The organism is Pseudomonas sp. Irchel s3a10 (assembly GCF_900187525.1).
Classification (GTDB): Bacteria; Pseudomonadota; Gammaproteobacteria; order Pseudomonadales; family Pseudomonadaceae; genus Aquipseudomonas; species Aquipseudomonas koreensis_G.
Window position 1 is genome coordinate 983,823 of record NZ_FYDR01000001.1, and the last position, 55,502, is coordinate 1,039,324.

General features: G+C 60.7%; 55 protein-coding genes (1 of these 55 only partly in view). 31 read left to right on the forward strand and 24 right to left on the reverse strand.

All coding sequences use genetic code 11. From position 1 onward, the window contains the following. Together glp and moaB are read right to left on the reverse strand one after the other, a co-directional pair. On the reverse strand, window positions 1–1,071 hold the 5' portion of the coding sequence (glp, locus tag CKW11_RS04345; RefSeq protein ID WP_095136549.1) for a gephyrin-like molybdotransferase Glp. It extends 135 nt beyond the left edge of the window; 1,071 of the gene's 1,206 nt are visible here — the first part of the coding sequence; the start codon lies at window positions 1,069–1,071; its stop codon lies off the left edge, out of view. Continuing rightward, entirely contained in the window at window positions 1,068–1,607 is a 540-nt protein-coding gene (gene moaB, locus CKW11_RS04350; RefSeq protein WP_007964888.1) for a molybdenum cofactor biosynthesis protein B, read from the reverse strand. The genes glp and moaB overlap by 4 nt, the downstream gene beginning before the upstream one ends. Before the next feature lie 285 nt (window positions 1,608–1,892). On the opposite strand from moaB, the gene CKW11_RS04355 reads away from it, so the two are divergent. From CKW11_RS04355 to CKW11_RS04390, 8 genes are all read left to right on the forward strand, one after another. Further along, window positions 1,893–2,792 carry a LysR family transcriptional regulator gene (locus CKW11_RS04355; protein ID WP_095136550.1) on the forward strand — a complete coding sequence of 300 codons (900 nt, stop codon included), beginning with the start codon at window positions 1,893–1,895 and terminating at the stop codon, window positions 2,790–2,792. Between the two features lie 244 nt (window positions 2,793–3,036). Continuing rightward, on the forward strand, window positions 3,037–3,870 hold the full coding sequence (gene fdhD / locus CKW11_RS04360; RefSeq protein ID WP_095136551.1) for a formate dehydrogenase accessory sulfurtransferase FdhD: 834 nt from the start codon (window positions 3,037–3,039) through the stop codon (window positions 3,868–3,870). Between the two features lie 5 nt (window positions 3,871–3,875). Next, a complete protein-coding gene (moaC, locus tag CKW11_RS04365; protein ID WP_177439979.1) occupies window positions 3,876–4,352 on the forward strand; it encodes a cyclic pyranopterin monophosphate synthase MoaC in 477 nt (158 codons plus the stop codon). Further along, window positions 4,349–4,600, forward strand: coding sequence for a MoaD/ThiS family protein (locus CKW11_RS04370; RefSeq protein ID WP_095136553.1), 252 nt, complete (start codon window positions 4,349–4,351; stop codon window positions 4,598–4,600). The genes moaC and CKW11_RS04370 overlap by 4 nt, the downstream gene beginning before the upstream one ends. Window positions 4,601–4,602: 2 nt before the next feature. Beyond that, window positions 4,603–5,064 carry a molybdopterin synthase catalytic subunit MoaE gene (gene moaE / locus CKW11_RS04375; RefSeq protein WP_047601716.1) on the forward strand — a complete coding sequence of 154 codons (462 nt, stop codon included), beginning with the start codon at window positions 4,603–4,605 and terminating at the stop codon, window positions 5,062–5,064. A 240-nt stretch (window positions 5,065–5,304) separates the two neighbouring features. After that, the gene (chrA, locus tag CKW11_RS04380; RefSeq protein ID WP_095136554.1) at window positions 5,305–6,648 is read left to right on the forward strand and encodes a chromate efflux transporter; all 1,344 of its coding nucleotides are present in this window, start codon (window positions 5,305–5,307) and stop codon (window positions 6,646–6,648) included. Window positions 6,649–7,126: 478 nt separating this feature from the next. Further along, a complete protein-coding gene (locus CKW11_RS04385) occupies window positions 7,127–8,491 on the forward strand; it encodes a glutamine synthetase family protein (RefSeq protein ID WP_095136555.1) in 1,365 nt (454 codons plus the stop codon). Between the two features lie 156 nt (window positions 8,492–8,647). Next, a complete protein-coding gene (locus CKW11_RS04390) occupies window positions 8,648–9,931 on the forward strand; it encodes an FAD-binding oxidoreductase (RefSeq protein ID WP_095136556.1) in 1,284 nt (427 codons plus the stop codon). Window positions 9,932–10,215: 284 nt separating this feature from the next. Here CKW11_RS04390 and CKW11_RS04395 read toward each other — a convergent pair whose 3' ends face one another. From CKW11_RS04395 to CKW11_RS04405, 3 genes are all read right to left on the reverse strand, one after another. Beyond that, window positions 10,216–11,001, reverse strand: a complete 786-nt coding sequence (locus tag CKW11_RS04395; protein ID WP_095136557.1) for a DeoR/GlpR family DNA-binding transcription regulator — start codon at window positions 10,999–11,001, stop codon at window positions 10,216–10,218. A 123-nt stretch (window positions 11,002–11,124) separates the two neighbouring features. After that, complete coding sequence (locus tag CKW11_RS04400; protein WP_095136558.1) at window positions 11,125–11,610, reverse strand: hypothetical protein; 486 nt, start codon at window positions 11,608–11,610, stop codon at window positions 11,125–11,127. A 357-nt stretch (window positions 11,611–11,967) separates the two neighbouring features. Beyond that, window positions 11,968–12,861, reverse strand: coding sequence for a LysR family transcriptional regulator (locus CKW11_RS04405; protein ID WP_218235213.1), 894 nt, complete (start codon window positions 12,859–12,861; stop codon window positions 11,968–11,970). Between the two features lie 84 nt (window positions 12,862–12,945). Here CKW11_RS04405 and CKW11_RS04410 point away from each other — a divergent pair, with 84 nt between their 5' ends. Continuing rightward, entirely contained in the window at window positions 12,946–13,722 is a 777-nt protein-coding gene (locus CKW11_RS04410) for an NAD(P)H-dependent oxidoreductase (RefSeq protein WP_095136560.1), read from the forward strand. Between the two features lie 89 nt (window positions 13,723–13,811). Here CKW11_RS04410 and CKW11_RS04415 read toward each other — a convergent pair whose 3' ends face one another. Continuing rightward, window positions 13,812–14,330, reverse strand: a complete 519-nt coding sequence (locus tag CKW11_RS04415) for a transporter suffix domain-containing protein (RefSeq protein WP_095136561.1) — start codon at window positions 14,328–14,330, stop codon at window positions 13,812–13,814. A 130-nt stretch (window positions 14,331–14,460) separates the two neighbouring features. Between CKW11_RS04415 and CKW11_RS04420 the strand changes: the two genes are divergently transcribed. Genes CKW11_RS04420 through CKW11_RS04430 form a run of 3 tightly spaced genes read left to right on the forward strand, consistent with a single transcriptional unit; the run spans window position 14,461 to window position 18,140 of the window. Next, window positions 14,461–16,014, forward strand: a complete 1,554-nt coding sequence (locus tag CKW11_RS04420) for an efflux transporter outer membrane subunit (protein WP_253149503.1) — start codon at window positions 14,461–14,463, stop codon at window positions 16,012–16,014. Next, window positions 16,007–17,125 carry an HlyD family secretion protein gene (locus tag CKW11_RS04425; RefSeq protein ID WP_095136562.1) on the forward strand — a complete coding sequence of 373 codons (1,119 nt, stop codon included), beginning with the start codon at window positions 16,007–16,009 and terminating at the stop codon, window positions 17,123–17,125. The genes CKW11_RS04420 and CKW11_RS04425 overlap by 8 nt, the downstream gene beginning before the upstream one ends. Then, a complete protein-coding gene (locus CKW11_RS04430) occupies window positions 17,115–18,140 on the forward strand; it encodes a DUF2955 domain-containing protein (RefSeq protein ID WP_095136563.1) in 1,026 nt (341 codons plus the stop codon). The genes CKW11_RS04425 and CKW11_RS04430 overlap by 11 nt, the downstream gene beginning before the upstream one ends. Here CKW11_RS04430 and CKW11_RS04435 read toward each other — a convergent pair. Next, entirely contained in the window at window positions 18,125–18,565 is a 441-nt protein-coding gene (locus CKW11_RS04435) for a YMGG-like glycine zipper-containing protein (RefSeq protein ID WP_095136564.1), read from the reverse strand. The two genes, CKW11_RS04430 and CKW11_RS04435, sit on opposite strands and share 16 nt — an antisense overlap. A 169-nt stretch (window positions 18,566–18,734) precedes the next feature. On the opposite strand from CKW11_RS04435, the gene CKW11_RS04440 reads away from it, so the two are divergent. Beyond that, complete coding sequence (locus tag CKW11_RS04440; protein ID WP_011333569.1) at window positions 18,735–18,977, forward strand: hypothetical protein; 243 nt, start codon at window positions 18,735–18,737, stop codon at window positions 18,975–18,977. Next, the gene (gene yidD / locus CKW11_RS04445; protein ID WP_095136772.1) at window positions 18,977–19,180 is read left to right on the forward strand and encodes a membrane protein insertion efficiency factor YidD; all 204 of its coding nucleotides are present in this window, start codon (window positions 18,977–18,979) and stop codon (window positions 19,178–19,180) included. The genes CKW11_RS04440 and yidD overlap by 1 nt, the downstream gene beginning before the upstream one ends. Before the next feature lie 17 nt (window positions 19,181–19,197). Here the strand turns inward: yidD and CKW11_RS04450 are convergent, their stop codons facing one another. The 3 genes from CKW11_RS04450 to CKW11_RS04460 all read right to left on the reverse strand — a co-directional run bounded on the left by CKW11_RS04450 (window position 19,198) and on the right by CKW11_RS04460 (window position 21,191). Next, the gene (locus CKW11_RS04450) at window positions 19,198–20,217 is read right to left on the reverse strand and encodes an AbrB family transcriptional regulator (RefSeq protein WP_095136565.1); all 1,020 of its coding nucleotides are present in this window, start codon (window positions 20,215–20,217) and stop codon (window positions 19,198–19,200) included. A gap of 146 nt (window positions 20,218–20,363) precedes the next feature. Next, on the reverse strand, window positions 20,364–20,786 hold the full coding sequence (locus CKW11_RS04455; protein ID WP_095136566.1) for an HD domain-containing protein: 423 nt from the start codon (window positions 20,784–20,786) through the stop codon (window positions 20,364–20,366). Between the two features lie 15 nt (window positions 20,787–20,801). Next, window positions 20,802–21,191, reverse strand: coding sequence for a hypothetical protein (locus CKW11_RS04460; RefSeq protein WP_095136567.1), 390 nt, complete (start codon window positions 21,189–21,191; stop codon window positions 20,802–20,804). A 166-nt stretch (window positions 21,192–21,357) separates the two neighbouring features. Between CKW11_RS04460 and CKW11_RS04465 the strand changes: the two genes are divergently transcribed. Further along, window positions 21,358–21,789, forward strand: a complete 432-nt coding sequence (locus tag CKW11_RS04465; RefSeq protein ID WP_095136568.1) for a hypothetical protein — start codon at window positions 21,358–21,360, stop codon at window positions 21,787–21,789. A gap of 67 nt (window positions 21,790–21,856) precedes the next feature. On the opposite strand, the gene CKW11_RS04470 is transcribed toward CKW11_RS04465, so the two are convergent. Beyond that, complete coding sequence (locus tag CKW11_RS04470; RefSeq protein ID WP_095136569.1) at window positions 21,857–22,270, reverse strand: hypothetical protein; 414 nt, start codon at window positions 22,268–22,270, stop codon at window positions 21,857–21,859. Window positions 22,271–22,860: 590 nt separating this feature from the next. Here CKW11_RS04470 and CKW11_RS04475 point away from each other — a divergent pair. Beyond that, on the forward strand, window positions 22,861–23,148 hold the full coding sequence (locus CKW11_RS04475) for a fructose-bisphosphate aldolase (protein ID WP_095136570.1): 288 nt from the start codon (window positions 22,861–22,863) through the stop codon (window positions 23,146–23,148). Between the two features lie 72 nt (window positions 23,149–23,220). Here the strand turns inward: CKW11_RS04475 and CKW11_RS27600 are convergent, their stop codons facing one another. The 5 genes from CKW11_RS27600 to CKW11_RS04495 all read right to left on the reverse strand — a co-directional run bounded on the left by CKW11_RS27600 (window position 23,221) and on the right by CKW11_RS04495 (window position 29,295). Then, on the reverse strand, window positions 23,221–23,844 hold the full coding sequence (locus CKW11_RS27600) for a hypothetical protein (RefSeq protein ID WP_143499919.1): 624 nt from the start codon (window positions 23,842–23,844) through the stop codon (window positions 23,221–23,223). Between the two features lie 34 nt (window positions 23,845–23,878). Then, a complete protein-coding gene (locus CKW11_RS04480; RefSeq protein WP_095136571.1) occupies window positions 23,879–24,427 on the reverse strand; it encodes a cupin domain-containing protein in 549 nt (182 codons plus the stop codon). A gap of 408 nt (window positions 24,428–24,835) precedes the next feature. Beyond that, window positions 24,836–26,119, reverse strand: coding sequence for an FAD-binding oxidoreductase (locus CKW11_RS04485; RefSeq protein ID WP_095136572.1), 1,284 nt, complete (start codon window positions 26,117–26,119; stop codon window positions 24,836–24,838). A gap of 51 nt (window positions 26,120–26,170) precedes the next feature. Continuing rightward, a complete protein-coding gene (locus CKW11_RS04490) occupies window positions 26,171–27,661 on the reverse strand; it encodes an aldehyde dehydrogenase (RefSeq protein WP_095136573.1) in 1,491 nt (496 codons plus the stop codon). 257 nt (window positions 27,662–27,918) lie between these two features. Then, the gene (locus CKW11_RS04495) at window positions 27,919–29,295 is read right to left on the reverse strand and encodes a glutamine synthetase family protein (protein WP_025111315.1); all 1,377 of its coding nucleotides are present in this window, start codon (window positions 29,293–29,295) and stop codon (window positions 27,919–27,921) included. 282 nt (window positions 29,296–29,577) lie between these two features. Here CKW11_RS04495 and CKW11_RS04500 point away from each other — a divergent pair, with 282 nt between their 5' ends. The 5 genes from CKW11_RS04500 (at window position 29,578) to CKW11_RS04525 (ending at window position 34,910) form a co-directional block, all read left to right on the forward strand. Then, on the forward strand, window positions 29,578–30,339 hold the full coding sequence (locus CKW11_RS04500; protein WP_027611688.1) for a gamma-glutamyl-gamma-aminobutyrate hydrolase family protein: 762 nt from the start codon (window positions 29,578–29,580) through the stop codon (window positions 30,337–30,339). 367 nt (window positions 30,340–30,706) lie between these two features. After that, complete coding sequence (potA, locus tag CKW11_RS04510; protein ID WP_095136575.1) at window positions 30,707–31,849, forward strand: polyamine ABC transporter ATP-binding protein; 1,143 nt, start codon at window positions 30,707–30,709, stop codon at window positions 31,847–31,849. Then, a complete protein-coding gene (locus tag CKW11_RS04515; protein ID WP_095136576.1) occupies window positions 31,846–32,760 on the forward strand; it encodes an ABC transporter permease subunit in 915 nt (304 codons plus the stop codon). The genes potA and CKW11_RS04515 overlap by 4 nt, the downstream gene beginning before the upstream one ends. Further along, window positions 32,757–33,632 carry an ABC transporter permease subunit gene (locus CKW11_RS04520; protein WP_095136577.1) on the forward strand — a complete coding sequence of 292 codons (876 nt, stop codon included), beginning with the start codon at window positions 32,757–32,759 and terminating at the stop codon, window positions 33,630–33,632. Before CKW11_RS04515 ends, CKW11_RS04520 begins: the two co-directional genes overlap by 4 nt. A 180-nt stretch (window positions 33,633–33,812) precedes the next feature. Further along, window positions 33,813–34,910, forward strand: coding sequence for a polyamine ABC transporter substrate-binding protein (locus CKW11_RS04525; protein ID WP_027611685.1), 1,098 nt, complete (start codon window positions 33,813–33,815; stop codon window positions 34,908–34,910). A 249-nt stretch (window positions 34,911–35,159) separates the two neighbouring features. On the opposite strand, the gene thpR is transcribed toward CKW11_RS04525, so the two are convergent. Beyond that, complete coding sequence (thpR, locus tag CKW11_RS04530; RefSeq protein ID WP_095136578.1) at window positions 35,160–35,699, reverse strand: RNA 2',3'-cyclic phosphodiesterase; 540 nt, start codon at window positions 35,697–35,699, stop codon at window positions 35,160–35,162. Window positions 35,700–35,804: 105 nt separating this feature from the next. On the opposite strand from thpR, the gene CKW11_RS04535 reads away from it, so the two are divergent. Beyond that, entirely contained in the window at window positions 35,805–35,999 is a 195-nt protein-coding gene (locus tag CKW11_RS04535; protein ID WP_095136579.1) for a hypothetical protein, read from the forward strand. 787 nt (window positions 36,000–36,786) lie between these two features. Here the strand turns inward: CKW11_RS04535 and CKW11_RS04540 are convergent. Together CKW11_RS04540 and CKW11_RS04545 are read right to left on the reverse strand one after the other, a co-directional pair. Beyond that, window positions 36,787–37,140, reverse strand: coding sequence for a DUF1428 domain-containing protein (locus CKW11_RS04540; RefSeq protein WP_095136580.1), 354 nt, complete (start codon window positions 37,138–37,140; stop codon window positions 36,787–36,789). A 2-nt stretch (window positions 37,141–37,142) separates the two neighbouring features. Then, entirely contained in the window at window positions 37,143–38,222 is a 1,080-nt protein-coding gene (locus tag CKW11_RS04545; protein ID WP_095136581.1) for a hypothetical protein, read from the reverse strand. 316 nt (window positions 38,223–38,538) lie between these two features. Between CKW11_RS04545 and CKW11_RS04550 the strand changes: the two genes are divergently transcribed. After that, a complete protein-coding gene (locus CKW11_RS04550; RefSeq protein ID WP_047601766.1) occupies window positions 38,539–38,811 on the forward strand; it encodes a hypothetical protein in 273 nt (90 codons plus the stop codon). Window positions 38,812–38,856: 45 nt separating this feature from the next. Here the strand turns inward: CKW11_RS04550 and CKW11_RS04555 are convergent, their stop codons facing one another. Then, window positions 38,857–39,063, reverse strand: a complete 207-nt coding sequence (locus CKW11_RS04555; RefSeq protein WP_041073476.1) for a hypothetical protein — start codon at window positions 39,061–39,063, stop codon at window positions 38,857–38,859. Between the two features lie 242 nt (window positions 39,064–39,305). Here CKW11_RS04555 and CKW11_RS04560 point away from each other — a divergent pair, with 242 nt between their 5' ends. From CKW11_RS04560 to paoC, 4 genes are all read left to right on the forward strand, one after another. Then, on the forward strand, window positions 39,306–41,060 hold the full coding sequence (locus tag CKW11_RS04560; RefSeq protein WP_095136773.1) for an L-lactate permease: 1,755 nt from the start codon (window positions 39,306–39,308) through the stop codon (window positions 41,058–41,060). A 470-nt stretch (window positions 41,061–41,530) separates the two neighbouring features. Continuing rightward, window positions 41,531–42,154 carry an aldehyde dehydrogenase iron-sulfur subunit PaoA gene (gene paoA / locus CKW11_RS04565; RefSeq protein WP_095136582.1) on the forward strand — a complete coding sequence of 208 codons (624 nt, stop codon included), beginning with the start codon at window positions 41,531–41,533 and terminating at the stop codon, window positions 42,152–42,154. Further along, the gene (locus tag CKW11_RS04570) at window positions 42,151–43,107 is read left to right on the forward strand and encodes a xanthine dehydrogenase family protein subunit M (RefSeq protein ID WP_095136583.1); all 957 of its coding nucleotides are present in this window, start codon (window positions 42,151–42,153) and stop codon (window positions 43,105–43,107) included. The genes paoA and CKW11_RS04570 overlap by 4 nt, the downstream gene beginning before the upstream one ends. Continuing rightward, complete coding sequence (gene paoC, locus CKW11_RS04575) at window positions 43,104–45,299, forward strand: aldehyde oxidoreductase molybdenum-binding subunit PaoC (protein WP_095136584.1); 2,196 nt, start codon at window positions 43,104–43,106, stop codon at window positions 45,297–45,299. Before CKW11_RS04570 ends, paoC begins: the two co-directional genes overlap by 4 nt. Before the next feature lie 95 nt (window positions 45,300–45,394). Here paoC and CKW11_RS04580 read toward each other — a convergent pair whose 3' ends face one another. Then, entirely contained in the window at window positions 45,395–45,826 is a 432-nt protein-coding gene (locus tag CKW11_RS04580) for a cupin domain-containing protein (RefSeq protein ID WP_095136585.1), read from the reverse strand. Between the two features lie 198 nt (window positions 45,827–46,024). Here CKW11_RS04580 and CKW11_RS04585 point away from each other — a divergent pair, with 198 nt between their 5' ends. Next, window positions 46,025–46,918, forward strand: coding sequence for a LysR family transcriptional regulator (locus CKW11_RS04585; RefSeq protein ID WP_095136586.1), 894 nt, complete (start codon window positions 46,025–46,027; stop codon window positions 46,916–46,918). Window positions 46,919–47,278: 360 nt separating this feature from the next. Here the strand turns inward: CKW11_RS04585 and CKW11_RS04595 are convergent, their stop codons facing one another. Then, window positions 47,279–48,238 carry an aldo/keto reductase gene (locus CKW11_RS04595; protein WP_177439970.1) on the reverse strand — a complete coding sequence of 320 codons (960 nt, stop codon included), beginning with the start codon at window positions 48,236–48,238 and terminating at the stop codon, window positions 47,279–47,281. Between the two features lie 112 nt (window positions 48,239–48,350). Between CKW11_RS04595 and CKW11_RS04600 the strand changes: the two genes are divergently transcribed. The 3 genes from CKW11_RS04600 (at window position 48,351) to CKW11_RS04620 (ending at window position 51,554) form a co-directional block, all read left to right on the forward strand. After that, on the forward strand, window positions 48,351–49,124 hold the full coding sequence (locus CKW11_RS04600) for an alpha/beta hydrolase (protein ID WP_095136589.1): 774 nt from the start codon (window positions 48,351–48,353) through the stop codon (window positions 49,122–49,124). Window positions 49,125–49,647: 523 nt separating this feature from the next. After that, window positions 49,648–50,514, forward strand: coding sequence for a CAP domain-containing protein (locus CKW11_RS04610; protein WP_095136591.1), 867 nt, complete (start codon window positions 49,648–49,650; stop codon window positions 50,512–50,514). A gap of 608 nt (window positions 50,515–51,122) precedes the next feature. Further along, window positions 51,123–51,554 (forward strand): nuclear transport factor 2 family protein, encoded by a 432-nt coding sequence (locus CKW11_RS04620; protein WP_095136592.1) that lies wholly within the window; start codon window positions 51,123–51,125, stop codon window positions 51,552–51,554. A 165-nt stretch (window positions 51,555–51,719) separates the two neighbouring features. Here CKW11_RS04620 and mqo read toward each other — a convergent pair whose 3' ends face one another. Further along, on the reverse strand, window positions 51,720–53,366 hold the full coding sequence (mqo, locus tag CKW11_RS04625) for a malate dehydrogenase (quinone) (protein WP_095136593.1): 1,647 nt from the start codon (window positions 53,364–53,366) through the stop codon (window positions 51,720–51,722). Window positions 53,367–53,813: 447 nt separating this feature from the next. Continuing rightward, the gene (locus tag CKW11_RS04630) at window positions 53,814–55,427 is read right to left on the reverse strand and encodes a methyl-accepting chemotaxis protein (protein WP_095136774.1); all 1,614 of its coding nucleotides are present in this window, start codon (window positions 55,425–55,427) and stop codon (window positions 53,814–53,816) included. Between the last annotated feature and the right edge of the window lie 75 nt (window positions 55,428–55,502).

Consider the following 55,502-nt stretch of genomic DNA (forward strand, 5'->3'; position numbering starts at 1 on the left):
CGCACTGCCCGCCTCCAGCCGCACCCGCAGATACTCTCGACGGCTGCCAGCCTTGTTCCAGGCGAACCCGGCATTCACCGTGAAGCTCAACGGCATGACCTCTTCCACGCCTTGAATGCGCAGCAGATACGGCCGCGCCAGCAGGCCGAAAGTCACCAGCGCCGAGGTCGGATTGCCCGGCAGGCCAATCACCGGCACGCTGCCGAAATGCCCCACGGTCAGCGGTTTGCCAGGCTTGATCGCCAACTTCCACAGCAGCGGTTTGCCGTTGTCGCGCAGCACCTGACCGAGGCAATCGGCATCGCCGGCAGACACCCCACCGGTGGTGAGAATCAAGTCAGCCGCCACTTGCAATTGCTCAAGTTTGAGCCGCGTCTGCGCCGGACGATCCGGGAGGATCCCGGCGTCGATCACCTCGCAGCCCAGTTCCTTCAGCCAGTGGCCGAGCAGCACACGATTGCTGTTGTAGATGCTGCCGGGACGCAGCGGCAGGCCCGGCTCGACCAGTTCGTCACCGGTCGACAGCAGCGCCACGCGCGGGCGTCGCACCACATGCAACTTTGCCAGCCCCTGCCCGGCGGCGACCGCCAGTTCGAACGGCCCGAGGCGTTTGCCGGCACGCAGCAGGATGTCGCCGACGCGGTTTTCCTGACCCTGCGCACGAATGTTCTGCCCTGCTTTCAGCGGCTGTAAAAAGCGTACGCGGCCGTCCTCCAGCACTTCGACGTTCTCCTGCATCTCGACGCAGGTGGCGCCGGGCGGCAGCGGTGCGCCGGTAAAAATCCGCGCACAGGTACCGGGCAGCAGCGCGTCCGGCGCCTGGCCGGCGTAGACCTTTTGCGACACCTTCAACGGCTGACGATGCAGATCGGCCAGGTTCAAGGCATAACCGTCCATGGCGCTATTCGGCCACGGCGGCAAGTCGAGCGAGGCGACCAGATCACTGGCCAGCACCCGCCCGCGCGCCTCGTCCAGCGGCAGAGTTTCGCTGTCGGCCAGACGTTGCTCATCGGCCATGCCGAGCAACTGGTCGAGGGCGTCCTCGACCGGTATCAACCCTGCCTTGCTCATCCGCGCGGCCCACAGGCGGCGACTGATTTGAGGTGCGGTACGAAGTTGCATGGGCGATGGCGATTATCCAGTTGCTCGGCGAGGATGCCTTCCCACGCGGTGCGGCAGGCACCGGTGGAGCCCGGCAGGCAGCACACCAGCGTGCCGTTGGACAGCCCGGCCAGCGCGCGGCTTTGCACGGTGGAGGTGCCGATATCGAGAATCGAAATGGCGCGGAACAACTCGCCAAACCCGTCGATCTGCTTGTCGAGCAGACAGGCCACCGCTTCCGGCGTGCTGTCGCGCCCGGTGAAACCAGTGCCGCCGGTGATCAGCACCACCTGAATGCTGTCGTCGGCAATCCACTGCGCGACCTGGGCGCGGATCTTGTACAGGTCATCCTTGAGCAGGTTGCGCTCGCTCAGGGTATGACCGGCCTCCAGCAAGCGGCTGACCAGCAATTGGCCAGACGTGTCGCTCGCGTAATCGCGAGTATCGCTGACGGTCAGTACGGCAATGTTCAGGGGAACAAACAGGGCATCCGCTTTCGCACTCATGAGAATCTCCGGCAGTAGTCAATCAGATTGCCGAGCAGCCTAAGTGCCACTTATGAGTACTGTCTAATCACTCTGGCCAACCACATTATCGAGCTGCTCTATCGGTGACGTTGACCTCGGCCAACGCCTTTGAAACCATGGGCGATAGAGCTGATCGATAGGCTTTTCAATTCTTCCGATTGGACGCAGATACAGGCAGGTGAGATCGTCGCACCTCGCGTTTTTCGTGCGCTGCGCGCATCTGCGTCAATACTCAATCCAATTTCCCAACGAGCAGGTGCCTGCGTGGACATCAAACAACTCAAGTTCCTGATCGCACTGGACGAAACCCGACATTTCGGCCAGGCCGCCGCCCGGTGCCACATCACCCAGCCGACCCTGTCGATGCGTCTGCGCAATCTGGAAGATGAGCTGGATCTGGTGCTGGTCAATCGCGGTCAGCGCTTTGAGGGTTTCACCCAGGCCGGCGAACGGGTACTGGCCTGGGCGCGCACCCTGCTGGCCGCGCATGACGGTCTGTTCGCCGAAGCGGCGGCGTGCCGCGGGCAACTGGTCGGTAGCTTGCGCCTGGGGCTGGTGCCGCTGAGCAATTTCAACCCGGTCAATTACATTCAGAGTTTGTCCGGGACTTATCCGGAGCTGAAATTCAGCCTGTCGTCGGGGAGTTCCGACGAGATCATCGCTGGCCTGGGCAACAATCAACTGGACCTTGGCGTGTGTTATCTGGACCACGTCAACCCGAACTATTTCGACTTTTTCGAGATCGGCGAAACCCGCGTCGGCCTGCTTTACGACAACCGCCACTTCCATTTCGAAGGCTCGGAAATGAGCTGGGAAGACGCCGCCGAGCTGCCGCTGGGGATGATCACCACCGGCATGCATTACCGCAAATCCATCGACCTGAGCTTCCGCAGTCGCGGGCTCAATCCGCAGCCGATCCTGGAAAGCGATTCGACGTATCAATTGCTGCAGGCGATTCACCAGGGTTTCTGCTGCTCGATCATGCCACTGGACAGCGGGCTGGAAGAGCCGATCGAACACCTGTCGTTCATGCAATTGCCGGATGCCAGCGTGCTGGCGCCGCTGGGGCTGGTGATGCGCAAGACCGAGCCGCGTTCGGCGATTGCCGAAAAGTGTTTTGCCGAGGCGCGCAAGTTGTTCGGGGTTGAGTTGCCGGTTGCTTGAGTGATCTCTCCAGACATTGATGCTGGCTGTCAGACCGTCTTCGCGAGCAAGCCCGCTCCCACAGGTTGAATGCATTTCAAAGGTGGGAGCGGGCTTGCTCGCGAAGAGGCCCGCCCGACCAACACAAAACCCCGAGGTGAATCGGTCATCGACCAGCCCGATCACCAGATCAGAACAAGCGATTGGACGCACTTTTAACACCCCCGTAGCCTGAACCCACTTCAGCGCTTCGGGACTTTTCAAGATGCTCTGCCACGTCGAATCCAACACCGAACCCAACGCCCCCGCACCGCAACCATCACAGGTCGCGTTTCGCGAATACCTGCCGCACGCCCCGCTCTCGCATGTCGCCCTGGCCGCGGAAATTGCCTTGGCGATCACCTTCAATGGCCTGAGCCAGGCGGTGATGATGGTCTCGCCCGGCAACCTTGAAGATTTCATCCGGGGCTTCAGCCTGAGCAACGCGATCATCGACAGCGTCGACGAGATCTACGACATCCGCCTGAGCCATTTCGATCAGGCCTGTCAGGCTGACGTGCAGATTTCCAGCCGTGCGTTCTGGGCACTGAAAGATCATCGTCGGCAGATGGCCGGCACCAGCGGCTGCGGCATCTGTGGCGTCGAGGCGCTGGAGCAGGCGTTGCCGCAACTGGACATTCTGCAACCCTGCGCGCTGCCGCCGGCCGCGCATTTCGACGGCATCCGCCAACGCATCGAACAGGCCCAGCAACTGGCCCGCAGCAGCGGCGCCCTGCACGCGGCGCTGTACTTCGATGCCAGCGGTGAGGCGCTGTTGTGCCGCGAAGACATTGGCCGGCACAACGCCCTCGACAAGCTGATCGGCGCGATGCAAATCGCTGACGTCGATGCGCGCCAGGGCTTCGTGGTGGTCACCAGCCGTTGCAGCCTGGAGCTGATCCACAAAGCCGTGCGCGCCCGACTTGGCACCCTCGTCAGCCTGTCTGCTCCCACCGCGTTGACCGTGCGCTGGGCACTCAAGCATCGACTCAATCTGATCCATGTGCCGCACCGTAACGCCCCCCGAATCTACAGCCCGATCCAGGAGCTTATGCCATGAGCAACATCCTCACCCACCTTGATGATCAGGGCCGCGCCAACATGGTCGACGTCAGCGACAAAGCCGCGACTCGCCGCGAAGCCACGGCGCAAGCCTGGGTGCACATGCGCCCGGAAACGCTGCAGATGATCCAGGCCAACGGTCACCCCAAGGGCGACGTCTTCGCCGTGGCGCGCATCGCCGGAATCCAGGCGGCCAAGCGCACCCACGAACTGATCCCACTGTGCCATGCGCTGCTGCTCAGCTCGATTCACGTCGAACTCAAGGCCTGCGAACCGGACCGCGTGCAGATCACCAGCACCTGTCGCCTCACCGGCCAGACCGGCGTTGAACTCGAGGCCCTGACCGCCGCCAGCGTCGCCGCACTGACCATTTACGACATGTGCAAAGCGGTGGACCGGGCCATGGTCATCGGCGACATCCGCCTGCTCAGCAAACAGGGCGGCCGCTCCGGACACTTTCACTGGGAGGACGCGCAATGATCCTGATCAACTACTTCGCCAGCTACCGTGATCGCCTGAATCTGGGCGGGGAAAAAATCCCCCTGAGCGACGACCTGACCTGCATCGAGGACGTACGGCAGATGCTCATGGCTCGCGGTGAGGAATGGCGCGAAGTGCTCGGCGCCGGCAACCTGATGTGCGCGTTGAATCAGGAGCTGTGCCAACCGAGCGCGGCCATCGAAGACTTCGACGAGATCGCGTTTTTCCCTCCGGTCACCGGGGGCTGAGCATGACGGTTCGAGTCCAGTACAAAAGCTTCGACGTCGGCCAGTTGACCGCCGACCTGCATGCGCGCAATCCGCGAGTCGGCGCGGTGGTGAATTTCATCGGCTATGTGCGCGATCTGAACATCGGGCAGAGCGTGAACGAGCTGTTCCTCGAACATTATCCGGGCATGACCGAAAAGGCCCTCGAACAGATCGCCGACGAGGCGCGCGAGCGCTGGCCGCTGCTGGGGGTGGAGATTGTGCATCGGGTCGGCGCACTGGCGGTCAGCGAGCCGATCGTGTTTGTTGGCGTCAGCAGCAAACACCGGCACATGGCGTTCGAAGCCTGTGCGTTCATCATGGATGTGCTCAAGACTCGTGCACCGTTCTGGAAGCGTGAGAGCACGGCGCAGGGTTCGCATTGGGTCGAGGCGCGGGAGAGTGACCAGAATGCGGCACTGCGCTGGAGTCTGGCGCATGCCTGAAGATCAAGAGCCCCTCACCCTAGCCCTCTCCCCGAGGGAGAGGGGACTGATTGGGGGATATTGAAGAAATTCACCGAATTGAAAGATTGGTTCTGAATCCATAATCGACTCGATCTTTCAGGTCGATGGATAACGCCAGACACCTCGGTCGGCCCCCTCTCCCTCTGGGAGAGGGCTGGGGTGAGGGTTGAAAGTCTGATTAGATAGCCACTCCGCCAGGATTAAACTCCGGAGTCTCGTTTGAGCACAGCGCCCAACAACCTGCCCCGCCCCGCTCCCGTCACGCTGCGCCAGGCCTGGCGCTTCTGGTTCAAGCTTGGCTGCATCGGTTTCGGCGGCCCGGCCGGGCAGATCGCGATCATGCATCAGGAACTGGTCGAGCGCCGGCGCTGGATCTCCGAGCGGCGCTTTCTGCACGCGCTTAACTACTGCATGTTGCTGCCCGGCCCCGAGGCGCAGCAACTGGCGACCTACATTGGCTGGCTGCTGCATCGCACCTGGGGCGGGGTGATCGCCGGGGCGCTGTTCGTGCTGCCGTCGCTGTTCATCCTGATTGCGCTGTCGTGGCTGTACATCGCGTTCGGCGATGTGCCGGTGGTCGCCGGGATCTTCTACGGAATCAAACCGGCGGTGACCGCGATCGTCTTGCACGCGGCGCATCGCATCGGCTCGCGGGCGCTGAAAAACAGTTGGCTGTGGGCGATCGCCGGGGCGTCATTTGTGGCGATATTTGCCTTCAATCTGCCGTTCCCGCTGATCGTCCTCGGCGCGGCATTGCTCGGCTATTTCGGCGGACGCCTGGCGCCGCAGCGCTTCGACAATGGCGGGCAGCGCGGCAGTGCCAAATCCTTCGGCCCGGCGCTGATCGACGACGACACGCCGACACCCGACCATGCGCGATTCAGCTTGCCGAAGCTCTGGCGTTTGCTGTTGGTTGGCGCGGCGCTGTGGTGTTTGCCGATGGGCCTGCTGACCGCGTTGTTCGGCTGGGACGGTACGTTCACGCAAATGGGTTGGTTCTTCACCAAGGCCGCATTGCTGACCTTCGGCGGCGCTTACGCAGTGTTGCCATACGTCTATCAGGGCGCGGTCGGGCACTATGGCTGGCTGACGCCGACGCAGATGATCGACGGCCTCGCCCTCGGCGAAACCACGCCCGGGCCGCTGATCATGGTGGTGGCGTTTGTCGGTTTCATCGGCGGTTACGTGCAACCGGCGTTCGGTGCGGAACATGCATTCGCCGCCGGTGCACTGGCGGCGACGCTGGTGACCTGGTTCACCTTCCTGCCCTCGTTCCTGTTCATCCTCGCCGGCGGGCCGCTGGTGGAATCAACGCACAACGAACTGAAGTTCACCGCACCGTTGACTGCGATCACCGCAGCGGTGGTCGGGGTGATTCTGAACCTGGCGTGTTTCTTCGCTTATCACGTGTTCTGGCCCAACGGTTTTGCCGGGCACGCGGATCTGTTTTCGATCGGGCTGGCACTGCTGGCCGCACTGGCGCTGTTCATTTTCAAGCGTGGAGTGATCGAAGTGTTGATCGTTTGCGCCCTTGCCGGGCTGGGCTTGCACCTGCTGCGCTGAGCGGCGACCAAAGATGCAGGGGCGCAATCAGCGGTTTACACGCCCGCGGATTGCCCCTTACTATCCGGGCACACCGGTCGGCGGGCCTGCCCCGCCACCGACGTTTTCCGCCAACGGAAACACGCGTTATGAGCACGTCACCACAACAACCAGAAAGGTTGAACGTCTCCGCTGTGTGCGCCCTCTGTCACAGGGGCCGCGCATGAATCGCATCGTCAATCTCCCCATGGCCCTGCGCCGTTCCAAGCTGCGTCACTCCGCACGCCCGCCGGATATCGCCTGCTGACTCTCTCAGTCAACAAAAACTTTGGATGCATGACCTGTAGTGAGGGGATTTATCCCCGATGGACTGCGCAGCAGTCCTCACAGGTTCCGTGTCACGTCTGACTGATCTCCATTTGATATCCCTGCCGGGACGCCTTCAATGCGCCCGGTCCGAATCTGCGCGCCTGTGCGGCGCCATCGTGAGTGATTGACCATGAAATTCGCAGCCATCGAAGACGCACGCCTGTTCCTTGAACAGAACCCCGATATCGACATGATCGAGCTGTTCATCCTCGACGCCAACGGCGTGCCGCGTGGCAAGCTGTTGCACCGCGAGGAACTGCTCGCTGTATACGAAAGCGGTCGCCCGCTGCCCAGCACCATTCTCGGCCTGACCGTGCAGGGCGAAGACGTGGAAAACTCGGGTCTGGTGTGGGACGTCGGCGACATCGACTGCCGCGCCTACCCGCTCGAAGGCAGTCTGGTGCGCCTGCCGTGGCGGCAGATTCCGACCGCGGCGGTGCAGGTCAGCATGCACCCGACCGAGGGCCTGCCGGCGAGCATCGCCGACCCTCGTCATCTGTTGATCAAGGTGATCAACGGCCTCAAGGCCGAGGGTTATCACCCGGTGATGGCGTGCGAGCTGGAGTTTTACCTGCTCGACGCCAAACGCGATCACAACGGCCGTCCGCAACCGGCGCTGGACGCCGACGGGGGCCGACCGCGACACACCCAGGTCTACGGTTTGCGTGAACTGGAGCAGATCGAACCGTTCCTCGCCGACCTCTACGGCGCCTGCAAACTGCACGGCATTCCGGCGCGCACGGCGATCTCGGAATATGCGCCAGGTCAGGTGGAAATCACCCTTGAACACGGCGACGCACTGGTCGCGATGGATCAGGCGGTGCGCTACAAACGTCTGGTCAAAGCGGTGGCGCACAAGCACGGCATGCAGGCGACGTTCATGGCCAAGCCATTCGATGATCTGGCCGGCACCGGCATGCACATGCACGTCAGCCTTGCTGATGGCGAGGGGCGCAATCTGTTCGCCGCCGAGGATCCGGCCGGCACTCCGCTGCTGCGCACCGCGATTGGCGGCATGCTCGCCTCGCTGCTCGATACGCTGCTGCTGTTCTGCCCCAATGCCAACTCCTACCGCCGCTTTCAGGCCAACAGCTATGCGCCATTGGCGCCGACCTGGGGCGTCGACAACCGCACCGTCAGCCTGCGCGTACCGGGCGGTCCGGCCAATACCCGGCACATCGAACACCGCATCTGCGGCGCCGACGCCAACCCGTATCTGGCGGCGGCAGCGATCCTTGCCGGGATCCATCGCGGGATTCGCGAGGATCTGGATCCGGGCGCACCGATCGAGGGCAACGGCTATGCGCAGGCTAAGGAATTACTGCCGACAGACTGGCTGACGTCGCTGCAAGCACTGGAGAGTTCCGCGTGGGCACGGGATGCCCTGGGTCAGGAGTTTCTCGGGGTGTATCTGGCGGTGAAGCGTGCCGAGTACCGGCAGTTCATGGCCGAGGTGGGTGAGCAGGATTGGCGTTGGTATCTGACCGAAGCCTGAAGCCTGAAGCCTCACACCATCCCCCTGTGGGAGCGGGCTTGCTCGCGAAGGCGTCGGCACAGTCAATATTTCAGTGACTGACACACCGCATTCGCGAGCAAGCCCGCTCCCACAGGGGATTGCACTCTGACTCCCGAATTTTATGTGGACACCGACATGACCCAACGCTGCAATTCCTACTACACCGCCACCCTCAACCAGGACACCGACTACCCGACCCTGCAGGGCCGGCACCAGGTTGATGTGGTGATCATCGGCGGCGGTTTCACTGGCGTTGCCACCGCCGTCGAACTCGCCGAAAAAGGCCTGAAAGTCGCCATCGTCGAGAGCCACAAGATCGGCTGGGGCGCCACCGGACGCAATGGCGGACAAGTCACCGGCAGCCTCTCCGGCGACGGCGCAATGCGTAAACAGATGCGCCCGAAACTCGGTGATGAAGTCGATGATTTTATCTGGCACCTGCGCTGGCGCGGGCATGAAATCATACGGCAGCGCGTGGCGAAATACGGCATCCAGTGCGACCTCAAACACGGCCATCTGCACGCCGCTTACAAGCCGAGCCACATGGACGGTTTGCGCAACGATTACGAGGAAGCCGTGCGTCGCGGCCTGAGTGATGAGGTCAGCCTGCTCGACCGCAGTCAGGTGCGCGACCTGCTGCAAAGCGACCTCTACCACGGCGCGATCAAGAACACCCGCAACATGCACCTGCACCCGCTCAACCTGTGCATCGGCGAAGCGCGGGCGGCGCAAAGCCTCGGCGCCTTGATCTTCGAAAACAGTGAAGTGCTGGAGATCATTCACGGCAAGAGCCCGGGTGTGCGCACCGCACACGGCCAGATCGATGCCAATCAGGTGATGCTCGCCGGTGACGTTTATCACAAACTCGAACCGGGCCAGCTCAAAGGCAAGATTTTCCCGGCCATGGGCGGCATCGTCACCACCGCGCCGCTGGGTGATCTGGCGCGGCAGATCAACCCCGAAGACCTCGCGGTGTACGACTGCCGTTTCGTTCTCGACTACTACCGCCTCACGGCTGACGGTCGCCTGCTATTCGGTGGCGGCGCCAACTACAGCGGCAAGGATTCACGGGACATCGCCGCCGAACTGCGCCCATGCATCGAACAGACCTTCCCGGCCCTCAAAGGGGTGCAGATCGACTACCAGTGGAGCTGCGCGATGGGCATCGTGATCAACCGCATCCCGCAACTGGGCAAGCTCTCGGACAACGTCTGGTATTGCCAGGGCTACTCGGGCCACGGCATCGCGACGACGCACATCATGGGTGAAATCATGAGCCGCGCGATCACCGGGCAAATGGAACAGTTCGACACCTTTGCGCAGTGCCAACACATCCGGGTACCGATGGGGGATTGGCTGGGCAATCCGTTGTTGGCGGCGGGGATGTGGTATTACCAGATGCTTGAAAAGTTGCGTTGACCGGACTGGCCCCATCGCGAGCAGGCTCACTCCTACAAGGGAAATGCGTTCCAACTGTAGGAGTGAGCCTGCTCGCGATGAGGCCATCAGCCTCAGCACAAAATCTCAGTCGGGCAACTGCTCCCTACATTGAAATGCATTCCAAATGTGGGAGCGGGCTTGCTCGCGAAGAGGCCAGCAGCCTCACTACAAATCTCAGTCCGGCAACTGCTCCCACATTGAAATGCATTCCAAATGTGGGAGCGGGCTTGCTCGCGAAGAGGCCAGCAGCCTCACTACAAATCTCAGTCCGGCAACTGCTCCACCACAATCCCCAATCGCCGATAATCCTCGACACTCCCCGACGCCAGGTGCCGCTCGGTAATCAGCGTATGCAGGCGCGTGCACGACGCCACCACAAACGGCTCCACCGCGCCGAGCTTGTCAGCCGTGGTCACCGCAATCACCCGCGCCGCGCTGTCGAGCAGCGTCTGTTTCACCGGCACTTCATCGAAGTGCAGCGAGGTGATGCCCACCTCCGGGTGAATCGCACAGACCCCGGTGAACGCCAGATCGGCCTTGATCCCGGCCAGCATGCGCACCGCCTCGTGCCCGCTAGCCGACATCGTGCGCGGGTTCAGTTGCCCACCGGCCAGAATCACTTTCACGCCCTTGTATTCGGACAAGGCAATCGCTGTCATCGGCGCGGCGGTCACCGCAGTGATCTGGATATCCGCGCGCAACGAGCGCGCCACCTGCAGCGCGGTCGAGCCGGAATCGAACAACACAATCTGCCCGTCCTCGACCTTTTGCGCCGCCAACTGCGCCAGACGCACCTTCACCTCATCAGTCTCATCCAGACGGGTGAAGTAATCCTTGCCGCTGTCCTTGGGCTTTGGCAGCGCCCCGCCATGCACGCGCTGCACCAGCCCGGCGTTGTCCAGCTCGGCGAGGTCGCGGCGAATGGTGTCTTCGGACACGGCGAAGTGCTGGCTCAACTCGGAGGCCATGACCTTGCCGTCGCGTTCGAGGATCAGGAGGATTTTCTGCCGGCGCAGGGACGGGAGTTCGGTGACCGAATGATCATGCATGTTTTTGCCTGTTTGTACGTGTTTTTGCGAGACTATCCAAAAACATGCGGCAGGACAACCTTCGAACTCAATCCTTGAACTCGCCCAACTTCTCAAATAAAAAACAGGCAAGAAGCATAACGATTAAACCGGCTCACCCCAGCATTCAAAATTTATGTAGCTTGCATATGCTGGGTCCAGCTCACTACCGTCGGGCCTGCCTCCCTTTGTTACAACCTTTAAATAACGACCTTTAACAACTCCCTGCTCTGGGGAATATTTATCCAAAATCATTTTCCCTGTGTGAATCCTTCCCCCACTTATCATTTGCCCACCTCCTTCGATTAACAACCCCGAAAATCCCTCACCCCCCACCTCATAGGTCGTACCAGTTTTGAGATCACCGCTATAAAAATCGTTCCGAAACACCCAGCCTTCAGCGTTCTGCTCGGGGCCGAACCCCCAAAAATAACCCATATCGCCCTTAGTAAATTTACCTTCAAAGTTGATTATCTTAATGACTTGATCAAAATCACTTTTCGTTAACTGAATTTCAAAGCGTGCTTTCCAATCCACACTGGAACTTCGCGCAGGCGATTCACCCAGAACTTTCAAAATATCCAAACTCATAAAAAATTCCTTTCGACTATGAATTATTTAAATGCCACAAAACTCTAAAACAAAAAAAATCAAAAGACACCTGTCACAAATGACAGCCCAGAGAACAATTTGGCAATAAAAAAACTGCATTTAATTCAATTATGAATGCGGGTAGACATTTCGCACTTAGAAAAAATTGGGATCTGTTGAGCTATCAATTCGCTCGATCATTGGAATCAACATGCCGAATTTTTTCTTTGCATTCAGCCTGTTCAGAATGGCCTCACTTTAAAAAGGCTCAGGATAAACAGCTGATGAATCTCAATTTTGCGTTTGCGTGCATGATCGTGGTGTCTTTTGCGATTGCGCTGGGTCACGCCTGATACGTCACACCGACGCCGCCAGATGCTCACGCAACCATTTGTGCGCCGGGTCGCGATGCGCGCGCTCGCCCCAGAACATCGCCATTTCGTAGCCCGGTACCTGCAGCGGTGCCTCGACCACCTGCAACGCCGGGTTGCCGCGCACCAAGCGTGACGGCAGCATCGCCACCAGATCGGTACTCGCCAGCACCGACATCACCATCAGGAAATGCGGCACCGACAGCACCACTTTGCGCGCCAGACCAACCTCGGCCAGCGCCTTGTCGGTCACCCCGAAAAAGCCCCCGCCCTCGCGCGACACCATCACGTGTTCCAGCGCGCAGAACTGTTCGCGCGTCGGTCTACGCTTCAAACCCGGATGCCCGACACGCCCGGCCAACACGTAATGTTCGGTGAACAGCACCCGTTGATGCAGATCCAGCGGCGCCTCTTCGGTGATGTGCAGCGCCAGGTCAAACACGCCCTGCTCCGCTTGCCTGGCCAACTGCGCCGGCATCAGATCGAGCACCGCGAGCCGCGTGCCCGGCGCCTGAAGGCGCAAACCACTAAGGGCTGGCAGCACCACCGTCGATTCGCCGTAATCCGTCGCCGCGACTTTCCAGACATGCCTGGCCTGCGCCGGATCGAAGGCACTGGCCGGGGCCACCGCGCGTTCCAGTGCTTCCAGCGCCTCGCGCAACGGCTCGCGCAGTTCATCGGCTCGCGCAGTCGGGCGCATGCCCCGTGGCCCGGGCAGCAACAGCGGATCGCCGAAGATCTCACGCAGCTTGGCCAAGTGCACGCTCACCGACGGCTGCGACAGGCTCAACCGCTCTGCGGCGCGGGTTACGTTGTGTTCTGCCAACAACACGTCTAGGGTCAACAGCAAGTTGATATCCAGACGTCTTAAATTATTCATGGCTATACCTGACATATCAGACATTCATTTCCAATATACCGATCAAGGATTGATCCTGCCTGCATTCAACCAAGGAGTTGCCACATGAATGTGCTACTGGTCTACGCCCACCCCGAACCCACTTCGCTCAACGGCTCGCTCAGGGACTTCACCGTCCAGCGTCTGCAAGCCGCCGGCCACACCGTGCAGGTCTCCGACCTGTATGCGATGAACTGGAAAACCACGATCGACGCCGATGACGCGCCCGGTCGCGATGAAAGCCGGCCATTCCACGCCTCGATCGATTCAAAACTGGCTTACCAACAGGGTCGGCAGTCGGCCGACATCGCCCGCGAGCAGGAAAAACTATTGTGGGCCGACGCGCTGATCCTGCAGTTCCCGCTGTGGTGGTTCACCATGCCGGCCATCCTCAAGGGCTGGGTCGAGCGCGTGTATGCCTACGGATTTGCCTACGGTGTCGGCGAGCACTCCGATGCGCGCTGGGGCGAGCGCTACGGCGAAGGCAAGATGACAGGCAAACGCGCGATGCTGCTGGTCACCACCGGAGGCTGGGATTCGCACTACAGCCCGCGCGGGATCAACGGGCCGATTGATGATTTGCTGTTTCCGATTCAGCACGGCGTGCTGTTCTACCCCGGTTTCGACGTGGTGCCGCCCTTCCTGGTGTACCGCGCCAGCCGCATGGATCAGGCGCGGTTTGCCGAGACCTGCGAGGCACTGGGCACGCGCCTGGATGAGTTGTGGAGTACGCGGCCGCTTGCTTATCGGCAGCAGAATGCCGGGGATTACGAGATACCGGCGTTGACGCTCAAGGATGATATCGCCCCGGGTGAGGAAGGCTTCGCCGCGCATTTGCGTTGATGCCTGGAAAAGATCGCAGCCTTCGGCAGCTCCTACACAGGAATTAAGTTTTCCCTGTAGGAGCTGCCGAAGGCTGCGATCTTTTGGTTTTAGACAGACACCACCCGTGCCGTGCGCACGAACAGCGCATGCGCCTTGTCCCAGAAATTGCCGCCGAGCACAAAGAAACTGCCGATGAACATCAGGTCGCCAAGCAGTTGCAGCTGCCAAAGATTGGGGCGCAATCCCGGCCAGAAATTATCGAAATACGGTTCCAGAAACGCCGTCACCAGCGGCAGCCAGAACATCACCACGCCGATCCGGTGCCGCATCGGCCCGACCTGATCGACCGGGGTCGGAATGATCCCCGACACGTAACTGCCGATCTTGCGCTTGAGTTCGGCAAACCCGGCCTTGCCCATCACCGCGATCACCAACAGCAACAGCACCTTGTTGCTGATAAACAGCACCCCGGTCAGCGCCGCGACTTTCGAGCCGGGTACATCGAGGCTGGCCGCCAGTGGCACCATCAGCCACGAGCCGAGCATCACGCAAATGATTGCCACGCCGGCCTTGAAGCGCCAGGTGGCAGGGGTGCTCGGTACAACCGAATCCTGTGAGGTGTCCATGGTTTCGTACCTTTTGATCGAGGGCGCGAGTGGTTGAGGAGCGCTTGAAAAGCGTAGCAGCAGAATCGCCCGATCAACCTGCCATCTGCCGTCTATGCTCCAGTGATATTTGCGACCCGGGACACGCGCAATGCCTGCAACCACCGCCCTGCTGACGCGGCCCGGCCACCTGTTGTTGCTCGGCGCTTTGAGTTTGAGCGGTTGCGTACGTCTGGGGCCGGACTTCCAGCCGCCGGGCGAGGCCTGGAGCAAGCAGTGGAACAGCGCCGCGCTGGAGCAGGCCAGTGAACGCGCCGACCAACCGGACCTGCGCCAGTGGTGGCAAGTGTTCGCCGACCCGGTGCTCGACCGCCTGATCGCCGAAGCCGATGCGCACAACAGCAGCCTGAAAATCGCCGGGCTGCGGGTGCTCGAGGCCCGCGCACAACTGGGCATCGCCGAAAGCGCCCGCTATCCGCAACTGCAGCAGCTGGGCGTCGACAGCCTTTACGTCGACCGACATCAGTCCGGCGGCAACAATCCGCAGAACCGCCAATTCTGGCAACACAGCGCAGCGTTCGATGTCGGCTGGGAGCTGGATTTCTGGGGCCGTTTCAGCCGCGCCATCGAATCGTCCGATGCCAGTTACTTCGCCGCCCAGGCCAATTACGAAGACGCTCTGGTGTTGCTGCGCGCGCAGGTCGCCGACACCTATTTTCTGTTGCGCACCACCGAAGCGCGGCTGCGGGTCGCCCGGGAAAACGCCGCCCAGCAGAAACGCAATTTCGAGATCACCGAAAAACTGTTCAACAGCGGCCAGACCGCCGAACTCGATCTGCAACAGGCGAAAACCCAGTACCTGGGCACGCTGAGCAGCATTCCGGTGTTCGAAGATCAGGTGCTGCGCACGCGCAACGCGCTGGCGGTGCTGGTCGGTCAGCCGCCCGGTGGCGCGGCGCTGCTGGCTGAGCAAGTGGGGCTGATTCCGCTGGTTGATCGCGCGGTGTTGCAAGACGTCCCGGCCAATCTGTTGCTGCGCCGCCCCGATGTGCGGGCGGCGGAATTGAACGTGGCTGCACAATCGGCGCTGGTCGGGGTCGCCGAAACCGATCTGTACCCGTCGCTGACCTTGCTCGGCAGCATCGTCTGGTCCACTGACACTCTCAGCGCCACCCCGCGCAGCCTCGACCTGATCGGCGGCCCGAGCTTGCGCTGGAACCTCTTCGATTACGGGCGGATCCGCAACAACATCCGCGTGCAGGACGCGCGTCTGCAGCAACTGATCGAAGCCTACCGCGACAAGGTGCGCCAGGCTGCGCGCGAGGCCGACGATGCCGCCAGCGGGCTGAGCAAAGCGTTGCAGCGCGAACGTATTTTGCGTGAGGCCGAAGGCGCGGCGCGGCGTTCGCTGGTGCTGGCCAACACGCAATACCGTGAAGGCTATTCGGACTTTCAACGGGTGCTCGATGCCCAGCGTGCGCTGCTGGAGTTGCAAGACAACTATCTGGTCAGCCGCAGCGACGCGGTGAGCAACCTGATCGCCCTGTACAAGGCCCTCGGTGGCGGCTGGCAAAGCAATGCACCCCAAGTCGATGAGCCCACCCAACACCAGATGCAGCAGCGCACCCACTGGGGCGACTTGCTCACCGCACCGCCCGCCCCACCGGCGTATCCCCTTCCACCGCAGGTAAGCCCTCATGACTGACGCCACGCCTCCCGCGCCCGCCCCGGTTCAACCTGACCCGGCGAAAAAAGGCATCCGCTGGGTGCTGCTGTTGATCGTGCTGAGCCTGGCGTGGTACCTACTGGCCGACCGCTACACGCCCTACACCCAGCAGGCGCGGGTCGGCGCATTCGTGATTCCGGTGGCGGCGGAAGTCGCGGGGCGGGTGATCAAGGTCAACGTGCGCAACAATCAGGACGTGAAGGCTGGCGACATCCTCTTCGAACTCGATCCACAGCCGCTGCAGATTGCCGTCGACCGCGCCCGGGCCGATCTGGAAAACACCCGTCGCACTGTTGGCGCCAGCACCGCAGGCATCGCTTCGGCCCAGGCGTCGCTGCGTGCAGCCCAAGCCGATGAACTCAAGGCGCGCCAGGACAATCGCCGGCTTGAAGGCTTGTACAAAGAAGATCCGGGCACGGTGTCCGTACGACTTCTTGAAGTGTCCCGGGCCAACCATACAGCGGCGGTCAGCAAGGTCGCCGCCGCTCGGGCCGAAGTGCTGCGTGCCCAGGAACAGGAAGGCGGCAACACCGACACCAACGCCAAACTGCTCAGCGCCGCCGCCACGCTGGCCAAGGCTGAACTCGATCTGGCCAACACCCGCATCGGCGCGCGTTCGGCGGGACTGATCACCGACCTGCGCACCGACGTCGGCCAGTTCGCGGCTGCCGGCAGTCCGGTGATGACACTGATCACGATCCAGGACGTGTGGGTCAGTGCCGACCTCACCGAGAACAACCTCGGCCGCGTGCAACCCGGCACCCCGGTGGCGATCGTCCTCGACGCGCTGCCCGGCGAAGTCCTCGACGGTCGCGTGCGCAGCGTCGGCTATGGCGTGAGCGTCGGCCAGACGCCTGCGCCCGGCACCTTGCCAAGCATTCAGAACAGCCGCGACTGGCTGCGCCCGGCGCAACGTTTTCCGGTGATCATCGAGTTCAGCGACGAGGCGAAAAAGCGTCTGATCGACAGTCGCGCGATCCGCGCCGGTGGGCAGGCGGAAGTCATGGCCTTCCCCACCGAGGGCAATCTGCTCAACCCACTCGGGCGGGTGTTTGTCTGGTTAATGAGCTGGCTGTCGTATGCCTACTGAGCGCAGCGTGCCGGCGCAACGGGCCTTGCGTCTGGCGTTCGGCACGGCGCTGTGCACCGCTGCCAGTTACGGTTTCGCCTTGCCACTATCGTTTCTGTCGCCGGTGCTCGCGGTGTTGCTGCTCGCCAGCATGCCCCGGCCATTGCCAGTCAAAATGGCGCTGATACTGACTTTGGTCGCCGCGTTTACCACCAGTCTCGGACTGTTGCTGGTGCCGTTGCTGCGGTATTACCCGGTGTGCGGCGTGCTGCTGATCGGTGTTGGGCTGTTTCTGGTGTTCACCTACGGTTTGCGCGGCGGCAACGTGCTGATCATGACGTTCCTGGTGATCGGCATGACCATGATCTCTGCCGCCGGCTTCGCCTCATTCGAGCTGGCGATGGCGGTGATCGGCGCACTGGTCAAAGGCCTGTTACTGGCCGTCGTCATCGTCGGCCTGAGCCACATCCTGTTCCCGGAACCGGCCAACAGTCCCGCGCCACCACCCGCCCCCGCCCTGCCCGCCGAAGACGTGCCCCGCGTAGCGTTGCGCGCAACGCTGATCGTGCTGCCGACCTTCCTGCTGGTGCTGATCGACCCCGCCAGCTACCTGCCGATCATCCTCAAAGCCGTCAGCCTCGGCCAGCAAAGCACCACCACCCGCACCCACCATGCCGGGCGCGAACTGCTCGGCTCGACCTTGCTCGGCGGACTGCTGGCGGTGCTGTTCTGGTGTGCGTTGAGCCTGTTCGTACACCTGTGGATGTTCTTTCTGTGGATGCTGCTGTTCGGGCTGTTGGTGGCGCGCAAACTCTATCGGATGCACCCGACGCAACTCACCCCGGGGTTCTGGCTCAACACCCTGATCACCATGATTATCCTGCTCGGCCAATCGGTGGAAGACAGCGCAGCGGGCAAGGATGTCTACAGCGCATTTGCGGTGCGTATGGGGTTGTTCATTCTGGTGACGCTTTATAGCGGGGTGATGATGCACTTGCTCGTCGCGCACCGGGAACACCGTCAGGGTGTGACCTGATAACCCCGCCCTTGCAGGCATCCGGTGTAGGCGCTGGAACTGGCTGAAGCATCGGTCCGCCGCTGCTCACGCCGATCCTGCCGCTGCCGCGCACCGCCAACCACCGCACCCGCCGCAGCGGTCTGCTTGGCGCGGTCCTGGCGGTAATCCTGCTTGCGGTCATCATCCACCGCTTCGTATAACTCGTCGTGCTGACGGCCGCGCACTTCAGCAGCGCTGGCACCGGCCGCCGCACCCACTGCTGCGCCCTTCAACCGACCGCCGGCCTGTGGTGTCGACGTGGTTGAGGTGGACGCTATGGAGTGGCAGTCGTTGATGTCGATCTGGGTTTGCTGGGAAGTCTGGCCCTTGAGCGGGATGACGGATTCAGCGCTGGTCTGTGTGGCGCACAGGCACGCTGCGATGAACAGTGAGTGGCGGAACATGATGACCTCCGACGCGGCGGGGTTGCCTGTGGGGCGGGGTAATCTGGGAGTGTAGTTCACGTCCAACCCAGCAATGCTGAGCGAGTGATGGCCAAGGGATATCAAATTGAGTATAAACATTCGGTTCTGTCATTCATTCGGAATGCAGCGATGGAAAGGATGAGCAAGGATGTACGTATATAAGATGGTTCAAGTCCCGCCAAACATTGAAGTTCGTGCCAAAGAGCACCGTGGGAATGAAGCCGCTGCCTACCTTCAGAACGTAGTGAACTCCCACGCAGAAGACGGCTGGGAGTTTTACCGAATCGACACCATTGGGGTTTCTGTCAAACCGGGGTGCTTCGATGCGCTGCTCGGAAAGAAAAACGTACTGACCGAGTATTACGTCATTTCTCTACGCAAGCCTGCATGATGGTCCCCGTCGCCATATTGGCAATCCGTTGCTATCAGAAAATGGCGCCTGAAAGGCTGAGATCGGCATGTAGATTCGAACCTAGCTGTTCGAATTATTCGATTTTGGCCTTTCAGAAATATGGCTTTATCAAAGGGGTCGACCTAACCGCTCGGCGAATTTGCAGATGCCGCTATCCAAACGGTGGTACTGATTATCCATAAAATCAGCACCACCTGGATCACGCCCCTTCCCGCACCCGCCGAACCTGCACCAACAACGCCGGTGCAAAATGCAGCACCACCATCCGTGCCAGATGGTGAATCAGGATAAACACCACATTCAGCCCGCCGGCGAACGCCACAATAGCGATGGTTTCGATAGCCCCCGGCATGTACGCGAGCCACAACGACAGCGCATCGCTGCCCAGTAATCGCGCCGCCGCCAACGCGAAAACCGCCGCTATCAGAATCATCAAACCCACCGAAACCAGCGCCGTGCGCCCGTGACGCCCCAGCTCCGCGAGGCCAAGCCCTTGGAATCGCGAACCGATCCGCACACCCAGAATCAGCGCCGCCAGGCTCAAACTCCAGTCCGGCATGTGAAAGCCGTGCAGCCATCCTGATTTCACGAACACGGCAGTGATGATGATTGCCGTCAGCATGAACGGTGCCGGCACGCCAACGGCGAGCAGTAAACGCCCGACCAGCACACTCAAACCGATCACCGACAGCACGGTCAGCGCCATGCCCGTGGACAACGGATCGACGTCGGCCACGGCAACCGGTGCCGTTCCGGGAATAAGCAAACTCACCAGCACCGTGATCAGCAGCAGCCGCATCAAGTGCACGATGATCACCTTGCTTGAAGCCTGATGCGATTCCAGCAGATCGAACACCGCCGCCAACGCGCCCGGATAGACTGCCAGCAACGCATCCGTGCGATTCCACCCTGCCCCGCGCGACAGCCACCAAGCGGCCAGTGCGACTTGCATCGTCAGGCACAGCAGCAAGATGCCGAGGCTCGGCAACATCGTCGAGACGGTTGCGCTGTCCCACGCTTCAAACATCAACCCGGTGGCAATGCCCAGTGTGACCTGGATGTAGCCCAGACCATAAGGGGTTGCGGGGGCAAAACCGCTGCGCGTGGTGACCAATGCGGTGACGAGGATCGCCCCCAGCAAGAGGCCATGAGGAACACCGCTGACCTGCAGCGCAACGCCAACAGCGGCCGCGATCAACAAACACAGAATCGATTTCATATTCTTCGCCTTCCTGGCTATTCAACTGACCCGACATCAATCCCATGTAGGAGCTGCCGCAGGCTGCGATCTTTTGATCTTGCCTTTAAAGAATCAAAGTCAAAAGATCGCAGCCTTCGGCAGCTCCTACAGGGGGGTATTCGTTCTTACGAGCGCAACCGCCCGATCGCCCGCCGATACTTCTCGATCCGCTCCAGATCCTCCCAACTTGGCGAGGCAATCCGCGACAGGTCGCTGTTCTCTTCCAGATCCGCCAGCTTGACCACCCGTCCGATCGGGTTCTGCGCCGCGCGGTCGACGAAATCCTCGTAGGACTCGCCCGGCACTTTGGTCACGGATTCAATAGCGCTCAAAACTTCTTCGCTGAAACCTTCCTTACGCAAATCATCGAGGCTGATGGCGCAATCCTCGACCACATCGTGCAGCACGGCGACGATGCGTTCTTCCAGCGTGCTCATGCGCAACATGACTTTCAGCGGATGCAGAATGTACGGCGCACCGCCCTTGTCGACCTGCCCGGCATGGGCGGTGGCAGCGATGGCGATAGCGCGTTCGAGTGTCTGAGTCATGGAAGTCTCCGTGGGTTAAACGCCATAGCGGCCGCCAACGTGGATGTTGCGTTTGAGCCAGTTGCGCATCGCTTCAAGCCGTCCGGTTGGCTTCGCAGGCCCGGAATGACGTTGAAGAATCAGCGAGACCACGGTGAACTGATCGGCATTTGGATGGGCATCGATCAACTCGGCAACCCACGCACAATCAGCTTTTCTCAGGTGCTCACGCCACTCGCCCGGCCAAGCGTCCAGCTCATTCAGCGCCAACCATCGCGCACCGCCGTGTTCCATGTGCCCGCCGGACATCGACTGCTCGAAACAGAAAGGCGAGTCTGGCTTTGCAGGATCGATGTGAAACAGATAGATGTCGTGGAATGGATGCTGCGAGGGGGTCGCGTTATTGCGGCTGCCAATTTCGATCATGGGCAATGTTCCAATCCTTGGGCGCTGAATGTTTCCGATTGTTTCGCAGTGTACGCGATAGGAGCAAATCAAAAACCCGATGGAACCTCCCTCCTCCACGCCGTCTCGAAACTATAAAGCGCCAACATCATCGATCAGACCCGGCGCCGTTGAAGAGGAAACCCCGATGAACACTCGCTTCCTGCTTCTGATCGCCACCTTCGCCGTCATCCCCACCTGCGTCATGGCCGAAGGCTGCGACGTTCAGACCCAATCCTCCAGCGCTTCGGTGCCAGCGGTGGAAACCCACAGCTGCTACGAATACGAAGGCATGCCCGTCAACTCCATCGACTGGTCGTGCAGCAACGAAAGCAAAGACATGCTCAGCAGCACTAAAACCAAGGTCGAACACTGCGCCGATCACTATCAGGCCACGTGTATCGCCACGATCACCCAAGAATCCCTGGCCAACCCGCACTCCACCAGCAAAGACAAAAACGCCAAGGCGCTGAACATCCCCGACAAAGCCCAAGTGACCACGTATTACTACGACGTGGAGCATCTGCCGCAGGCGCGGATTGATTGCGAGAACGGTGGCGGGCATTGGAAGGCGAAATAGCGGCGTTTAAGCGCGCATGAAAAAGGGACACCGATGGGTGTCCCTTTTTGCTCTAAATGGTGGGGAATCAATGCTTCATGGCTTCACACTGATTGCGCAAGTCCGAATTCCGGATGCTCGAACAAGTGCTGCCCTTCTTCGCCTCACAAAATGCACGCTGATCGCTGTCATGGATGCTGGAGCAAGTACTGCCTTTTTCAGCCTCACACGTTGCGCGCAAATCCGAATCACGAATGCTCGAACAGGTGCTGCCCTTTTTCGCCTCGCAGTAAGCGCGCTGGTCGCTGTCGCGAATGCTCGAACAAGTACTGCCCTTCTCCGCTTCGCAGGACGCACGCAAATCACTGTCCCGGATTGAGGAGCAAGTACTGCCTTCCTGCGTGGCCTGGCAATAATTGCGCTGATCGCTGTCACTGATGCTGGAACAACTGGCAAACGTGTAACCGCTGAACATCAACAACATCGCAAAAATCAGTTTCATCTCACACTTCCTTGGCTTGCCAGGAAACAGCCTGGCACTGGTTTATCCGTTTCAAATGAGCGTCGCGACACGCCATCAAATTGACATCGTTTTTGAAGAAAGTTCCGGGGCGGGGATGGGTACTGGATTTTGGGATCTGAAAACCGCGTAGGAAATGACTGCGCGTGGTGAGGGAGCTTGTTCTTACGGGGCTGCGAAGCGGTTCCATACCCTGCGAGTCATTTTCCCCTGACACTCCGCAACCCTTGATTCACGACGGTTGCGCCGCTGACCGGGAGCGAAGGCGCTGGCAACACCTGGTGATTTCACGTCCTACAGGCTGATTGCGACGATGGAGATCGATGCCTAGAGTGGGTCTGTCGCTGAACGAATTTGGCGATAGGGTTTCGCAGCCCTTAAGATTGACACCCTGTTCCGTCTGGCACGGCCAACTCCCGGCTGCGCAAACTTTATGGCGGTTGTGCGTGGGAGACCTTCGGGTCTGCCGGGTCTTGGTGTTAATCCTCCGGTCTGCGAACCCACGCATAGCTGCCACCCATTTTGTTTCGCAGCAGGACGGTGGCAATTCTTCTCAAAAAAGGATTAACACCATGACGACACAGGAACTTATACGCCACTGTGCAAACATGTCCCACCCGGCCACCGACCACCCTGTCCTGCTCATCGACGCCGACACCCCACTGCGCGACTTACATGCCTGTCTCAGTGAACGCCTGAATGCCGTCCTCAAATTTCTCGATCTCATGGCTTGCATTCACTTACCTGACCACGCAGAACATGACATCAACACAGTCACCACCATCGCCAGAATCATGGTGCAAGACGTGAGTGACCTTTTTCGAGTTATAGAGCAACGAGGGTTGGATGCTCTGAGCTAAAAACTCTGCAGGTGACAGATTCAAACAAATAAGCCTGTCACCTTTTTTAACTTTTTTGTTTAAAATCGAAATCTAAGGGGTGTTTTTCCGAACAAGTTTAACTTTAGGCTTTGGTAGATTTGTTGTCACAACCAAACATCTATCAGACCTGCGCGCCATAGACACGACCTTCGCATCAGAATCTCCCCGCGTGCAAGGAAAAACTTGGTCAATCAAATAATCAGTCAAGGAAAAAGGCGGACGCTTCCAGAACGGAGGAGCCGTGTCTGGGCAGTAAACATTAGGAACACTACAATCATAGGGACAGTCCATCACCAAATAACTTTTGGTGATAACGGCCATTTTTTCACATTGCGCTTCTAGATCTTTTCTTTCTTGAGAGTTCAAGGTCTCTACATTGTTTTTAGCCTGCAACATTATTGCCTTCTCAAAAATCTTGCCGTCAACCCCCTCCCACTCAAAAACCATACCCACATCAATACCAGTTTTGCTCTCCGCGGATCCACGACCTCGATCATTCGACGGAGAACAACTCAACTTTATATATCTGCCTTCCTTATTTAAAACTTTCTCACCATGAAGCTTCCCAAACAATGCCGACGTGTAGTGCGGCTCTTGGGAGAAAGAATCTCTATCAATCTTGGAGGAAGCACTTTCCAACAACTTTCGCAATTCAAACTTAAGAACTTCATCCATAAAAACCTACCACTCCAAATATTAGAACAAATTCTCAAAAATTCGCCGGCGTATTCGCACTAATAATCTCAGCCTCATCCGCCCCGATATTCCGGAACTTATGCGGCAGCGTCGTCGGAAAATAATACCCATCCCCCGCATTCAACACACTCACCTGCCCATCCACGGTCAACTCCACCGTACCACGCGTCACCAACCCACACTCCTCGCCTTCCGAGTGAACAATCGGCTCTTCCCCCGAACTAGCGCCCGGTGCGTACTGCTCACGCAGCAAACGCATCTGGCGGCTTGGAACCGAGGCGCCGATCAGCAGCAGGCGCAGGCCGTGGCGGCCGAGGTCGGGTTGTTCGTTGGCGCGGAAGACGTATTGGTGTTCACGCGGGGGCTGGTCGAAGGTGAAGAAGTCGGCCAGGGACATCGGGATGCCTTCGAGCAGCTTTTTCAGCGAGCTGACGGAAGGACTGACGCGATTCTGTTCGATCAGGGAGATGGTGGCATTGGTCACGCCGCTACGCCGGGCCAGCTCGCGCTGGGAGAGTTTGTAGCTTTCGCGTACTAGTTTGAGTCGAGAACCCGTATCCATGACAGCCTTATGTGAGTAGTACTTAAGGGTAATGGGGGTGGGTGGCGGGTGCCGCGCAAGGCGCGGATCACGTTGCTCCCGTGTCCCGGAACCGTGAAAGGCGGCTATTAAATCACGTTTGCCAGTGTTGCTCAGCAGGTTCGATGGACGGTGCGGTAAAAGTCCTTCTGGCCTTGGTAATACGGCAACTGTGGGAGCGGGCTTGCTCGCGAAAGCGGTGTGTCAGGCGACATGTGTGTTGGCTGACAGGGCCCATTCGCGAGCAAGCCCGCTCCCACAGTTGGATCTCTTTTGTGTCAGGTAACTTGGTAGCGGTTGTCAGGCCGGCTCCCACGTTTGGACATCGGCGGTGTTGCTACAGCATTAAAAAACCGGCGGGGTCCTGGGGGCCGCCGCCGGGGAGGTAACTTAGATGCCGAAACGGTCGCGCAGCGAGTAGTAGACGGCGCCGAGGGCGGTCAAGGGGGCGGAGAAGGTGCGGCCGCCGATCATTGGCATGTGCGGCAGCGAGGCGAAGGCGTCGAAGCGTTCGGCGTCGCCACGGATCATTTCCGAGATCAGTTTGCCGGCCAGGTGCGAGCAGGTGACGCCGTGGCCGCTGTAGCCCTGCATGTAGTAGGCGTTTTTCTCGATGCGGCCGAACTGCGGCATGCGTGACATGGTCAGCAGGAAGTTGCCGGTCCAGCGGTAGTCGATTTTCACATCCTTGAGCTGCGGGAAGGTCTTGAGAATCTTCGGCCGGATCAGTTGTTCGATGTCATCCGGTTCCCGCGCGCCGTAGACCACGCCGCCACCGTACAGCAGGCGGTTATCGGCCGTCAGGCGGTAGTAATCCAGCAGGTAGTTGCAGTCTTCGACGCAATAGTTGTTGGTGATCAGGCTGCGTGCCTGCTTCTCGGTCAGCGGTTCGGTGACGACAATCTGCGAGCCGCACGGCATGCTCTTCGCGGTCACGCGGTTGTCCAGACCTTGCGGCAGGTAGGCGTTGCCGGCGATCAGCAGGTACTTGGCGCGCACCTGGCCTTTGGCGGTACGCACCACGTTAGGCTCGCCGTATTTGATTTCCACGGCAGCCGATTGCTCGTAGATCTTGCCGCCCAGACGCACGATGGCTGCGGCTTCACCGAGGGCCAGGTTCAGCGGGTGAACGTGACCGCCCTGCAGGTCCAGCAGGCCGCCAACGTAGGCGTCGGAGCCAATTTCGCGACGAATGTCAGCGGCGTCGAGCATCTTCAGGTTCTGGTTGCCGTAGCGTTCCCAACTGCGCTTCTGCTCGGCCAGGCCGTTGAGCTGTTTCTTGTTCATCGCTGCGAAAATGCCGCCCGGGCGGTAGTCGCATTGGATGTCGTAGTCCTTGATCCGCGAACGGATGATGTCGGCGCCTTCGAAGATCATGCTGCCGAGGATTTGCGCCGTCTTGTCGCCGTAGCGTTCTTCGATCACATCGACGTCACGACTGTAGGAGTTGACCAGTTGCCCGCCATTGCGGCCACTGGCGCCGTAGCCGACTTTCGCCGCTTCCAGCACCGTGACTTTATAGCCGGCCTCGGTGAGGAACAGCGCCGAGGACAGGCCGGTGTAGCCGGCGCCGATGATGCAGACATCGCACTCGACCGACTCTTCAAGGGTCGGGAAGTCGATGACTTCGTTGCGCGTGGCGGCGTAGTAGCTGTTGACGTGTTGTTGCTTCATTTTATTGTTCTCCGAGGGTCGCTCATCAGAAGCGACCACCGCTGTAGAAAATCAGAGCTTGATCCAGGTCGCTTTCAGCTCGGTGTACTTGTCGAACGCGTGCAGCGATTTGTCGCGACCGTTGCCCGACTGTTTGAAACCACCGAACGGCGCGGTCATGTCGCCGCCGTCGTACTGGTTGACCCAGACGCTGCCGGCACGCAGCCCACGGGCGAAGGTATGCGCCTTGCTCAGGTTGCTGGTCCAGACACCGGCGGCGAGACCGAAGATGCTGTCGTTGGCGATCTGCAGCGCTTCTTCAACGGTGTCGAAGGTGATCAGCGACAGCACCGGCCCAAAGATTTCTTCGCGGGCGATGGTCATCGCATTGGTCACGCCATCGAAGATCGCCGGTTGCACGTAGAGGCCACCGGTTTCTTCGAGGGTGCGCTGACCGCCGGCAATCAGCTCGGCGCCCTGCTCGCGGCCGATGCTGATGTAGCGCAGCACGTTGTCGAGTTGGCGCTGATCGACCACGGCGCCGACAGTGGTGGCCGGGTCAAGCGCGTGCCCCGGTTTCCACGCTTGCAGCGCTTCCACCAGCAGCGGGATGAATTGCTCGCGGATCGAACGCTCGACCAGCAAACGCGAACCGGCGGTGCACACTTCGCCCTGATTAAAGGCAATCGCGCCGGCCGCAGCCTGGGCTGCCGCGCGCAAGTCCGGAGCGTCGGCAAACACCACGTTCGGGCTCTTGCCACCGGCTTCGAGCCAGACGCGTTTCATGTTGCTCTGGCCGGCATAAATCATCAGTTGTTTGGCAATCGCCGTGGAGCCGGTGAAGGCCAGCACGTCGACGTCCATGTGCAACGCCAGCGCCTTGCCGACGGTGTGGCCGAAGCCTGGCAGGACGTTGAACACGCCTTTCGGAATGCCCGCGTCCAGCGCCAGTTGAGCGATGCGGATCGCGGTCAGTGGCGACTTTTCCGAAGGCTTGAGAATGAACGAGTTACCCGCCGCCAGGGCAGGGGCGAATTTCCAGCTGGCCATGATCAGCGGGAAGTTCCACGGCACGATGGCCGCGACCACGCCCGATGGTTCACGGGTGATGAGGCCGAGTTGGTCGTGTGGGGTGGCGGCGACTTCGTCGTAGATCTTGTCGATGGCTTCGGCACTCCAGCGGATCGCGTTGGCGGTCGCCGGAATGTCGATGCTCATGGAGTCGCTGATCGGTTTGCCCATGTCGAGGGTTTCCAGCAGCGCCAGTTCTTCCTGGTGTTGCAGGATCAGATCAGCGAAGCGGATCAAAATGCGTTTGCGCTCGGCCGGGGCCTTGTGCGCCCACACACCGGAGTTGAACGACTGACGGGCGACTTCGACGGCGAGGTTGGCATCGGCTTCATCGGTGCTGGCCACGGAGGCGAGAAAACGGCCGTCGACGGGGCTCAGGCATTCGAAGGTGGCGCCGCTGATCGCGGGGCGGTATTCACCGTTGATGAACGCGCGGGATTCGATGGTCAGGGACTGGAAGCGTTGTTCCCAGTCGTTGCGGGTGCTGGTCATGGTTGTGGCTCGACAAGGGGGAATTGGGGGTGTCGTATCTGGCTTGAGATAGCTGCCCTCACCCTAGCCCTCTCCCAGAGGTAGAGGGGACCGACCGAGTTGTCTCGGGAGTTGCGCCGACCTGAATGACCGAGTCGATTATGGATTCGGTAAAGCAGGTTCAGGTCGCAGGATTTCCCAAGCATCCCCGGTCAGTCCCCTCTCCCTCCGGGAGAGGGTTAGGGTGAGGGGCTCTTGGCTTTTGAGGGCCGAAACCATCACACCGTATGCAGATACCAGTTGTACTCAAGGTCGGAGATCGAGTTCTCGAACTCGGCCAGTTCGCTTTCCTTGCACGCGACGAACACGTCGATGTACATCGGGTCGATGTACCTGGCCATGACTTCGCTGTCGTCCAGCTCGCGCAGTGCATCACGCAGGTTGTTCGGCAGGCTCTGTTCGTTCTGTTCGTAGCTGTTGCCTTCAACTGGCGCGCCTGGCTCGATCTGGTTGGTCAGGCCGTGGTGAATGCCGGCCAGCACCGAAGCCATCAGCAGGTACGGGTTAGCGTCGGCACCGGCCACGCGGTGCTCGATGCGCACGGCGTCGGCCGAACCGGTCGGCACACGTACCGCAACGGTGCGGTTGTCGATGCCCCAGCTCGGCGAGTTCGGCACGTAGAACTGCGCGCCGAAGCGGCGGTACGAGTTGACGTTCGGGCAGAGGAACGCCATTTGCGCAGGCAGGGTCTCCAGCACACCGCCGATCGCGTGTCGCAGCGCGGCGTTCTGCTCGGGATCCTCGCTGGCGAAGATGTTGTTGCCTTCTTTGTCCAGGATCGAAATGTGTACGTGCAGACCGTTGCCCGCCTGGCCCGGATACGGCTTGGCCATGAAGGTGGTGTCCATCTCGTGGTCGTAGGCGATGTTCTTCACCAGACGCTTGAGCAGCACCGCATAGTCGCAGGCCTTGATCGGGTCGGAGACGTGATGCAGGTTGACTTCGAACTGCGCCGGGGCGCTTTCCTTGACGATGGCGTCAGCCGGGATGCCCTGCTCTTTCGCGCCTTCGAGGATGTCTTGCAGGCAGTCGACGTATTCGTCGAGATCGTCGATCAGGTAAACCTGAGTCGACACCGGGCGCTTGCCGGAGACCGGCGAACGTGGCGACTGCGGACGGCCGTTAACGTTGTCCTGGTCGATCAGGTAGAACTCCAGTTCGAACGCGGCGCAGATGGTCAGGCCCAGTTCATCGAACTTGCGCACCACGTTGGCCAGCACTTCACGCGGGTCAGCGAAGAACGGCTCGCCCTCGATCTCGTGCATGGTCATCAGCAGTTGTGCGGTTGGGCGCTTCTGCCACGGCTCGATGCTCAGGGTGCCCGGAATCGGGTAGCAGATGCGGTCGGCGTCGCCGATGTCCAGACCCAGGCCGGTGCTTTCCACCGTGGAACCATTGATGTCGAGAGCGAAGAGCGAGGCCGGCAGGTTGATGCCTTTCTCGTAAACCTTGTGAAGACTGGTGCGCTCGATGCGCTTGCCGCGCACCACACCGTTCATATCCGCAATCAGAAGGTCGACGTACAAAACCTCAGGATGTTTCTTAAGGAATGCGTTTGCTTCGTTGAGTTGAACGGCACGCAGAGGGACCGACATGATGCACCTATTTAGCTGTTAATTATTATGTTCACCGCTGTTTCGCCGAGCCAGTCAATCTGAAAGGAAAAGTGAAGTCAATAGCGAACACCTGGCCGCTCAGCGTTTATTTTTCGGGCTTTTTTTAACACTCTCGTGCCAATGCAGGCGCCGCAAGGCCTGGAATCGTGAAGACTGGATGAGCGGCGTTTAGAATTTTTTACATGGCAGTTGTTAATTAAAATCAACGAGGCTAAGCTCCGGAAAAGCTCGTTCAAGTGTCAAACTTCGAGGTGAATAAAAATGGCATTCAAGCCATTGATCGGCGTTACTGCGTGCGTCAAACAGATTGGCCTGCACCCCTATCACATCAGCGGCGACAAGTACGTACGTGCTGTCAGCGTTGGCGCTCAGGGTCTTCCAGTGGTCATTCCTTCCCTTGGCAAACTGACTGAAATCGAAGACCTGCTCGGTCAACTCGACGGTCTGTTGCTGACCGGCTCCCCCTCGAATGTGGAGCCCTTCCACTATCAAGGCCCGGCCAGCGAACCCGGCACGGATCACGATCCGGCGCGGGACGCCACTACCCTTCCTTTATTGCGTGCAGCCATTGCGGCGGGCGTTCCGGTGCTCGGCATTTGCCGTGGCTTCCAGGAAATGAACGTGGCCTTCGGTGGCAGCCTGCACCAGAAAGTGCATGAGCTGCCGGGCATGCTCGATCACCGTGAAGCCGACAGCCCGGACGTGGCCGTGCAATACGCACCGGCGCATGCCGTGAGCGTGCTCGCTGGCGGTGTGTTCGAAGCGCTGGCGTTGCCGGGTGAGTTCCAGGTCAACTCGATTCACAGCCAGGGCATCGACCGCCTAGCGCCCGGCCTGCGTGCCGAAGCGGTGGCGCCGGATGGCCTGATCGAGGCGATCTCGGTCGAGCACAGCCCGACCTTCGCCCTCGGCGTGCAATGGCACCCGGAATGGCAGGTGCTGGACAACCCGAACTACCTGAAGATTTTCCAGGCGTTCGGCGAGGCCTGCCGGCAACGGGCGGCGCGACGCAACCAGCGCTGACACCACCCAGGATTTCAAAACTGTTTACTGCCCCCACGGGGTCGGCGGCGGCGCGTGTGCGCATCCGTCATCCGTGAAAACAACAAACCGTAATAACAACAAGTACGACCCAGGCAGCCAGGACGGCGGCGCGACCAAGCCGGATGGCAGGAGCAAGACCGTCAGATCAATGCAAAACCCTGTGGGAGCGAGCTTGCTCGCGAAAGCGGTGTGTCAGATAACAACGATGTCGGCTGACACCACGTCTTCGCGAGCAAGCTCGCTCCCACAGGGGGATGTGATCCAACCGGGAATGCACCTGCAGGCTTGCAATCCACTTAAGCCAGGCCACATTGGCCCGGCGACTGAAACCTGTTGGGAGTTTCACATGGCAAACGCCTCCAGCACTTACCGGAAGGCACTTGAAGGCCACCAGCAACCGAAAAAGGTTCTGGTGAAAGTCGATCGTGTCACCAAGAAGTTCGACGAAACCACGGCAGTGGACGATGTGTCCCTGGAGATCCATCAGGGCGAAATCTTTGCCCTGCTCGGCGGCTCCGGTTCGGGCAAATCGACCCTGCTGCGCATGCTCGCCGGTTTCGAGCGGCCGACTGAAGGGCGGATTCTGCTCGACGGTGTGGACATCACTGACATGCCGCCGTACGAGCGGCCGATCAACATGATGTTCCAGTCCTACGCGCTGTTCCCGCACATGACCGTGGCGCAGAACATTGCCTTCGGCCTCAAGCAGGACCGTTTGCCGGCCAGCGAAATCGACGCCCGCGTCGAAGAGATGCTGCGTCTGGTGCACATGACCCAATATGCCAAACGCAAACCTCATCAGTTGTCCGGCGGTCAGCGCCAGCGCGTCGCCCTCGCCCGCTCCCTGGCGAAACGTCCAAAGCTGTTGCTGCTCGACGAGCCGATGGGCGCGCTGGATAAAAAACTGCGTTCGCAGATGCAACTGGAACTGGTCGAGATCATCGAGCGCGTCGGCGTGACCTGCGTGATGGTGACCCACGACCAGGAAGAAGCCATGACCATGGCTGAACGCATCGCGATCATGCACCTGGGCTGGATCGCCCAGATCGGCAGCCCGGTGGACATTTATGAAGCACCGGTCAGCCGCATGGTCTGCGAGTTCATCGGTAACGTGAACGCCTTCGACGGCACCGTGGTGGAAGACCTTGAAGGTCACGCGATCATCCACAGCCCGGACTTGCAGCAGAAGATCTACGTCGGTCACGGCGTCAGCACCTCGGTGCAGGACAAGTCGATCACCTACGCAATCCGTCCGGAAAAAATGCTCGTCAGCACCACCCAACCGGAGTTCCGCTACAACTGGTCCGAAGGCAAGGTGCACGACATCGCCTACCTCGGCGGCCACTCGGTGTTCTACGTCGAGCTGCCCGGCGGCAAGATCGTCCAGTCGTTCATGGCCAACGCCGAACGCCGTGGCGCGCGTCCGACCTGGGACGACAAAGTCTACGTGTGGTGGGAAGACGATAGCGGCGTGGTACTGCGCTCATGAGAACCTTCAATCAGCAATTCCTGCGCCTGGTGCCCAGCGGGCGAAAACTGGTGATCGGCATCCCGTTCATCTGGCTGTTCCTGTTCTTCATGCTGCCGTTCTTCCTGGTGATGAAGATCAGCTTCTCGGAAGCCGCGCTGTCGATCCCGCCGTACTCGGAGATCTACACCTACGCCGAACAGAAATTCCAGCTGCTGCTCAACATCGGCAACTACACCCTGCTCGGCGAAGACGAGCTGTACCTGTCGGCCTACCTCGGTTCGCTGAAGGTCGCGGCGCTGAGCACAATGATGTGCCTGGTGATCGGTTTTCCGATGGCCTACGCAATCACCAAGACCGGCAAGGAAACGCAAAACGTCCTGCTGCTGTTGATCATGATGCCGACCTGGACCGCGATCCTGATCCGCGTGTATGCGTGGATGGGCATCCTCAGCAACAACGGTCTGCTCAACGCGTTTCTGATGTGGACCGGGCTGACCGATCACCCGATCGAGATCCTCAACACCAACACCGCGGTGTATATCGGCGTGGTGTATGCGTACCTGCCATTCATGGTGTTGCCGCTGTACGCCAACCTGGTGAAGCACGACGGCAGCCTGCTGGAAGCCGCGCAGGATCTGGGGTCGAGCAACTTCAACAACTTCTGGAAAATCACCGTGCCGCTGGCCAAGAACGGCATCATCGCCGGCTGCATGCTGGTGTTCATTCCGGTGGTCGGCGAGTTCGTGATTCCGGAACTGCTGGGTGGCCCGGAGACGCTGATGATCGGTCGCGTGCTGTGGCAAGAGTTCTTCAATAACCGCGACTGGCCGGTGGCGTCCGCGCTGGCGGTGGTGATGCTGTTAATCCTGATTGTGCCGATTCTGCTGTTCAACCGCAGCCAGGCCAAAGAGATGGAGGCACGGGGATGAAACGCTTCGGTTTTTCCAAGTTCATGTTGATCTTCGGCCTGATGTTCATTTATCTGCCGATGCTGATTCTGGTGATCTACTCGTTCAACGCCTCGAAACTGGTGACGGTGTGGGGCGGCTGGTCGGTGAAATGGTACGTCGGCCTGCTCGACAACACGCAACTGATGGGCTCGGTGGTGCGCTCGCTGGAAATCGCCTGCTACACCGCGATTGCTGCGGTAGCGCTCGGCACCCTCGCCGCTTTCGTGCTGACTCGGGTCACGCGCTTCAAGGGTCGCACGCTGTTTGGTGGTCTGGTCACCGCGCCGCTGGTGATGCCGGAAGTGATCACCGGCCTGTCGCTGTTGCTGCTGTTCGTGGCGATGGCGCAGTTGATCGGCTGGCCGCAGGAGCGTGGCATCGTCACCATCTGGATCGCCCACACCACGTTTTGTGCCGCCTATGTGGCGGTGGTAGTCTCCGCCCGCCTGCGTGAACTGGATCTGTCGATCGAAGAAGCCGCGATGGATCTGGGGGCCAAGCCGTTCAAGGTGTTTTTCCTGATCACCATTCCAATGATCGCGCCGTCGCTGGCAGCGGGCGGGATGATGTCGTTCGCCCTGTCGCTGGACGATCTGGTGCTGGCAAGCTTCGTCTCCGGCCCAGGCTCGACCACGCTGCCGATGGAAGTGTTCTCGGCGGTGCGTCTGGGCGTGAAGCCGGAGATCAACGCCGTGGCCAGTCTGATTCTGCTGGCGGTGTCGTTGGTGACGTTCCTCGTCTGGTACTTCAGCCGCAAGGCAGAAGCCAACCGCAAGAAAGCGATTCAGGAAGCGATGGATCAAACGGCGAATGAGGCGTGGCAGCAGCCGCAACGCGCCGTCACCGCCTAAGCAACACCGATGAACAACTGTGATGAACAACTGTGGCGAGGGAGCTTGCTCCCGCTTGAGTGCGCAGCGCTCACAAGATTTTTGGGGCTGCTTCGCAGCCCAGCGGGAGCAAGCTCCCTCGCCACAGGTTTTACGTACACCCGGGTTATGTTTTTGAATAAAAAAAATGGAGTTTCACCGATGAAAATGTTTGGCAGGACTCTGCTGACACTGTCCTTAATGGGCGCAATTGCCACGGGCGTCCAGGCCAACGACAAGGTGCTGCGTGTTTACAACTGGTCCGATTACATCGCGCCGGACACCGTCAAGAAGTTCGAAGACGAGACCGGCATCCAGGTGACCTACGACGTGTTCGACAGTAACGAGACCCTCGAGGCGCGTTTGCTGGCGGGTAAATCCGGTTACGACATCGTAGTGCCGTCCAACAGTTTCTTGGCCAAGCAGATCAAGGCCGGGGTCTATCAGCCACTCGACAAATCGAAACTGTCGAACTGGAAGAATCTCAACCCGGTGCTGCTGAAAAACGCCTCCGCCAGTGATCCGGACAACGCCCACGCGTTCCCGTACATGTGGGGCTCGATCGGCATCGGCTACAACCCGGACAAGGTCAAGGAAGTGCTCGGTGCCAAGGCACCGACCAACTCCTGGGACTTGCTGTTCAAGCCGGAAAACGCTGAAAAGCTGAAAGCCTGCGGCATCAGCTTCCTCGACTCGCCGACCGAAATGATCCCGGCCGCCCTGCACTACCTGGGCTACCCGGTGAACGACAAGGACAAGGCGCACATCCTCGAAGCCGAAGCGCTGTTCATGAAGATCCGCCCGTACGTGGCGTACTTCCACTCCTCGAAGTACATCTCCGACCTGGCCAACGGCAACATCTGCGTGGCGGTCGGTTACTCCGGTGATGTGCTGCAGGCCAAGGCCCGTGCGGTGGAAGCCGGCAACAAGGTGCAGATCGACTACAGCATTCCGAAGGAAGGCGCCGGCAGTTTCTACGACATGGTCGCCATCCCGCGCGATGCGGCGAACGTAGAGAACGCCTACCTGTTCATGAACTTCCTGATGCGCCCGGACATCATCGCTGAGATCACCAACAGCAACGGCTACAGCAACGCCAACTCGGCGGCGACGCCACTGGTGGACGAAGCGATCCGCAACGACCCGGGTTCGTATCCGTCGCAGGCAGTGATGGCGACGTTGTATGCGGTGCCGGATCAGCCGATTGCCACGCAGCGGATCATGACCCGCGGCTGGACCCGGGTGAAACTCGGTAAATAGGCCAAGCGCAGATCCAAATGTGGGAGCGAGCTTGCTCGCGAAAGCGGTGGATCAAGCCATACAGATGTTGAATGAGCCGACGCCTTCGCGAGCAAGCTCGCTCCCACAGGGTCGGTGTTCACTCGCAGAATCATTGGTTTCCCGTTCACGCAGCGCCTTACCACCGCTGCACCCTGCAATGAACGGCCTCACCTGGCTCCCTCGGCTCAGGTGAATTTCAGGCGCCCTCGGGCGCCTTTTTTTCTGCGCTCAATTCAGTGGCCAATCCTGCAGAATCCGGTAGCGACCCTTGTGCGATTCGAACAAGGCAAAACGCTCGGCGCGCAGGAAAAACTCCGGCGGCGTGGCGGCTTCCGGCTCCGCTGCACGGTAATCCCGGGCCAGGGTCAGATGCGGGCGAAACTCGCGTGGCGATTCTTCGAAGCCGAACGGCAGCATCGCCTGTTCCAGCGCATACACCAGACTCAACAGGGCCGGCGGCGCCTGCTCCGGCGCCAGGGACAAAATCCCCGCCCGATGCCAGACCTGCAGACGATTCAGCACGATCTTCAATGGATCACCCGGCGTGCGCACCTTGCCGGCGACCTCGCAGACTTCATGGATCTGCGCCAGCGGCACGGCACCGAGGAACAGCAGCGTCAGGTGAAAGTTATCCGCCGGCACCGGTTTACCGGCGCGCAACCCCAGCTCGCCACGCCACTGAGCGATGGCCTTGCGTTGCACCGGTGGGCAGTCGAGGGCGAAAAACAGTCGCTTGAACGGTTCATCCCTGCGCGCATCATCGGTCATGGCCCTGCTCCTTCACTCATCGATCGGCCGATTCTACACAGCCTTCTCTGACGACTGGCGACACCCGGCTATAGTTCAAGGATTGCCATCGAATCGGAGGTCGCCATGCGCGAGATCCTCAGCAAAGAACCGTGGTGGGCCCGGCCACCCAGCCCCGGGCAGGATGAAACCGAGCTGGAATGGGGCTGGCTGGTGCATTACAGCGAAGGTGAACCGCGTTTCGAATTCGTTCGCGAGCGGCCCACGGAAGAAGAAATCCGCCACCGCAAAAGCTGTCGGATCACCCCGTCTGCAGAGTGACCACAATCCATTGTGGGAGCGGGCTTGCTCGCGAAAGCGGTGGGTCAGCAATGAAGCTATTGGCTGCACCGGCCTCTTCGCGAGCAAGCCCGCTCCCACAGGGTTTCGCAGGATGACGACAATCGTGGGCACACCACAACTCCAGGGTGGGAGCGGGCTTGCTCGCGAAAGCAATGGGTCAGCCATGAAGCTATTGGCTGTGCCGGCCTGTTCGCGGGCAAGCCCGCTCCCACAGGGGTTCGCAGGATGACGACAATCGCGGGCACGCCACAACTCCAGGGTGGGAGCGGGCTTGCTCGCGAAAGCGGTGGGTCAGCCATGAAGCTATTGGCTGCACCGGCCTCTTCGCGAGCAAGCCCGCTCCCACAGGGTTTCGCAGGATGACGACAATCGTGGGCACACCACAACTCCAGGGTGGGAGCGGGCTTGCTCGCGAAAGCAATGGGTCAGCCATGAAGCTATTGGCTGTGCCGGCCTGTTCGCGGGCAAGCCCGCTCCCACAGGGGTTCGCAGGATGACGACAATCGCGGGCACGCCACAACTCCAGGGTGGGAGCGGGCTTGCTCGCGAAAGCGGTGGGTCAGCCATGAAGCTATTGGCTGTGCCGTCCTCTTCGCGAGCAAGCCCGCTCCCACAGGGGTTCGCAGGATGACGACAATCGTGGGCACACCACAACTCCAGGGTGGGAGCGGGCTTGCTCGCGAAAGCGGTGGGTCAGCCATGAAGATGTTGGCTGTGCCGCCTCTTCGCGAGCAAGCCCGCTCCCACAATGGATTTGCGCTGGTCTTCAGGCTTCAAGAATGTTCGTGAAGCCACCAAAGATCATGCGCTGCCCATCAAATCCCATCGGGTTGACGTCCGGTTGCATGCGCGGGTCTTCCATCATCTTTGCCATGCCGGCATCGCGGGTGGCCTTGTCGGGCCAGATCAGCCAGCCGGACGACACCGTTTCGCCGCCTTTGAGTTTTACCGCCATCGGAAATGAGGTGACTTTGCCGTCCGGCACGTCATCGCCCCAGCATTGAACCACCTCCTTCGCTCCGTATTCCTTGAACAGTTTCGCGGCGATCTCACAGTGTTTTTTGTACTGGTCGCGATTGGCATTCGGCACGGGTGCTACAAAAATATCGATGTAAGCCATGATCACTCTCCTTGCACGTTGGGTTCGATCTGTCGGGTAGTCGATTGTTGCGGCTGCCATTCGACACGATTCACACCCAGCCCGACCGACGGTTGCTGGCCCCCACCAAGGCTGCCTTCGACCTGTCCGGCGATATGCAGTGTTCCGGCCATGACCCCGGTGGTCGGGTTCTGCAGCAATTTCGCCCAGGCCTTGTCGAAGGTGCTGCCCAGGCTGCTGCGAATCAGCGCTTCGCTGTCCGGCCGGTCGTTGGCCTGGATAATGGCGCGGATGCCCATCACCCCCACGGAAATCATCGCCCCGGCCAATTTGCCCGCCGCAGCGGCCACTGCACTGGCGGCACCGCGCGGGGCCATTTCCGCCTCTAATCGTTGGCTCGCGCGTTTGGCCACGGGCGCCATGCCGGCGTCGGTCGAGCCGATGCCTTTGGCCCCACCGTCGGTGTGAATCCTGTCGATCAACGCGGCGTAGGCCGGCAATGTGTTCAGCGGTTCGGTGCTGATGACCTTGTACAACGAGGCATCCCGCGCCGGCGGCGGGCCTAGGGCAATCGCCGGGACTTTCTGCAGACGCCCGTTGAGCTGGGCAACCGGCACGCCATAACGCTGGGCGATGAGCGGCATCTGCTGGGCCATCAGTTGCGCGTAGAACGCCGTGGCCTGGCCGAGGATCGCATCCGGATCGATCTCCACCGCGACCGGCGCCAGCACCCTTTCCTGATATTGCTCAAGCAGATAGCGCGCCAGCCGCTTGGCCGAAGCGTCCTGTTCGCCGCCGGCACTGATCGTGTACCAACTGACCTTCATCGACAGCCATTCCTGGGTCCAGTAGCTGCTGAACCACGGAATGAAATTTTCTTCAGTTTGCTGATAGACGCGAGTGCGCCAATGTTCCATCGAGCCACGGGCAAATACTTTGACTTGCTCGGTCGATTGCTGCGAGGCACTGACGATGTCGCGGTCGATCTGCTGCCAGGTCGCCGGTGATACCACCACAGCCGGCGGCGCCACCGGGGCACGGGCCGAGGTGGCGCAGCCAGCCAGCAGACACAGTGCGGCGAGGCTCAGCGCACGCAGGTTCACGGTGGCGGAGTCCTTGAATGGAGGGAGACAGATTTGAGTATAGGTGCGGGGCTCAGGCCGTTTGTCGGTTGTGGCCGGACGGGCGCTCCCACTTTGAAATGCGTTCAACCTGTGGGAGCGGGCTTGCTCGCGAAAGCGCTGTGTCAGGCAACAACGAAGTCGACTGAAACGACGCATTCGCGAGCAAGCCCGCTCCCACAGAGGGAGGCATCAACCATCAACGCCGTCGATATTCACCATCGCCACGATTGCCTTCCGCCCGCCGCGCGGCGAAGGCACGATTCACCCATCCGAGACGCAACGAGGAGTACCCATCATGATTCGCACCATCACCCTCTCCGTGAGTTTCCCGGTGTTTGGCAGCAACTACTACGAGCAGCAGGTTGTCTCGCGCAAGACCCAAGCGCTGCTGTTCAACGAAGATTTCGACGATGTGCTGATGCCCGCCGCGAGCAATCATTTCAGCAATGAAGTGGTCGGCATCAACGATCAGTTCCGCTTTCTGAGCGACATACTCGCCACCCATTTGCTGGATCTCGAGGCCACCGCGCCTGCGCATTCCAGCGTCCGGGCGAGCGCTCATTTTTAATCGCCGAGGGCGTTCCCGTTGCGGGAACGCCCTCTTGGCATTCACTCAGTCATCATCACGATCACGGTAGTAACGGCGTCCGTCGCGGCGCCCGTCATCACGGTCATCCCAGCGCCGGTCATGGTCGTAATAACGCCCGTGATCGCGGTCGTAATGCCGCCCGTGGCGGTGGTCATCATCAAAGTCCGCCACACAGCCTGCCAGCAATACGGCGGCGGTCACGGTCAGCAGCATCGTTGTAGCGCGCTTCATTCAACACTTCCCTAAAACCAAGGTCTTGACGACGGAACGGCTGTCGCTGCCCGCGCCTTCAGGACGCAGTGCGCGCAGCCGCTGATACGACCGGTCAAAAAGACTTTGATTCACTGACCGGGCACGACCGTTGATCGGCCCGCCGCCTGCATCCGGGCAGCGGCGAAATGCCACCTATACTGCTGCTTACCGACTCCCACGCAATGGATCTGCGCCTCGATAACAACAAGCAGAGGTGGATCATGGTCTGGCAGCAAATTTACGACCCGTTCGGCAACACGCTGATCTCCACGCTCATGGCCGCGGTGCCGGTGGTGGTGATGCTCGCGGCGCTGGCGTTCTTTCACGTCAAGGCGCATCTGGCCGCACTGTTGGCGTTGGCTTCGGCCCTGCTCATCTCGATCTTCGCCTTCGGCATGCCGGCGAGCATGGCCGGTTCAGCGGCGCTGTTCGGTGCGGCCAATGGTTTGCTGCCGATCGGCTGGATCGTGCTCAACATCATCTTTCTGCATCGCCTGACCACCGAGAACGGCTCGTTCAAAGTGCTGCAGGATTCCCTGGCGCGAATCACCGATGACCGGCGTTTGCAGTTGCTGCTGATCGCCTTCTGCTTCGGCGCGTTTTTCGAAGGCGCGGCCGGGTTCGGTACGCCGGTGGCGGTGACCGGGGCGATTCTGATCGGCCTCGGTTTTTCACCATTGGCCGCCTCGGGGCTGGCGCTGATTGCCAACACCGCACCGGTGGCGTTCGGCGCGCTCGGTACGCCAATCATCACCCTGGCCAAGGTCACCGGACTGGACGAAATGGAGCTGTCGATGATGGTCGGTCGACAGCTGCCGTTTTTCTCGGTGCTGGTGCCGTTCTGGCTGATCTGGGCGTTTGCCGGATGGCGCAAGATGCTGGAGATCTGGCCGGCGATTCTGGTGGCCGGGGTCAGCTTCGCGGTGCCGCAATTCCTCGTGTCGAACTACCACGGGCCGATGCTGGTGGACGTGATCGCCGCGCTGATTTCCATGGCCTGCCTGACGTTGTTCCTGAAAGTCTGGAAACCGGCGACCGTTCACACCTCGGCAGCGCTGTCCGGGCGGGTCGACAACTCGAAAGTCGAGGAAGAGAAAGTCACCGCCAGCGCAGCCTTCAGCGATCAGGCACGCCCGGCGGTGATGCGCGCATGGATGCCATGGATCATCCTCACCGTGTTCGTGTTTGCCTGGGGCACTCAGGGTTTTAAAAACATGTTCGACACCCGTCCGGCGATTGATCCGGTCACGCAATCGGCCAAGCTCGATCCACAGGGCAAACCGCTGCGCGAGGCCAACCCGATTTTCGCTCCGGCCGTGACCTTCACCAATCTGCACCTGCAAATCGAAAAAGTCCCGCCGGTGGTCGCGGCGCCAAAAGCTGAAGAAGCGGTCTACAAGTTCACCTGGCTCACCTCCACCGGCAGCGGCATCCTGCTGGCGGCGATTGTCGGCGGTTTGCTGATGGGCTATTCGATCCCGCAACTGATCAAGCAATACCTGCGCACGTTGTGGGTGGTGCGCTTTTCGCTGATCACCATCGCCGCGATGCTGGCGCTGGGGTTTCTTACGCGTTATTCCGGACTGGACGCCACCATGGGTCTGGCGTTCGCCGCGACCGGGGTGTTCTACCCGATGTTCGGCACCCTGCTCGGCTGGCTCGGCGTCGCGTTGACTGGCTCGGACACGGCCTCGAACGTGCTGTTCGGCGGACTGCAACGGGTGACCTCGGAACAGCTGGGCATCAGCCCGGTGCTGATGGCCGCGGCCAACAGTTCCGGCGGGGTGATGGGCAAGATGGTCGATGCGCAATCGATCGTGGTCGCCTCTACCGCGACCCGCTGGTATGGGCATGAGGGCGAGATTCTGCGCTACGTGTTCTTCCACTCGATCGTGCTGGCCATCTTGGTGGGCGGGCTGGTGACATTGCAGGCGTATGTGGCGCCGTTTACTTACATGGTGGTTGGCGGGCACTGATGTCGTTTGGGAGGGCCTCTTCGCGAGCAAGCCCGCTCCCACATTTGGACTGCATTCCTCTGTGGGAAGAAACTCTTTCCACACCAGGATTGCATTCCCCGTGGGAACAAACCCATTCCCACATTTGGAATGCATTCCCCGTGGGACAAACCCATTCCCACATTTGGAATGCATTCAATGTGGGAGCGGGCTTGCTCGCGAAAGCGGTGTGTCATTCAACCCATAGGCGAACTGTTCCGACGCCTTCGGGAGCAAGCCCCCTCCCACATTGATAGGCATGCCCCCCAAATTTGGCTATGTGTCGATCAGAAGATTGATGAGCCATGCGCATAACTCTATAGCGAAAATCCGCAAAAACCTTTTCCCCTCCGCGCAGGTCATTCCAAGAACGAGACCGGTAAACATGCCGGCGCGCCCGAATGGGCCCTTCAATCCCTGCCGTCCTGATTAAGCCAGAGAGGAATCTAAGCATGACGATTTCCCGACGAAGATTCCTGATCCTCGGCGCGGTGACCGCCACCGCGTTTGCAATGCCCCCCTTCATTAGCCTCAAGGCCTACGCGGCCAGTCTGGAGCAACCCGCCATGGCCAAACTGACGATCAACGTCAACGGTAAACCCCAAGCCCTTGAGGTCGACAACCGCACCACCCTGCTCGACGCCCTGCGCGAACATCTGCATCTGACCGGCAGCAAGAAAGGCTGCGACCACGGCCAGTGCGGCGCCTGCACGGTGATCGCCGACGGCCGCCGAATCAATGCCTGCCTGACCCTGGCGGTGATGCACGAAGGCAGCGAGATCACCACCATCGAAGGCCTCGGCATGCCCGACAATTTGCACCCGATGCAGGCCGCGTTCATCAAGCACGACGGCTACCAGTGCGGCTATTGCACGCCGGGGCAGATCTGCTCGGCGGTGGCGGTGCTCAAGGAAATCCGCGAGGGCATCCCCAGCCACGTCAGCCCCAGCCTGACCGAAGCCCCGCAACTGATTGCCAGCGAATTCCAGGAACGCATGAGCGGCAACATCTGCCGCTGCGGCGCCTACTCGAACATCATCGAAGCCATCACTGAAGTCGCGCAGGTGCCAGCATGAGAGCGTTCAATTACAGCCGCGCCGACTCCCCTGCCGCAGCCGCAGCGCTGGCGGCACAGGTCGAAGGCGCGAAGTTCATCGCCGGTGGCACCAACCTGCTGGACCTGATGAAACTCGACATCGAGACCCCGCTGCACCTGATCGACGTCAACCACTTGGGCCTCGATCAGATCGAAGCCACGCCTGAAGGCGGATTGCGCATCGGCGCACTGGTGCGCAACACCGATCTGGCCGCTGACAGCCGCGTGCGCAAAGACTACGGACTGCTTTCCCGTGCCCTGCTCGCCGGGGCTTCCGGCCAGTTACGCAACATGGCGAGCACCGCCGGCAACCTGCTGCAACGCACCCGCTGCCCGTACTTCTATGACGTCAATCAGGCGTGCAACAAACGCCAGCCCGGCAGCGGCTGCGCGGCGATTGGCGGGGTCAGCCGGCAATTGGGGCTGATCGGTGTCAGTGACGCCTGCATCGCCACCCACCCGAGTGACATGGCAATTGCCATGCGCGCCCTCGACGCGCAGGTTGAAACGGTGAAGCCGGACGGCAGCACCCGCAGCATCGCCATCGCCGATTTCCATCAACTGCCGGGCAACACGCCGAACATCGAAACCAGCCTCACGCCCGGCGAGTTCATCACTTCGGTAACCCTGCCCGCCCCGGTTGGCGGCACGCACATCTATCACAAGGTGCGCGATCGCTCGTCGTACGCTTTCGCGCTGGTATCGGTCGGTCTGATCCTGCAAAAGGACGGCAGTGGCCGCGTGGCGGTCGGCGGTATTGCGCCGAAACCGTGGCGGGTCGAAGACGCCGACGCGTTGCTGCCCAAAGGCGCAAAAGCCGTCAGCGAGCGCCTGCTCGACGGTGCCACGCCAACTCACGACAACCAATTCAAACTGACGCTGGTCGAGCGCACGCTCGGCTCGGTGTTGGCGCAAGCGAGGGATGAAGCATGAAGTTCGACACGCCCGCCACCACCAACCCGATTGACCAGCTCAAGGTCGTCGGCAAACCCACCGACCGCATCGAAGGCCCGCTGAAAACCAGTGGCCAAGCGCCCTACGCTTACGAGCAACATCAGGCCGTGGCGAATCAGGCCTACGGTTTCATGGTCGGCTCGGCCATCGCCAAGGGTCGCATCAGCCACATCGATCTCGACGCCGCCGAAGCCGCGCCCGGCGTGCTGGCCATCGTCACCGCCGCCAATGCCGGCAAACTCGGCAAAGGCCAATACAACGCGGCGCCGCTGCTGGCCGGGCCCGAGGTGCAGCACTATCATCAGGCCGTCGCGCTGGTGGTCGCCGAGACCTTCGAACAGGCCCGCGCCGCAGCGCAACTGGTCAAGGTCGATTACGTCGCGGCCAAAGGCGAGTTCGAGTTGGCCAACGTGCGCGACCAGGGTGTCGAAGACGACGAGTTGCCCGACGTCACCCACGGCGATTTCGACAAGGCCTTCGCCGCCGCGCCGGTGCAGTTCGACCAGACCTACACCACTCCCGATCAGTCCCACGCGATGATGGAACCGCACGCGACCCTGGCCGCGTGGAAAGGTGATCATCTGACCTTGTGGACCTCCAATCAGATGATCGCCTGGAGCGTCGGCGACGTCGCCACTACCCTTGGCCTGCCCAAGGAGAACGTGCGCCTGATCTCGCCATACATTGGCGGCGGCTTCGGGGGCAAACTGTTCATTCGTTCCGACGCGATCCTCGCGGCCCTCGGTGCGCGCCTGGCCAACCGCCCGGTGAAAGTCGCCCTCGCCCGCCCGCAAATGGCCAACAACACCACCCACCGCCCGGCCACGATCCAGCGCATTCGGATGGGCGCGACGGCGGACGGCAAGCTCAGCGCCATCGCCCACGAAGGCTGGTCGGGCAACCTCAAGGACGGCAAGGTCGAAGTCGCCGCGCAGCCGAGCCAGTTGCTTTATGCCGGGGAACACCGCCGGGTGACCATGCGCCGGGCGCCGCTGGATCTGCCCGAAGGCAATTCCATGCGTGCGCCGGGTGAAGCGCCGGGGCTGATGGCGCTGGAAATCGCCATGGACGAAATGGCCGAGCAGCTCAAGCTCGATCCGGTGCAGTTCCGCATCCTCAACGACACCCAGGTCGATCCGGTGAAAACCGAGCGTCCGTTCTCCCAGCGGCGTCTGATCGAATGCCTGCAGACCGGCGCCGAGAAATTCGGCTGGAACCAGCGCAACGCCACACCCGGCAGCCGTCGCGAAGGTCGCTGGCTGATCGGCATGGGCGTCGCCGCCGCGTTTCGCAACAACCTGCTGCTGAAGTCCGGCGCCCGAGTGCGGCTGGAGCGCGACGGCAAGGTCACGGTGGAAACCGACATGACCGACATCGGCACCGGCAGCTACACGATCATCGCTCAGACCGCGGCCGAGATGATGGGCGTGGACCTGGCGGATGTCAGCGTGCATCTGGGGGATTCGACCTTCCCGGTGTCGTCCGGCTCCGGTGGCCAGTTCGGCGGCAATTGCTCGACCGCCGGGGTGTATGCCGCGTGCATGAAACTGCGTGAAGCGGTGGCCGGCAAACTGGGCCTGAGCGGCAGCGACGTCGAGTTCGCCGACGGTCAGGTGCGCGCCGGCGGCAAGACCCTGTCGCTGCGTGATGCGGCAAAAGATGGCGTGGTCGAGGCCGAGGACAGCATCGAATTCGGCGACCTCGCCAAGCAGTATCAGCAGTCGACTTTCGGCGCGCATTTCGTGGAGGTTGCGGTAGATGCAGCGACCGGCGAAGTCCGCGTGCGGCGCATGCTCGCGGTGTGCGCGGCGGGACGAATCCTCAACCCGAAAGCCGCGCGCAGCCAGGTGATCGGCGCGATGACCATGGGCGTCGGCGCGGCGTTGATGGAAGAGCTGGCGGTGGACAAGCGGCTGGGCTTTTTCGTCAATCATGACCTCGCCGGATACGAGGTGCCGGTGCATGCCGACATCCCGCATCAGGAGGTGATTTTCCTCGACGAAACCGATCCGATTTCATCGCCGATGAAAGCCAAGGGTGTGGGTGAACTGGGGATTTGCGGCGTGAGTGCGGCGGTGGCGAATGCAATCTACAACGCCACCGGGGCGCGGGTGCGTGAGTATCCGATTACGCTGGACAAGATCCTCGATTCGTTGCCGGAAATGATCTGACTCGTCCACCCCCTGTAGGAGCTACCGCAGGCTGCGATCTTTTGCTTGAGAAGCTAAAGTCAAAAGATCGCAGCCTTCGGCAGCTCCTACAGAAGTCAGTGTGAATACTGCTCAGCACTCACCTGCTCCATCCACTCCACTACTTCACCCTCCAGCACCTCGGCAATCGCAATGTGCGTCATCGCCGTGGTCGGCGCGGCGCCATGCCAGTGCTTCACCTGCGGCGCAATCCACACCGTATCGCCAGGGCGGATCTGCCGAACCGGCTGACCCCACTCCTGCACAAAACCTGAACCGGCGGTGACGATCAGCGTCTGACCCAACGGATGGGTATGCCACGCCGTACGTGCGCCGGGCTCGAAGGTCACCGTTGCGCCGCTGACACGCGCGACATTGCTGCCCTTGAACGGCGCGTCAATACGCACAGTGCCAGTGAACCAGTCTGTAGGGCCTTTGGCTGAGGGTTGTGAACCATTTGTGGTAACAGTTACCCCCGGGGCGTGCTCAGTATCAGCAATCGAATTCATCGCAAAACTCCAGATTTATACAGAATCTCCCTGTAGGAGCTGCCGCAGGCTGCGATCTTTTGATCTTGATCCTGAAAAACAACATCAAAAGATCGCAGCCTTCGGCAGCTCCTACAAAGGAACTTGCGTCACTTTAGCGAGCCGTACTCTTCAGATAATCGACTAGAATTCGAAAAAACTTATGCAGGACTCTCATCAATGCTTCGAGAAAACGCCAGTGACCTGCTCGCCTTCCTCGCCGTGGCCCGCGAGCGCAGTTTCACCAAAGCGGCAGCCAGACTCGGCGTCTCGCAATCGGCGCTCAGCCATATCATTCGCGCCCTTGAAGCGCGTCTGGGCCTGCGCCTGCTGACCCGCACCACCCGCAGCGTCTCCCCTACCGAGGCCGGCGAACATTTACTGCAAACCATCGGCCCGCGCTTCGAAGAGATCGAACAGGAACTGGCGGCCCTGAGCAACCTGCGCGAAACCCCGGCCGGCCGGATCCGCATCAGTGCCACCGATCATTCGCTGAACTGGCTGCTGCGTCCGGTGCTCAAGGAATTCCTGCCGCAGTACCCGGACATCGCCGTCGAGGTGATCTGCGATTACGGTTTCGTTGACATCGCCGGACAAGGCTTCGACGCCGGCATACGCCTGGGCGAAGACGTGGCCCAAGGCATGATCGCCACGCGCATCGGCCCGGACATGCGCATGGCGGTGGTCGGCTCCCCGGCCTACTTCGCCAACCGCACTCGCCCGGAAACACCAAGAGATTTGACTGACCATGCCTGCAACAACCTGCGCCTGCCCACCAACGGCGGGCTCTACACCTGGGAATTCGAGAAGGGTGACGAAAGCCTCAAGGTGCGAGTGTCCGGGCAAGTCACGCTGAACGGCGTCTACCCGCTGCTCGACGCCGCACTGGATGGTTTCGGCCTCAGCTACATTCCGGAAAACATCGTCGCGCCGCATCTGGCCGACGGGCGTCTGGTGCAAGTGTTGGCAGACTGGTGCCCGACGTTTGCCGGTTACCACCTGTACTACCCGAGCCGACGCCAGGCGGCGCCGGCGTTTGCGCTGTTGGTGGAGGCGTTGCGATATCGCGGCTGAAAAACCTGCCGGGACCTATCATTTTTTATAGCAACCCGCCGCCCCCCATTGGTCTTTCGCTATTTTGATCGCGGCCTTCAGAGAGCTGGCGGTGACAGTAGTAATTTGCCCACGCTGCATTCCAAGACAGATGTATTCGGCACTCGCGGCGTACGCGCCCACTGACATCAACAGAAGGCATACCGCAACGCAACCGACGAGCCTGTTAGCTGAAACGTTCATGATCTGCCTGCTTTATTCAAGCCGGTGAATCTGCATGATCATGTGCTGGGGTCGCCCTTCCAACTGTCAGACCTGACAGTCTTTCAGACGCGTTCGCGATAAAGCTGCGCGTTAAAGCTTTGATCTGTCACAGTTGGATCAGCCCAATAGCGCAATCAACTGGTGGCGCTGCGCATCGGTGAGCATCGGCCCGAACCCGGCGCCGGCGTTGTCAGCCATATAGCGTGGGTTGCCGGTACCGGGAATCACGCAGGTCACCGCCGGGTGTGACAGCAGGAACTTCAGCGCCAGTTGCGGCCAGCTGTTGACCTGCACGTCCGAGATCCAGGCCGGCAACGGCTTGCCCTTGAGTCGGGCGAGCAACTCGCCACCGCCAAAAGGCCGATTGCAGATCACCGCCACCCCGCGTTCACGGCACAGCGGCAGAATGCGCTTCTCCACACCGCGATCATCGAGGGCGTAGTTGATTTGCAGGAAGTCGAGTTGTTCGGCCTTGAGCAACGCTTCGACTTCATCGTAGGCCGACGGCGTGTAATGGGTGATGCCGATGTAGCGAATGCGCCCCTGTTCTTTCCATTCGCGCAGGGTTGGCAGATGGCTCTGCCAGTCCAGCAGGTTGTGGATCTGCATCAGGTCGATGCGCTCGGTGCGCAGCAGACGGAAGGACTGCTCCATCTGCGCGATGCCCTCCTCGCGCCCGCGTGTCCAGACCTTGGTCGCCAGAAACGCGGGTGAACGCGGTTCGTGGATCGCCAGCAGCTCGCCAGTGACTTGCTCGGCGCGGCCGTACATCGGCGAGCTATCGATCAGCGTGCCGCCCTTTTTGAACAACTCGTCGAGCACTGCTGGCAATGATTTGTAAGGCGGATCGCCGGGGGCAACGTCGAAGCTGCGATAAGTGCCCAGGCCCACCACGGGCAACAGCTCGGAGCTGGAAGGGATGGCGCGGGTCTGCATGGTCTGGTCTCCTGCCTGGCTCGGCGAAGTGGCAGTCGGTGTGGTGGCAGTGGCCAACGCCCGGTCAAAGGTCAGGACCGCCGAAACCCCGGCAGCCAGCGTGAGCAAGCGGCGACGGGAGCAACCCTCAGTGTGGCTCATGCTGGTTCCCCTGCTGCGTGAATCTGTTGCACGTTGTGTGCGACGGCGCCCCGTCCAGTCCGCTGGACTACACTGCGACAGCGAACACCCGCGCCCCGTTAAAGTTAGTCGAATGCCCAGAAAACTGATGTCACTCGTCGCCCTGCTCGTCGCCCTCTACCTGTTGCTGTGTGCAGCGCTGTTCGTGTTTCAGCGTTCGCTGATCTATTTCCCCCAGCCTGACAGTGCCGTGACTGCGGCAGATTCGCGGTTGAAACTGGCGATGCCGGATGCCGATGTGTGGGTGACCGTCCGCGAACACGCCGGGCCGAAAGCGCTGATCTACTTTGGCGGCAATGCCGAAGATGTGTCGCGCAACCTGCCTTCATTCAGCGCAGCCTTCCCCGACTACGCGGTGTACCTGCTGAACTATCGGGGTTTCGGTGGCAGCGGCGGCTCACCTTCGGAAGAAGCGATTGCCGAAGATGCGCTGGCGCTGTTTGATCAGGTGTACGCCAGCCATCCGCAGATTGCCGTGATCGGGCGCAGCCTGGGTTCCGGGGTGGCGGTGCGGCTGGCGAGTCAGCGCCCGGCGAACCAGCTAATACTGGTGACACCGTACAACAGCCTCGAAGAACTCGCCGTCCGCCAATACCCGTGGTTTCCGGTCAGATGGTTGCTGAAGGATCGCTACGAGTCGGGCCGCTATGCCGCGCACATTCAAGTGCCGACTCTGCTGCTGGCTGCCAGCGATGACGAAGTGATTCCACGGGACAGTACGCAGCGGCTGCTGACGCATTTCCCCAAAGGCGTGGCGACGCTGCGGGTGGTGCCGGATTCGGGGCATAACTCGATTTCCGAGCGGGTGCAGTATCTGCGGTGGATGCAGGAAGTAATTGATCGCTGATAGCCGATTATTGCGTAGGCTGAACTGGCCCCTTCGCGAGCAAGCTCGCTCCCACCTTGATAATGCAATCCCCTGTGGGAGCGGGCTTGCTCGCGAAGACGCCAGTGCCGACAACACCAATCCAGGATTGCCCTGCCCTCCTTTTGAAAGTGCGATCCCCTGTGGGAGCGAGCTTGCTCGCGAAGGCGCCAGTGCCGACAACACCAATCCAGGATTGCCCTGCCCTCCTTTTGAAAGTGCGATCCCCTGTGGGAGCGGGCTTGCTCGCGAAGACGCCAGTGCCGACAACACCAATCCAGGATTGCCCTGCCCTCCTTTTGAAAGTGCGATCCCCTGTGGGAGCGGGCTTGCTCGCGAAGGCGCCAGTGCGGACAGCACAAACTCCGGCTCGCCTGCCCCGCATCAGCCCTGCAAAAAAGCCAGGTGGCCAGCATGAACCAAGTCTCAAAAGCCCAGTCCTAGTGGCGCCGTATTCCGCGGCCGCCCACTTCAGCACTGTCTTTTTCCCTGAGTCTGCCGTCCCATGCGCCATGTCGTTCGCTCATCACGCTTCGTTTCGCTGTGCCTGCTGATCCTTGCCCCACTATTCACCGAGACCTCGCACGCCAGCGAAGAGCGGCAACTGGCCGCCGCGATCAACGACTATCGCGCCCATCCGCAACGTTGCGACCGCCGCCCTGCCCAGCGCCTGGCGCCACTGTCGCTGAAATCGAATCTGGCGTTGCCGATCGGCTATGGCTACGGCGGTGGCTTGCGCGAGAGGTTGAAATCTTCGGGTTATTCGGCGGTGGCAGTGCGCAGTATCCGCATTGTCGGTGCCGAGGATGCTGAGGAAGCCTTCGAACAGCTGCAAGACAGCCACTGCTCCGCCCTGCTTGACGCGCAGTACGCCGACATCGGCGTCAGCCGCTCCCGCGGTGAATGGCAAGTGGTGCTGGCGCGACCGGTGCTCGACAGTCGTGTCGGCGACAACCGCAGCGTCGGCAAGGCCTTGCTTGCGGAGGTCAACGCCGCACGGGCACGCCCACGGATGTGCGGGCGCCAACGCTTCGCCGCCGCCCGCCCCCTGAGCTGGAACGCCGCGCTGGGCGCCGCCGCACAAGGCCACAGCAAAGCCATGGCCTACGGCAACTACTTCGCCCATCGCGACCCGGACGGCGATATGCCGGCAGATCGCGCCCGGGCGGCGGGTTATCGAGGTCGGCAGATCGGCGAAAACATCGCCGCCGGGCAGAGCTCACCGGGCAAGGCGATGGCCGGATGGCTGGCCAGCCCCGGGCACTGCGCCAACCTGATGAACCCGATGTTCACCCAGGTCGGCGCCGGGTTCGCCAGTGAGGCGCGCAGTGATGAGGGGGTTTATTGGACGATGGTGTTTGGTGCGCCTTGATTCGCTTGAGAGATTTTCAGTGACGCTACTGGCCCGTTCGCGAGCAAGCCCGCTCCCACACTGGATCTGTGTTGTTCACAAATCCATGTGGGAGCGGGCTTGCTCGCGAAGAGGCCGGTACATACACCCTCAATCGCTTGCGCCGCCTCCCGGTTCAGTCCAGTTCGGTGTGATGCGAGAAATTACAGCGCAGTAGAAACAGTTGCGCCCTTCGACAAAAAAGGGCGCTGGAGTCTGGTGTAAAGCGGCCGGGGTTCAGACCGGAGATATCGTCGCGAGCATTCCGATCAGAATGGTCAACGTCAGAAACCCACCGAGGAAAATCGCCATCTTGTTCATGCTGCTCTCCTTAATGTTGAGCTTGCGGTGCACCGGGCGCTTCGGGATGAAGGGCTGCCGCGGGTGACCGAAATGCCGGGCTATTCTGAGCGCCTGACTGAACCGGTTACAGAGGCAGATCCAGCAGAAAAATACGGATCAGATGCCAATCTGATCCGTTCCGCCGATGCTCTGGTATTCAGATCGACACACAACGGTTCGTGATCCGCCGCTTTGAACTAGAGTGATTGCCGTCGCGCGAAGAACAACAACAATTCCAGGAGTGGTCAATGTCCGAACTGAACCTGCACGCCAACGCCGCCGAATCCCTGAAACGCTGGCACGAGATGATCCGCACCGGCAACCTCGAGGCCTTGCCCGAACTGCTCGACCCGAACGCGGTATTCCGCTCGCCCATGGCCCACTCGCCTTACCCCGGCGCGCAAGTGGTGACGATGATCCTCAGCACCGTATGCAACGTGTTTGAAGACTTCAAATACCACCGCGAACTGGCGACTGCCGATGGCTTGAATGTGGTTTTGGAGTTCAGTGCCAAGGTGGGGGCAAAAGAGTTGAAGGGGATCGACATGATTCGCTTTGATGAAAGCGGGAAGATTGTCGAGTTCGAGGTGATGGTGCGGCCGTTGAGCGGCTTGCAGGCGTTGGGCGAAGAAATGGGCCGTCGGCTTGGCGCCTACCTGGCAAACGCAAAACAAGTGTAGGAGCTGCCGCAGGTTCGGGCCGCGATCGGACGATCTTTTGACTTTGATTTTTCAAAAACAAGATCAAAGATCGCAGCCTTCGGCAGCTCCTACAGGGGAGTGGCACCACAAAAAAGCCCACTGACCGTTACCGGTTCAGTGGGCTTTTACGTATCTGGCGTCTAGTTACAGCGCCATGTCACGTGCAGCATTTTCCTTCGGCGCTTCAGCTTTTTCAGCTGCAGGTGCAGCCGGAGCAGCAGCCTGACCGATCACCGGTGGAGTCGGCAGTTCGAGGATCTTGGCGGTGTACGCCCACTCTTGTGCCACTTTGGCCGGATCGCTGTTCAGCTGAGTGCCGTAGCTTGGCACGATCTGGTGCAGCTTGGCCTGCCACTCAGGGGTGGCGACTTTGTCTTTGAAGACTTTCTGCAGCACGCTCAGCATGATCGGTGCAGCGGTCGACGCGCCTGGCGATGCGCCCAGCAGGCCGGCGATGGAGCCGTCTTGTGCAGCAACGATTTCGGTGCCCAGTTTCAGCACGCCGCCAGCGGCTTCATCACGCTTGATGATTTGCACGCGCTGGCCGGCTTGCCACAGGCGCCAGTCTTCGGCTTTGGCGTTCGGGAAGTATTCCTTCAGCGCGTTCAGACGGTCTTCATCCGACAGCATCAGTTGACCGGCCAGGTACTCGACCAGCGGGTATTCCTTGATTCCGACCTTGGTCATCGGCCAGATGTTGTGGGTGGTGGTGCTGGTCAGCAGGTCCAGGTACGAGCCTTCTTTGAGGAACTTGGTGCTGAAGGTCGCGAATGGGCCAAACAGGATGACGCGCTTGCCGTCCAGAACACGGGTGTCCAGGTGCGGAACCGACATCGGCGGTGCGCCAACCGAAGCTTTACCGTAGGCCTTGGCCAGGTGCTGCTCGGCGATGGCCGGGTTATCGGTCACCAGGAACGAGCCGCCGACCGGGAAGCCAGCGTATTCCTTGGCTTCAGGAATGCCCGACTTCTGCAGCAGGTGCAGAGCGCCGCCACCAGCGCCGATGAACACGAACTTGGCGTCGGTTTCGGTTTTGGTGCCGTCTTTCAGGTTTTTGTAGCTGACGCGCCAGGTGCCGTCTTCGTTCTTGGTGATGTCCTGCACTTCGCTGGACAGTTTCAGATCGAAGTTAGGCTTGGTCTGCAGGTAAGCGGCGAACTGGCGGGTGATTTCGCCGAAGTTCATGTCGGTACCCAGCGGGCTCCAGGTGGCCGCGATTTTCTGGTTCGGGTCACGCCCTTCCATCATCAGCGGGACCCACTTCTTGATCACAGCCGGGTCTTCGGAGTACTGCATGCCGGCGAACAGCGGGCTCGCTTGCAGGGCTTCGTAGCGCTTTTTCAGGAACTTGATGTTGTCATCGCCCCACACGAAGCTCATGTGCGGAGTGGTGTTGATGAACGAGCGAGGGTTCTTCAGAACGCCTTGCTGAACCTGCCAGGCCCAGAACTGACGGGACACCTGGAACGCTTCGTTGATCTCGACAGCTTTCGGGATCGTCACGTTGCCTTTGTCGTCTTCCGGGGTGTAGTTCAGCTCAGCCAGCGCCGAGTGACCGGTACCGGCGTTGTTCCAGCCGTTGGAGCTTTCCAGGGCGACGCCATCGAGGCGCTCGACCATTTCCATCGACCAGCTTGGCTCCAGCTCATTGATCCACACACCCAGGGTGGTGCTCATGATGCCGCCGCCGATCAGCAGAACGTCGACTTTCTTTGCTTCTGCAGCATTGGCGGACGACATCCCCATCGCCAAAGCCAGCCCTAGCAAGGCTGTGTTCACTTTCTTAAACATCCGTTGCACCTATGATAAAACGCCTTCCGCCCGCCGCTGTTATCTGTATGCGATCCGCTTTGATGACGCTCAGGCTCGCGTCGCAGATTCCGGCACACTTCAATTTTGACGGGTGGGCACACAAGGCCGACGTACCGCATCGACCTCAGTTAATGTCCCTTCTGAACTGACTTCTTATCATTATTGGCTTCAGCTACTTGAGCGACAGGGATTCCGTCAGCCCGCCCCAAAGGCAGGCAAACCGAATAAGGTCAAACCAAGTTGGCGCGAAGAATATCACGTCAGGGCAAACCCGCGCGTCTGTTCCCGACTTGAGAGTCTTTTTCCGCTTTGGACGTTATCGGCCGGTTTGGGCTGAACATGATCCCGAAACCTGTGATGGCTGGGCTGGCCCCATCGCGAGCAGGCTCACTCCTACAGGGAATGGGGCTGCTCGCGATGGCGGCACTACAAGCGAAACCGGTCCACCGACAACGCCAACGCCCCCGCCAGACTCGACAACTCATCGGTAGTATTGGCCGTCTGCCCGATCACTTTGCTGTTGCCCTCGGACATCCCGGCGATCATCTCCACCTGATGGGCGATTTCGTTGCTGGCATGACTTTGCTCGCCGATGGTGCGGGTGATGTCGTTGACCAGTTGCGTGGTGCTGAGGGTGGCGTCGAGGATTTCGCGGATCGCCCGTTCGACTTCGGCCGTGACCGCCATGCCCTTGTCGACCTGGGCCACGCCGGCCTCCATGCTGCTGACCGCCTCGCGGGTGCTGTGCTGGATGCGCGCGACCATCGCGGCGATTTCCTGGGTTGAGGCGCTGGTGCGTGCCGCCAAGCTGCGCACTTCGTCGGCAACCACGGCAAAACCCCTCCCCTGCTCGCCAGCCCGCGCGGCTTCGATGGCCGCGTTGAGCGCCAGCAGGTTGGTCTGGTCGGCGATGCTCTTGATCACCTGAATGATATTGAAGATGCCTTCGGATTCCTGATCCAGCGTGCGGATGACCTGCGCCGACTGTTGCGCCGAGCGGGCGATGTCGTCCATGTCGCTGACCACCTGATGGATCACCTGCCCGCCGCTCTTGGCCAGCGACTCGGCCTGATTGGCCATGCCCAGCGCGCGTTCGGCATGACGAGTGATTTCCTCGATGCTGGCGGTCATCTGGCTGGCGGCAGCGGCCATGGTGCCGGCGGCGGCGCTTTGCTGCTGACTGCTGTCGGCGACCTGATGGCAACCGTGACTCAACTGCTCGCTCATGCCGCTGACGCCATGGGCGTTGCGCCGCACGACGTCGATCATGTTGCGCAGGTCGCGCTGCATCGTCGCCAGACTGCGGATCAGCGTGCTGGCCTCATCCTTGCCGGGCGGTTCGCTGATCGGCTCGCTGAGGTTGCCGTGGGCGATGCTTTGCGCGATGTGGTTGGCGGACTTCAGGGGCCCCATGATGCTGCGGGTCACCCAGCGCCCCTGCGCCAGCAACAGCAGCAGACCGGCGAGCAACACCACGCCGAGGGCAATGTTGGCATTGCGAATGGCGCTTTCGGTGGCCTGACTGGTGTCGCGGGTATTGCTTTCGATCAGTTCGCTGAGGGCGGCCATCTGCTCTTCAAGCTCAGTGAAAGCAGTGTTGAACGTGCCCAGCTCCCGTTGCGCGCTGTCCGGGTTGTCCAGTGCCAGGCCGACAATGCGCTCGGCCGCCGCAATGTAGGTGTCCAGGCTGGGTTTTATGTGTTCCAGCGCAGACTTGATCGTCGGGTTGACTGGCAATTTGAGGTTTTCTTCCAGCACTTCGCGAAAATGCGTGGCGTGCTCGCTGATCGAATCACGCACCTCGGCGGCCGTGCCGGTGCTTTTGCCCAGGCCGACCAGCATCGCCGAGTACACGTCGGCCCTCAGCGCGTCGTGCATCATGTCGGCTTCCATGTGATTGCGCAGCGCGGTCATGCTCACCGCGTTGTCGTTCACCGCCGCGGACATGCGCGTATTCCCCACATAGCTGACCAGACTCACGATCAGCGCCGTCAGCAGGCTGGTTGCTATCAGCAACAGCAAACGCAATTTGATCGACACCGTGAGTTCCTCCATGAGGCGCGCCGAATGCGCCTGTCAGGATTTCAGTTAAGCTTATTTGTGCAGAAGTGCCGC

What these genes read in the sequence shown, in the direction of transcription:
- CKW11_RS04600 (WP_095136589.1), top strand. Translation starts at nt 48,351, where the DNA reads ATGCCCAGAAAACTGATGTCACTCGTCGCCCTGCTCGTCGCCCTCTAC.
- CKW11_RS04515 (WP_095136576.1), top strand. Translation starts at nt 31,846, where the DNA reads ATGAGAACCTTCAATCAGCAATTCCTGCGCCTGGTGCCCAGCGGGCGA.
- CKW11_RS04540 (WP_095136580.1), bottom strand. Translation starts at nt 37,140, where the DNA reads ATGGCTTACATCGATATTTTTGTAGCACCCGTGCCGAATGCCAATCGC.
- CKW11_RS04620 (WP_095136592.1), top strand. Translation starts at nt 51,123, where the DNA reads ATGTCCGAACTGAACCTGCACGCCAACGCCGCCGAATCCCTGAAACGC.
- CKW11_RS04410 (WP_095136560.1), top strand. Translation starts at nt 12,946, where the DNA reads ATGAATGTGCTACTGGTCTACGCCCACCCCGAACCCACTTCGCTCAAC.
- CKW11_RS04395 (WP_095136557.1), bottom strand. Translation starts at nt 11,001, where the DNA reads ATGCATGATCATTCGGTCACCGAACTCCCGTCCCTGCGCCGGCAGAAA.
- moaE (WP_047601716.1), top strand. Translation starts at nt 4,603, where the DNA reads ATGACGGTTCGAGTCCAGTACAAAAGCTTCGACGTCGGCCAGTTGACC.
- CKW11_RS04560 (WP_095136773.1), top strand. Translation starts at nt 39,306, where the DNA reads ATGGTCTGGCAGCAAATTTACGACCCGTTCGGCAACACGCTGATCTCC.
- CKW11_RS04405 (WP_218235213.1), bottom strand. Translation starts at nt 12,861, where the DNA reads ATGAATAATTTAAGACGTCTGGATATCAACTTGCTGTTGACCCTAGAC.
- CKW11_RS04430 (WP_095136563.1), top strand. Translation starts at nt 17,115, where the DNA reads ATGCCTACTGAGCGCAGCGTGCCGGCGCAACGGGCCTTGCGTCTGGCG.
- CKW11_RS04520 (WP_095136577.1), top strand. Translation starts at nt 32,757, where the DNA reads ATGAAACGCTTCGGTTTTTCCAAGTTCATGTTGATCTTCGGCCTGATG.
- fdhD (WP_095136551.1), top strand. Translation starts at nt 3,037, where the DNA reads ATGCTCTGCCACGTCGAATCCAACACCGAACCCAACGCCCCCGCACCG.
- CKW11_RS04425 (WP_095136562.1), top strand. Translation starts at nt 16,007, where the DNA reads ATGACTGACGCCACGCCTCCCGCGCCCGCCCCGGTTCAACCTGACCCG.
- CKW11_RS04550 (WP_047601766.1), top strand. Translation starts at nt 38,539, where the DNA reads ATGATTCGCACCATCACCCTCTCCGTGAGTTTCCCGGTGTTTGGCAGC.
- CKW11_RS04435 (WP_095136564.1), bottom strand. Translation starts at nt 18,565, where the DNA reads ATGTTCCGCCACTCACTGTTCATCGCAGCGTGCCTGTGCGCCACACAG.
- mqo (WP_095136593.1), bottom strand. Translation starts at nt 53,366, where the DNA reads ATGTTTAAGAAAGTGAACACAGCCTTGCTAGGGCTGGCTTTGGCGATG.
- CKW11_RS04415 (WP_095136561.1), bottom strand. Translation starts at nt 14,330, where the DNA reads ATGGACACCTCACAGGATTCGGTTGTACCGAGCACCCCTGCCACCTGG.
- CKW11_RS04470 (WP_095136569.1), bottom strand. Translation starts at nt 22,270, where the DNA reads ATGAAACTGATTTTTGCGATGTTGTTGATGTTCAGCGGTTACACGTTT.
- thpR (WP_095136578.1), bottom strand. Translation starts at nt 35,699, where the DNA reads ATGACCGATGATGCGCGCAGGGATGAACCGTTCAAGCGACTGTTTTTC.
- CKW11_RS04555 (WP_041073476.1), bottom strand. Translation starts at nt 39,063, where the DNA reads ATGAAGCGCGCTACAACGATGCTGCTGACCGTGACCGCCGCCGTATTG.
- CKW11_RS27600 (WP_143499919.1), bottom strand. Translation starts at nt 23,844, where the DNA reads ATGGATGAAGTTCTTAAGTTTGAATTGCGAAAGTTGTTGGAAAGTGCT.
- CKW11_RS04480 (WP_095136571.1), bottom strand. Translation starts at nt 24,427, where the DNA reads ATGGATACGGGTTCTCGACTCAAACTAGTACGCGAAAGCTACAAACTC.
- CKW11_RS04500 (WP_027611688.1), top strand. Translation starts at nt 29,578, where the DNA reads ATGGCATTCAAGCCATTGATCGGCGTTACTGCGTGCGTCAAACAGATT.
- paoC (WP_095136584.1), top strand. Translation starts at nt 43,104, where the DNA reads ATGAAGTTCGACACGCCCGCCACCACCAACCCGATTGACCAGCTCAAG.
- CKW11_RS04450 (WP_095136565.1), bottom strand. Translation starts at nt 20,217, where the DNA reads ATGAAATCGATTCTGTGTTTGTTGATCGCGGCCGCTGTTGGCGTTGCG.
- CKW11_RS04595 (WP_177439970.1), bottom strand. Translation starts at nt 48,238, where the DNA reads ATGAGCCACACTGAGGGTTGCTCCCGTCGCCGCTTGCTCACGCTGGCT.
- CKW11_RS04485 (WP_095136572.1), bottom strand. Translation starts at nt 26,119, where the DNA reads ATGAAGCAACAACACGTCAACAGCTACTACGCCGCCACGCGCAACGAA.
- CKW11_RS04465 (WP_095136568.1), top strand. Translation starts at nt 21,358, where the DNA reads ATGAACACTCGCTTCCTGCTTCTGATCGCCACCTTCGCCGTCATCCCC.
- CKW11_RS04460 (WP_095136567.1), bottom strand. Translation starts at nt 21,191, where the DNA reads ATGATCGAAATTGGCAGCCGCAATAACGCGACCCCCTCGCAGCATCCA.
- potA (WP_095136575.1), top strand. Translation starts at nt 30,707, where the DNA reads ATGGCAAACGCCTCCAGCACTTACCGGAAGGCACTTGAAGGCCACCAG.
- CKW11_RS04495 (WP_025111315.1), bottom strand. Translation starts at nt 29,295, where the DNA reads ATGTCGGTCCCTCTGCGTGCCGTTCAACTCAACGAAGCAAACGCATTC.
- CKW11_RS04490 (WP_095136573.1), bottom strand. Translation starts at nt 27,661, where the DNA reads ATGACCAGCACCCGCAACGACTGGGAACAACGCTTCCAGTCCCTGACC.
- CKW11_RS04525 (WP_027611685.1), top strand. Translation starts at nt 33,813, where the DNA reads ATGAAAATGTTTGGCAGGACTCTGCTGACACTGTCCTTAATGGGCGCA.
- CKW11_RS04370 (WP_095136553.1), top strand. Translation starts at nt 4,349, where the DNA reads ATGATCCTGATCAACTACTTCGCCAGCTACCGTGATCGCCTGAATCTG.
- CKW11_RS04535 (WP_095136579.1), top strand. Translation starts at nt 35,805, where the DNA reads ATGCGCGAGATCCTCAGCAAAGAACCGTGGTGGGCCCGGCCACCCAGC.
- CKW11_RS04385 (WP_095136555.1), top strand. Translation starts at nt 7,127, where the DNA reads ATGAAATTCGCAGCCATCGAAGACGCACGCCTGTTCCTTGAACAGAAC.
- CKW11_RS04610 (WP_095136591.1), top strand. Translation starts at nt 49,648, where the DNA reads ATGCGCCATGTCGTTCGCTCATCACGCTTCGTTTCGCTGTGCCTGCTG.
- yidD (WP_095136772.1), top strand. Translation starts at nt 18,977, where the DNA reads ATGGTCCCCGTCGCCATATTGGCAATCCGTTGCTATCAGAAAATGGCG.
- CKW11_RS04420 (WP_253149503.1), top strand. Translation starts at nt 14,461, where the DNA reads ATGCCTGCAACCACCGCCCTGCTGACGCGGCCCGGCCACCTGTTGTTG.
- CKW11_RS04585 (WP_095136586.1), top strand. Translation starts at nt 46,025, where the DNA reads ATGCTTCGAGAAAACGCCAGTGACCTGCTCGCCTTCCTCGCCGTGGCC.
- CKW11_RS04440 (WP_011333569.1), top strand. Translation starts at nt 18,735, where the DNA reads ATGTACGTATATAAGATGGTTCAAGTCCCGCCAAACATTGAAGTTCGT.
- CKW11_RS04580 (WP_095136585.1), bottom strand. Translation starts at nt 45,826, where the DNA reads ATGAATTCGATTGCTGATACTGAGCACGCCCCGGGGGTAACTGTTACC.
- CKW11_RS04455 (WP_095136566.1), bottom strand. Translation starts at nt 20,786, where the DNA reads ATGACTCAGACACTCGAACGCGCTATCGCCATCGCTGCCACCGCCCAT.
- CKW11_RS04475 (WP_095136570.1), top strand. Translation starts at nt 22,861, where the DNA reads ATGACGACACAGGAACTTATACGCCACTGTGCAAACATGTCCCACCCG.
- paoA (WP_095136582.1), top strand. Translation starts at nt 41,531, where the DNA reads ATGACGATTTCCCGACGAAGATTCCTGATCCTCGGCGCGGTGACCGCC.
- CKW11_RS04400 (WP_095136558.1), bottom strand. Translation starts at nt 11,610, where the DNA reads ATGAGTTTGGATATTTTGAAAGTTCTGGGTGAATCGCCTGCGCGAAGT.
- moaB (WP_007964888.1), bottom strand. Translation starts at nt 1,607, where the DNA reads ATGAGTGCGAAAGCGGATGCCCTGTTTGTTCCCCTGAACATTGCCGTA.
- CKW11_RS04390 (WP_095136556.1), top strand. Translation starts at nt 8,648, where the DNA reads ATGACCCAACGCTGCAATTCCTACTACACCGCCACCCTCAACCAGGAC.
- CKW11_RS04570 (WP_095136583.1), top strand. Translation starts at nt 42,151, where the DNA reads ATGAGAGCGTTCAATTACAGCCGCGCCGACTCCCCTGCCGCAGCCGCA.